Raw genomic sequence first — 57,671 nt, forward strand, 5'->3', positions numbered from 1 at the left:
GCAGCTTTCAGCCCCGCCACGTCCAGCTTCCCTGAAAGCCGGATCGCGAGAGGAACATTGTAGACCGGCGACTCTGGGTCGAGTTGGTTCAGAAACCACATCCGTTGCTGTGCAAGGGACAACGGCACCCGCTCCGGGCGCACCCGAGCAGTCAACGCCGCCCGAGCACCCGAACCGATCTTGGTCTGAACCCGGGCAGCCACGCCCTCGACCGAGGACACCTCGAACAGCACCCGTACCGGAACCTGCGTATCGAGCGCCTGCCCAAGGCGGGCAACCATCCGAGTCGCAATCAGCGAATTGCCACCCAAAGCAAAGAAATCATCATCAAGCCCGACCCGATCCACACCCAACACCTCGGCGAAAACCGAGGCAACCGACTCCTCCACCGGAGTCACCGGAGCCCGGAACGCCGCAGCCTCGAACACCGGCTTCGGCAACAGCTTCCGATCCAACTTCCCCGAAGCATTCAGCGGGAACGCATCCAACACCATGATCTGCGACGGCACCATATACGACGGCAACACCGACCCCAACGAATCCACAAGCGCCGCAACATCAACCACCGCTCCCGACGTCGGCACCACATACCCCACCAACTGATCACCGGTCTTGGTCGACACCACCGCCACCGACGACACCGACACCGACACATCGGCCACCAGGGCCGACTCGATCTCCCCCAACTCGATCCGCTGACCCCGGAACTTCACCTGGAAATCGGTGCGCCCGATGTACTCGAGCTCCCCCGACCAGCCCCACCGCACCAAGTCCCCCGTGCGGTACATCCGATCGCCGACACTGCCATGAGTGAACGGGTTCGCCACGAAGCGATCCGCCGACAAATCCGGACGAGAAACATACCCACGAGCCAACTGATCACCCGCAAGATACAACTCACCCGCAACACCCGCCGGCACCGGACGCAATCGCGAATCCAAGACGAAAACCTGCGAATTCCACTGCGGCACACCAATAGAAGCCACACCACCGTGGACAGCATCCGTCACATCCGCGAACGTGATCGACACCGCGGCCTCGGTCGGACCATACAAGTTGTGAACCCGCGCGCTTGAAACAACACCGAAATCGCGCACCGTCTGCGCCGGCAACGCCTCGCCGATGACGAACACATCACGCAGCGAATCCAACTGGCTGGCAGAGACTTCCCCCGCGAACACCGACAGCATCGTCGGCACGAAGTCCGTCACCGTCACACGCTGATCAGCGATCACCGACGCCAAATACCCCGGATCCCGATGACCGTCATGAGTGGCCACCACCAACCGAGCACCCACCGCCAACGGCAGGAAGAACCCCCACAAGGACACATCGAACGTCGTCGCAGTCTTCTGCAGATACACATCCGACCCGGTCAGAACATACTGCCCCTGCATCCACGCCATCTGATTGACGATCGCCGCATGCGAAACCGCCACACCCTTCGGCTTCCCCGTCGACCCCGACGTGAAAATCACATACGCAGCATTCGAAACACGCAACGGCGCAACACGATCCACATCAGAAACAGGCGCATCCGAGAATCCGGACACATCCAGCTCGTCGATCAAGACCACATCGAATTCACCCGGCAACACCACACCATCACCAGCAGTGGACAACACACAGACCGGTGCCGCGGTCTCGAGAATATGACCATTGCGCTCGACCGGATGATCCGGATCCAACGGCACATACGCCCCACCCGCAGCAACCACTGCATACATACCAACCACAAGGTCAACCGACCGGCGCATCGCCAACGCCACCAACGACTCCGGCCCCACACCCACCGAAATCAGATACCGTGCAAGACGGTTCACCCGAGACCCGAACTCCGCATACGACAGAGACTGTCCCTGGAACATCACCGCCACCGCACCCGGCGTCGCCGCCACCTGCGCAACAAACCCGTCGAGCAACAAAGCGTCGTCAGTCAACTCGTGAACAGTGTCATTGACCGTCACCAACACCTGCGAACGCTCGTCCTCACCGAGCAACTCCACATCCCCGACAACCGAATCAGGCTCCGCCACCATCGCTTCCAGAACACGCACCAACCGCTCCGCAAACGAAACAACTGTCGACGCGTCGAACAGATCCGTCGCATACGTCAACGACATCGGCATCCCCACACCGACGCCGTCCTCCTCCAACGGCGTCACCGTCAACTGCAGATCAAACTTCGCGATCTCGACACCGGCGTCGAAACCGGCAATCGACAGTCCCGGCAACTCCACGACATCCTGCGCCATGTTCTGAAAGAACAACGCAACCTGGAACAACGGATGATGGGCCTGCGACCGCGCCGGATCAAGCACTTCCACCAAACGCTCGAACGGCACGTCCTCGTTGCCGAACGCCCCGAGATCGACCTCACGAACCCGACCCAACAACGCCGAGAAAGACTCCGAAGAATCCACCTCGGTCCGCAACACCAACGTATTGACGAACATACCGATCAGATCGTCCAGCTCCGGCTCACCCCGCCCTGCGATCGGAGAGCCCACCACAACGTCGTCACTACCGCTCAGCCGCGCCAACAACACCGCCAACGCCGCATGCACCACCATGAACAACGACACATTACGATCAAGCGCCAACTGCTCGAGCGCTCGATGTAACCGCGCGTCTATCGAAAACTGGTAACTCGCCCCCTGATTGGATGCCACCAACGGCCGCGGGCGATCCGCCGGCAGCTCGATCCGCTCCGGCAACCCCGCCAACACCGACGTCCAATACCCCAACTGCTCGGACATCAACGACGACGGATCGCCCTCGGACCCCAACACCTCACGCTGCCACAACGCGAAGTCCGCGTACTGCACCGCCAGCGGCGCCCACTGCGGAACCTGACCACCCGCACGCGCCACGTACGCCACCGACACATCACGCACCAATGGCCCCAACGACACGCCATCAGCAGCAATATGGTGAATCACCAACGCCAATACAAACTCCGACGAGCCCGTCTGGAACAAACGAACCCGCAATGGCACCTCGACCGTGACATCGAACCCCTCTGCCACCACTGGCGTCAGCACACCGAGCAAGTCGGCCGCGTCGACAGTTTCGGGCAATACAGTTCCCACGAATTCGTCCACCGGAAGTACTTGTTGGAACCCGATGCCCTCGAATTCCGGGTAGACGGTCCGCAACACCTCGTGCCGCGCAACAACATCCGACAGCGCTGCGGACAGTGCCGAAACATCGACGGCACCGGACAACCGCAACACGATCGGAATGTTGTTCACACCAGACACAGAGTCGAATCTCGACAAGAACCACATCCGCGACTGTGCAAGGGAAAGAGGTATCCGCTCCGGACGAGAGCGAGGGGCCAAGGCAATTCGCACATGCCCCGCTGAATCTGACAGAACAGATGCAAGTCCGGAGACTGTCGAGTACTCGAACAGCGTTTTGACCTGAACCCGCACATCGAAAGCCGCACTGAGACGCCCGGCCAATTTCGCAGCAATCAACGAGTTGCCGCCGAGTTCGAAGAAGTCGTCGTCAGCGCCGACTCGGTCCACCCCCAAGAGTTCTTCGAATACGCGCGCGACCAGGACCTCACCAGCGGAGGATGGCGCTACAAACTCTCGGGCCTCGAATACGGGATCAGGAAGTGCTGCCGAATCCAGCTTTCCTACCGGCGTCAAGGGGATCTCGTCGATGACAACGACAGCCGCCGGAATCATGTGACGGGGAAGATCCGTCTTGACCACTGCCAGGACGTCATCCCCGGACAACACGGCTCCAACTGCAGGAAGCACATAAGAGATTAGAGCCGTTTCACCGCTGGGCAACACTCGCCCGAGAGTTGTCACAAACTCGACCCGTTCGTCGAGTGCGATGACCGCGTCAATTTCAGTCAACTCGATGCGGAAGCCACGGATCTTGACCTGGGAATCGGACCGTCCGACGTATTCGACGCTACGATCGCCGGCAGCACTTTCCGTCCACCGCACCACGTCCCCCGTGCGGTACATTCGTTCACCCTGGGCCCCAAAGGGATTCGCGATGAATCGATCGGCCGTCATTCCTGCCAAATTGTGGTATCCGCGCGCAACCTGCGGCCCTGCAAGATAGAGCTCACCCGTAGTCCCCGTCGGTACAGGCTGCAAGCGAGCATCCAATACCAAAGACGCTGCACCACGAATCGGACCACCGATCGTGACGGGATCACCCGCGCCGAGTTCCGTCATGTTCGTGACGATCGTCATCTCGGTCGGGCCGTACGCGTTGAAAAAGTGGCGTCCGGGCGCCCACTTCGCGACCAACTCTGGCGGACACGCCTCACCCGCGACCACGACGACAGCAACATCGTCGAGTCCAGATGGATCCACCGATGCGAGCACCGAAGGAGTAGCGCCGACATGCGTCACTCGCTCTGTCTTGATCAGCTCGGCTAGCTCGGGCCCACCGTAGATGCTCGATGGGGCAATCACCATGACGGCGCCTGCTCCGATCGTCTCGAGTAGTTCGAAGATCGATACGTCGAAGCTTGGAGTCGTGAAGTGCAAAACCCGTGAATTGCCGTCGAGCGACAGCATGCGAATTTGCTCTCGCTGCAGGACGGCTAGCCCCGAATGCGAAACAACAACACCCTTGGGTCGCCCTGTGGAGCCGGATGTGTAGATGACGTACGCGGCGTGCTGCTCACGCAGTGTTCTTACCCGCTCGTCATACGTCACTGGCGCGCCGGAGACAGCGGCCAACGACTCGACAGTGTCCGAAGCATCGATCGAGATCCACCCGACCGAGTCAGTTAACCCGGCGCGTGCACCCTCAGTGGTCAACCCGACCGAAACTCCAGAATCGCTGATCATGTAGGCCACGCGATCGGCTGGATAGTTCGGATCAACCGGGACGAAGGCGGCGCCGGACTTGGCGACTGCCCACAGTGCCAGAACGGACTCGATGGACCGCGGTATCGAAATTGCAACCCGATCCTCTGGCCCCATGCCGCCGGCAATCAACAATCTCGCCAAACGAGACGATTGCTCGTCCAACTCTGCGTATGACAGCGAACGTCCTTCGAACCGCAACGCCTCCCGCTCGGGCCCCAGCTCGACGGCCGCCGCCAGCAGTTGCGGAAGCAACGATGTGCTGGCACGACGGCCGCGTGCCGGACGCTCTCGACGTGCCTTGCGAGCTACCGACGTCCCTGGCGTCACACCATCGGAGCTCATGCGGTCACGACCTGCACTCGAACGGCATGCTGGAGGAACACGTGCTGCGTCAAGACAATTTCACCTTCGCTTTGGTACTGCAGTTCGATCAGTATTCGCAGGAATCCGATCACTTCCGAGGTTCTACCCTTGACCTGGGCAAATCGCGTTCGACGTCCCGGTAAAGCCCCAATAGTTGATCGGACACACCGAACCATTGTTACAGCTGTCGCGGAGTGGACATCATCGGACTGTTCGGGATATGGGAGTCCATCGACTTCCTGAACGGCGGCGTCAGCTCAGAGTCCACGTCGCGGGATCACAGGCCAGGCGTAGATCAGGCAGACCTCCTTCGACGACATCTGTGAAGACGTCTGTCGGACCAACCGCGTGCGAAACCCACTCCTCTTCAAGGAGCTCGTGTACCTCTGCGTCCTTCGCCTCTTCCGAGGAAAGAAGTACGACGCCACCGACCGCCCCGCCAAGCAGAATCGTCAGAACCGATGTTTCATCGTCGTCGGGACCGAAGTACATCAAACGCGATTCGTAGTCGACGTCGTGCTTTTGCGACATAGCATCCAACTTCGCTGCGAGCTCTCCATGGGTGATCTGGTCAGAGTGTGATCCGGTAACCACGACCGCGACGTCGTCCCCACTCAGCGGACGAAGCCGATCCGTGTAGTTCACGGAACGACTCGAATACGACGCCACCAATTCGACAACCCCGGACTCGTTCAGGTCGAGGATCGTATCCAGCGCGACATCAGAATCTGCACTGCCCGAAGTCAGCGTCAAGGCCACACTCGGGTTTGTTCCTCTTCCAGGCGTACGCGCTGCTCCTGTTGTAGTTCCCACGAGTACTGCCGCGCCTGCTTTGGACAGCGCCCAGATCGCCACTACCAGTTCGATGCCACGCAGCCCTGTCATCGCAACTGCGTCACCCGGGCCGATCCCAAGACTGATGAGGTGGCGCGCAAGGCGAGATGATCGTGCATCGACCTCGTGGTATGTCACTTCCTCTTCATCGCACACGACTGCTACGGCGTCAGGATCAGCCTCAACGGAGTTCGCCAATCGCTGTGGCACGAGTCGGCCCGTCGAAGCGCCAACGGCCGGGGGTGGCGTTGTGTCCACGGAGCCGAGGACTTCTGCTCGTTCGGAGTCGGTGAGCAGTTCGATGTCACCGATCGGACGTGAAGGATCCGAGGACACCCGATCGAGAACGCGTACGAATCGCTCGACATGTGCGTCGGCGGTCGCTTGGTCGAAAAGATCGGCGGCGAAAACCAAATGGCCAATCAGTCCTCCTGTGATCGGATCAGAACTGAGATTGAGTTGGAGGTCGAACTTCGCAGTCGCCTCCACACCCTCGACTGCCGAGATCTTCAGATCCGGCAGACTGAACTCGGCTCCTGCCATCGGTTCGACCGACAGTGCAACCTGGAAAAGCTCGTTCGCTGACGCCGACAACGCGCCGGTAACTTCCTCGAACGGTATGTCGCCGTTCGCAAATGCCTCGAGATCGACATTTCGAACCAGCGAGACCAATTCGCCGAATCCTGCTCCGAGGTCCGGAGCGGTCCTGAGTGCGAGCGTGTTGACGAACATTCCGACTATGTCGTCCAGTTGCTGCTCACCTCGCCCGGCTACAACTGTTCCGATCGCGAAATCTCGGCTTCCGCTCAACCGTGAGATGAGAACTGCAAGCGCGGCATGCACAACCATGAACAATGTGGCGTTGTGTTCGCGCGCAATCTCGTTGAGCCGCGTCGCCGTGTCCGCACTGACGGAGAACTCCGAGACACCGGCCTTTGCAGACATCTGCGCGGGTCGCTGACGGTCGGAAGGCAATCCGGGCGTCGACGACACACCGTTCAACGTCCGGCGCCAGAAGTCGAGTTGCTGTGCAGCCTGCGAGCCGATCTCGTCGACGCTACCGAGCACTTCGCGCTGCCAGATCGCGAAGTCCGCGTACTGAACAGTCAACGGCGTCCACGACGGCGCGGTACCGCGCATGCGGGCCTCATAGGCGACCATCATGTCTCGGGCCAGAGGTCCCATCGATTCACCGTCAGCGGCGATGTGATGAGCGACCAAGACGAATATGAAGTCTGCCGGCCCCAACTCGAGCAACCCAGTGCGTACAGGTACTTCCTGAGCTACGTCGAATCCGGTCGTCACCAACTCCACGACGCGATTGAACGCCGCGGCCTCGTCGTCCACCTGAATCGTTTCGAGAGGCGAAAGGAGTTCGTCGATCGCGACGATTTTCTGAACCGGCCCTTCGATGTCACTCGGGTAGCTGGTCCGGAGCGACTCATGTCGAACCAAAACGTCGTGAAGAGCCTGGCGCAAAGCCGCGACATCCAAGTTCCCTGTCAATCGCAGAGCCAACGGAATGTTGTATGCCGCAGAACCGGGATCCATCTGGTTTACCAACCACATTCGCTGCTGGGCCAAGGACAGAGGAAGACGTTCTGGACGTTCCCGCGCCTCCAACTCCATCCTCGCACCGGAACCTGCGGTCTTTTGCGCTACTGCAGCCAAACCTTCCACTGTCGAGTTCTCGAACAGCACGCGCACCGGGACCTGCGCATCGAGCGCCTGTCCCAATCTTGCTGCCAACCTGGTAGCGATCAACGAATTACCACCCAGCGCAAAGAAATCGTCATCCAGACCGACCCGCTCCGCGCCCAACACATCTCCGAACACCGACGCAACAATTTCCTGCACCGCTGTGACCGGCGCCCGAAACTCTGCTGCCTCGAATACCGGTGACGGGAGAGCCTTTCGATCCAATTTGCCCGAAGCATTGAGAGGAAGCTCGTCGAGGACAAGAACCTTCGAGGGCACCATGTACGTCGGAAGCACGGCCCGGGCAGACTCCAGAACTTCGGACGCATCTACTGCAGTTCCCACGACATACCCGACCAGGCTGTCGCCGAACGTCGCATCGCTGTGCAGGACGACCACCGCATCTGAAACCGCCTCGTGCGAGATCAGAGCAGATTCGATCTCGCCGAGTTCGATACGCTGCCCCCGCAGTTTGACCTGGAAATCCGATCGGCCGATGTACTCGAGCTCGCCCCGACCGTTCCACCTGACGAGGTCGCCGGTTCGATACAACCTGCTGCCGCCATCTGAGGCGCCCCTTTCCCCGCCCGCAAAGGGGTTGGCGACGAAACGCTCCGCCGTCAACGCTGCTCGGTTTCCGTATCCGCGACCGACACCGACACCACCGACATACAACTCGCCGATCACGCCCGGCGGCACCATACCCAACGACCGATCCAGAACGAACAGATCCATGTTCGGCACCGGTGCACCGATCGGAACGCTGACGGTGTCATGCGCAGTCACTGCGTGGAACGAGACCACGTCCGACGCTTCCGTCGGGCCGTAACTGTTCACCAGGCGTACGCCGCCTGACAACAAACTGCCAAGACGATTGAGCCGGATCGACTCGCCTCCAAGGAACACAACATCGAGAACGCTCAGAGCAGACTCCTCATCGGAATCCACCACGGCTTCGAATGCGCTCGGCGACATGTTCGCCACTGCGACGTCACCGTGCCCGACGCGAGCGACGATCGCATCCGGATCGAAACCGTCTGAGGCAAGCACTGCGGTCCGACCGCTGCTCAGCGCTGCCCAGACGTTCTTCTGCGTCAGGTCGAAACTGGGTGAAGACGCGATCAAAAGACCACCAGTTTCGGGCAACTCGCTGCGATACCAGGCCACCGTATTCTCGATGCCCGCCATCGGCACCAACGTCGGCTTCGGACGACCAGTCGAACCGGATGTCGAAATGACATACCCCAAGCGGTCGCCCGCACCGAGCTCACGCCATCGATCCGTCGGCCCCTCCACAATCGGCGAATCGCGAATGATGCTGTCGAGGACGATGACGTCCACCGCCAGATCGAGAGTCGTCGTACTCACCGCACATCGGGCGCCAGTGTCGGCAATTATCGCTTCGATCCGATCCTGTGGGTACGACGGATCGATCGGCCCGTACGCAGCACCCGCCTTCCACGCCGCCAACATACCTACGACCCACTCGACCGACCTCGGCACGATCAACGCGACGACGTCATCCGGACCGACGCCGGCCGCCGTCAATCGCTCGGCCACCACGTTTGCGTAGGCGTCGAGTTGCCCGTAGGTCAGCGCCTCGCCATCGCACTCGACGGCAAGAGAATCAGGGGTCTGCCCAACCTGTTCGTCGAACATCGCAGTCAGGGAGGCGCCTGCCAACGCTGTGCGCCCACCAGTGGACCAGCTGAGAAGGTTGCTGCGCTCAGCAGCGGTAAGTACGTCGATATCACCCAACCGAACTGACGGATCAACAGTGATCTCAGCAAGGATGCGCCCGAACCTGCCGGCAAAGCCTGCCACCGTCGACTCGTCGAACAGATCCGTCGCGTACGTGAACTGCGCCGCCATCCCCGCTGGTGCGCCCGCCTCGTCAAACTGCTCGACCATGGTCAACTGCAGATCGAACTTGGCCGCCACCGTGTTGGCGTCGATTCCCGCAACTGTCAGATCGCCAAGTCGAAGCACCGACTGCTCCATGTTCTGGAACGACAGCATCACCTGGAACAACGGATTACGAGCCTGCGACCGCGCCGGATTAAGCACCTCCACCAACCGCTCGAACGGCAGATCTACATGGGCAAATGCACCCAGATCGCCCTCACGAACCCGACCCAACAACCCCGAGAACGACTCCGAAGAATCCACCTCCGTCCGCAACACCAACGTATTGACGAACATCCCGATCAAATCATCGAGAACCTGCTCACCACGACCCGCCACCGGAGTACCGATCGCAATATCGGACGTCCCAGACAACCGCGCCAACAACACCGCCAACGCCGCATGCACCACCATGAACAACGACGAATTCGATTCGCGCGCAATCTTTTTCAGAGACGAGTGCTCGATTTCGCCGATCACGAACGCATGCTTGGCACCGCGATTGGACGCCACCGCAGGCCGCGGACGATCAGCCGGCAAATCCAACTGATCCGGCAACCCCGCCAACGCCGACTCCCAGAACCCGATCTGACGCGAAATCAACGACGACGGATCATCTTCCGAACCAAGAGTCTCCCGCTGCCACAACGCATAATCCGCATACTGCACCGCCAACGGCGCCCACCCCGGAACCTCGCCTCGAGAACGAGCCTCGTACGCCACCATCACATCACGCGTCAACGGCCCCATCGACACGCCATCACCACTGATGTGATGAACCACCATCGCCAACACGAACTCCGACTCCGACACCGCGAACAACCGCGCCCGAACCGGAACCTCCACCGCCACATCGAAACCGGTCGACAAGAATTCCGTCACCGCACCAACGACATCGGACTCCGACACCGCCACCGGCGACAAATCCAACCGCACCCGATCCGCAGACAACACCTCCTGGAAGCCGACACCGTCGACCTCCGGATACACCGTCCGCAAAATCTCATGCCGCGCAACAACATCCGACACAGCAGCCTGCAGAGCCGCCACATCCAACAACCCCGACAACCGAATCGCCACCGGAATATTGTTCGCCGACGACAACGTATCGAAACGGTTCAAGAACCACATCCGCTGCTGCGCCAACGACAACGGCACCAGCTCCGGACGCACCCGAGCAGTCAACGCCGCCCGCGCACCCGAACCGATCTCCGACTCCATCCGCGCAGCCAACAACTCCACCGACGACGCCTCGAACAACACCCGCACCGGAACCTGCGCATCGAGCGCCTGCCCCAACCGCGCTGCCATTCGAGTAGCAATCAAAGAGTTTCCGCCGAGTGCGAAGAAATCGTCATCCAGACCCACTCGCTCGACCCCGAGTACCGCCGAGAAAACAGAAGCGACAATTTGTTCTACCGGCGTGACCGGGGCCCGGAACACCGCAACCTCGAACACCGGCTCCGGCAACAACTTCCGATCCAACTTCCCAGAGGAATTCAGAGGCAACTCGTCCAAGACCATGATCGCGTTCGGAATCATGTAGACAGGTAGCGATTCAGGAAGCGCATTCCTCAGGACTTCTACGTCGATCACAGAATCCGGGACAGCGATCACATATGCGACCAGCTGATCGCCCATATCGGTGGATGCCACAGTGACCACGCACTGAGCTACCGTCGAATGCGCCAGCAGAGCTGACTCGATCTCACCCAGCTCGATCCTCTGACCACGGAATTTGACCTGAAAATCGGTACGCCCGACATACTCGAGTTCGCCTGCGGTGTTCCACCACACCAGGTCCCCGGTGCGATACATCCGACTGCCACCGGGATTGATTTCACCGTTCGTGTCGCTCGCCTCCACAAATGGGTTCGCGACAAATCGATCACTGGTGAGATCGGGTCGCGCGACGTAACCGCGCGCCAGTTGATCACCGGCCAGATACAGCTCACCTGCAACGCCTACCGGCACCGGCTGCAACCGACTGTCCAACACGTAGACCTGCGAGTTCCACTCGGGCACCCCGATCGGAATCCCTGTCGATTCCGATCCATCGACCTCGTAGTAGGTGATCGAGACCGCAGCCTCGGTTGGGCCGTACACATTGTGCAGGCTTGCAGACGAAACCTGAGCGAATGCACGTACCGTCTCCACCGGCAACGCCTCACCGATCACGAAGACGTCCCTCAGCGACACCAACGCCTGCTCTGGAACCGAAGCCGCGAAGACGGTCAACATCGACGGAACGAAGTCCGTCAGCGTCACCCGATGATCTTCGATCAGACCAGCCAGATACGCGGGATCTCGATGTCCGTCGTGAGATGCCAGCACCACTCTCGTACCGGACAGAAGCGCGGTGAAGTATCCCCACAACGAGACGTCGAATGTCGTTGCAGTCTTTTGCAGATAGACATCTTCTGTGCCGATGGCGTACTGATCCTGCATCCACAGGACCTGGTTCACGATGGCGTGATGCGAGACCGCAACGCCCTTGGGCTTGCCCGTGGAACCCGAGGTGAAGATCACGTAGGCGGCATTCACATCACGCAGTCGTCCACGACGATCAGCATCGGAAACGACGGAAGGCGAATAGCTCGAGAGGTCAGCAGCATCGATCAACAGCACGTCGGCGCCGTTCGGCGCTACGAAAGCGTCCCTCGTCGTCGACAGCACACAGACTGGATCGGCCGTCGTGAGGATGTGCCCGATCCGCTCGGCGGGGTGATCGGGATCCAATGGCACGTAGGCTCCGCCCGCGGCGATCACCGCGTACATACCCACTACGAGATCGAGCGACCGACGCATCGCCAAGGCCACCAACGACTCGGGCCCAACACCATCGTCTATCAGCTTGCGTGCCAATTTGTTCACACGATCGGACACCTCGCCATAGGTCAGCGACTGGCCGTCGAACACCACGGCAACAGCATCGGGCGCCAACGCAACGCGAGTGTCGAACAGCGAAGCCAATGTCTCACTGTTCCCGACGTCACGTGCGGTGGAGTTGCGCGCAGTCAACAGCGACTCGCGCTCGGTCTCCTCCAACAGATCGATGTCACCCACAGTGATCGACGGATCCACGACCACCTGCTCGAGGATCCTGGTGAACCGATCTGCGAATCCACGAATCGTCGACTCGTCGAACAGATCTGTGGCGTATGCGAACTCGGCGAACATGCCGTCTTCGAGCGCATCTTCGACACGGGGAGCGAGAGTAAGTTGAAGATCGAATTTCGCGATACCGGCATCGAACTCGAGGCCCGACACCTCCAACCCCGAAAGCTCCAACGCATCCTGGGACATGTTCTGAAAGAACAGCGCGACCTGGAACAGCGGGTGATGTGCCTGCGATCGGGTGGGGTCCAGTACCTCGACCAATCGCTCGAACGGAACATCGCCGTTGCCGAGCGCCTGAAGGTCCGTCCTCCGCGTTGCCGAGACGAGTGCACTGAACGGACTGGCGAGGTCGACAGGAGTCCGCAGGACCAGCGTATTCACGAACATACCGATCACATCGTCGAGCGCCTTTTCGCCTCGCCCTGCAACCGGAGTACCGATCACGATGTCACTGGTACCGGACAACCTTGCGAGAAGCACGGCGAGGGCCGAATGCATCACCATGAACAGCGACGCGTTCCGCTCGCGTGCGAGTGAGTCCAAGCTCGACCGAATCTCTTCGCTGACGGAGAAGCGATACGTAGCGCCACGATTCGAGGCGACGACCGGGCGGGATCGGTCAGCTGGTAACGCAAGCACTTCCGGAGAATCACGGAGGACGGAGCGCCAGTGGTCCAGCTGAGCCGAGATCAACGAATTCGGGTCGTCCTCGTCGCCGAGGACCTCCCGCTGCCAGAGTGCATAATCGGCGTACTGCACCTCGAGCGGAGTCCAATTCGGAACGCCGTTCGAAACCCGAGCGGCGTAGGCAACCATGACATCCCGAGTCAGCGGACGCATCGAGAACCCGTCCGCTGCGATGTGATGCACAACGAAGGCCAGAACGTACGAATTCTCAGCAAGTTCGAACAACCCGACGCGAACCGGAACGGTTGACGTCACGTCGAAACCCTGGAGCGCGAAACTCAGAAGTTCGTTGTAAACGCGTGAGGCGTCGATGACCTTCGGTGTCAGTTCAACCGGCACCTCGGACGACGGGAGGACTACCTGCTGCCCTTGCCCACCTTGCTCCGGGTAGACGGTCCGTAGCGACTCGTGACGTTCGATTACATCCGAAATCGCATGACTCAGCGCCGAAACATTCAGGGCGCCTTTGATATTCAATGCGATCGGAATGTTATTGACGGCAGAATCAGGATCGAAGCGGCTGAGGAACCACATTCGCTGCTGAGCTAGTGAGAGTGGGATCAACGCCGGCCGTGGGCGGGCCACGAGCGCGGCCCTCCCTCCTGCCCCTGCGATCAACTCAACCTGCGCTGCCAAACCTTCGACGGTCGAAGCCTCGAACAACACTCTCACCGGAACCTGAGTGTCGAGCGCTTGACCTACGCGAGCCACCAACTGCGTTGCGACCAAAGAGTTTCCGCCGAGCTCGAAGAAGTCGTCATCCAGACCGACCTGTTCCAACCGGAGAACATCTCCGAAGACGCCGGCCACAGCGATTTCGGCGACACTCGACGGTGCCCGAAACTCGCGCGCCACGAACACCGGATCCGGAAGAAGTTTCCGATCCAACTTCCCCGACACACCCAACGGCAACTCATCCAGCACCATCACCACCGCCGGCACCATGTAACCCGGCAGCCGACCCGCAACAACTCTCTTCAACTCGTCAACGTCCACCACACCACCAGCGGCCGTAACGTACGCAACCAACACATCCTCACGCACAACCACAACTACCGACGACACCGACTCGTGCTCACGAATCACCGACTCGATCTCACCGAGCTCGATCCGCAAACCGTGCAACTTCACCTGAAAGTCACTACGACCGATGTACTCCAACTCGCCCGACGCAGTCCACCGCACCACATCACCCGAGCGATACATCCGCCCACCATCACCCGAGAACGGATTCGCCACAAATCGATCCGACGACAAATCCGGCCGACCCACATATCCACGAGCCAGCTGAACACCCGCCAGATACAGCTCACCCGCAACACCTACCGGCACCGGACTCAATCGAGAGTCCAGAACAAACACCTGCGTATTCCATACCGGAGCACCGATCGGCACCCCCAGAACATCCTCCGGCACCACCTCGTGGAACGTCACATCCACCGCAGCCTCGGTCGGACCATACAAATTGTGCACCCCGACACCCGGCAACACAGCCCACACGTCGGCAACAACACTCGCCGGCAACGCCTCACCTGACGCGAACACCCGAGTCAACGAAACACACCCAGCCACAGACGAATCCGTCACGAAAACCTCGAGCATCGACGGCACGAAATGCACCGTCGTCACACCCTCCCCCACAATGACCGACGTCAAATACCGCGGATCACGATGCCCATCCGGCACGGCCACCACCAACCGAGCACCAACCTGCAACGGCCAGAACAACTCCCACACCGACACATCGAACGTGAACGGCGTCTTCTGCAACACCACATCCGACGAATCCAACCCGTACTCGTCCTGCATCCACGCCAACCGATTCACAATCGCCGCATGCGAAACCGACACGCCCTTCGGACGTCCCGTCGACCCCGACGTGAAAATCACATACGCCGAATTCCCCGACAGCAAAGGCGAGACCCGATCAATATCCGAAACAGGGTTATCCGAAAAACCAGACACATCAACAACATCAACCTCGACCACCGGCACCACACCGGCATCGAATCCAACGTCAGAGGTACTGATCACGCATACCGGCGACGCCGACTCCAACACGTACGCATTGCGCTCCGCAGGCTGATCCGGATCTACCGGAACATACCCACCGCCAGCCTTGAGCACGCCGTAAACCGCAACCAACAAATCAACCGACCGACGTACCGCAACACCCACCAACGACTCCGGCCCCACACCCACCGAAACCAGGTACCGGGCAAGACGATTCACCCGCGAATCGAACTCCGCATATGACAGCGAAACACCCTCGAACGACACAGCTACCGCATCCGGCGACGCCTCCACCTGAGCATCGAACACGTCCACCAACGACACATCCGCAACCTCATGCGCAGTGCCATTCCACGACTCGAGCACCAAAGATCGCTCACCCGAATCGAACATATCCACATCGCCAACCCGCACCGAGGGATCGGCAACCATTGCTTCGAGAACTGAAATCAACCGCTTTCCGATTGATTTGGCAGACGACTCGTCGAACAGGTCGGTCGCATAGACCAGTGCGACGGTCAAACCACCGACCTTGTCCGCGGTGTCCGATTCCCACACAGTGAATTGGAGGTCGAACTTCGCGGCCGACGACTCTACGTCCAGTCCGGAAATGCGCAGTCCCGGAACCTCCAGACTTTGCTGCATGCTCTGTCCCAAGTTCTGCAGCGAGAGCATCACCTGGAACAACGGGTTCCGTGCCTGAGACCGGGCGGGGTTGAGTACCTCCACCAGTCGTTCGAATGGCACATCGGCGTGCCCGAAGCCGCTGAGGTCGGATTCGCGCGCCCGCGAAATCATGTCCCGTGCCGAAGCTTCGAGATCAACCTCCGTTCGGAGGACGAGTGTGTTGACGAACATTCCGATCAGGTCGTCGAGAGCTTGATCGCCTCGACCGGCGACCGGTGTGCCGATCACGATGTCCGAAGTCCCGGACAACCGCGCCAGCAGAATCGCCACGGCACTGTGCAACACCATGAACAGGGATGCGTTGTTGTCCAGCGCAATTCGATTGAGAGCCTGGTGAAGGTCAGGCTCGATCGTGAATGTGTGCCCGGCTCCCCGGTTCGACGCGACGCGCGGGCGCGGGCGGTCCGACGGAAGATCGAGCTGATCGGGGATACCGGCCAACGCGTGGCGCCAGTAGTCGACCTGGCGAGTGATCAGAGAATCCGGGTCGTCCTCACTGCCGAGAACTTCGCGCTGCCACAGTGCAAAGTCGGCGAACTGTACGGGCAGCGGAGCCAGATCATGCGCAATTCCCTGTGTCCGAGACACATAGGACGAAACGATGTCCTTGGTCAACGGTCCCATGGAGAACCCGTCACCGCTGATGTGATGGACGACGAACACGAGGACAAATTCGTCGGCGGTGGGTTGGAAGAGTGCCGCCCGAATCGGAACCTCGGTGGTCACGTCGAACCCCGGGGTAACGAAGTCGGTCACGCGCTCGACGATCGCCGACTCGTCTACCCGTATGGGAGTCAGGTTCGGTACCACGGCTGCAAGGTCGACCAAGCGCTGATATCCGACGCCGTCGACCTCCGGGTACACGGTTCGAAGGATCTCGTGCCGCTCGATCAAATCTTCGAGCGCGCCCTGCAAGGCATCGACATCGAGCGCTCCGCTGAGACGCAGCGCGACCGGAATGTGGTCGACTGCCGATTCTGGTTCGAATCGGTTGAGGAACCACATGCGCTGCTGCGCCAAAGACAGCGGAACCAACTCGGGGCGCTCGCGAGGGATCAGGGGAACGTGAGCCTTGCAGTCTTCTGAGATTTTCGCTTCGTCGATGAAGACGGCAAGTTCTGCGGCGGTGGGTGCGTCGAAGAAGTTGCGCATGTCGATGGAGATGCCGTGTTCGGCATTGATCCGCGCAACCACGCGAGTGGCGAGCAACGAGTTGCCGCCCAGCTCGAAGAAGCCGTCGTCTGCCCCTACCCGATCCTGCCCGAGTAGATCGGCAAAGATCGCGACCACGCCGGCTTCGGTGGGTGTCGCAGGCTCGCGGTACTCGACCGTCTTCGACACGAATTCGGGTGCGGGCAAGGCTTTTCGATCCAGCTTGCCGCTGGCATTGAGCGGAAACTCGTCCAGTTCGACGAACATGGCAGGGACCATGTAGTCGGGTAGCCGTTCACCCAGCGACGACGTCAGAATCTCTGAATCGATGCCCTCGCCGACGATGTACGCGACCAAGTTGTCACCGATCGTTTCGTCCGAATGGACGATCACCACGGCTTGGGAAACACCTTCACAATCGAGCAGTGCCGCCTCGATCTCACCGAGTTCGATGCGCAGACCGCGGAGCTTGACCTGAAAGTCAGTGCGACCGATGTATTCGAGCTGGCGGTTCGCTCCGACGCCGCGCCAACGCACCAGGTCTCCGGTTCGATACATCCGCGATCCGTCGGTAGTGCCCGGCCGAGCCACGAAACGGTCTGCCGTGAGATCGGGACGCGACACGTATCCCCTGGCCAGCTGAATCCCGGCAAGATAGAGCTCTCCTGCCACTCCTGAAGGCGACGGCCGGAGCGCGTCGTCGAGCACCAGGAGTTCGGTGTCTGCCACGGCCGCGCCGATCGGCACGGACACCTGATCTCGCTCACCGGTTTCGTAATAAGTCACGTCGACGGCAGCCTCGGTCGGGCCGTACAGATTGTGGAGTCCAGCACTGCTGACCTCGCGCAGACGTGCCGCGGTTCGAGCCGGCAACGCCTCACCGGAAGCGAACACGTAGCGAAGGGTTTTGACCTGCGCAACAAGGGGTTCGGCGACGAACACGGCGAGCATCGACGGCACGAAGTGCACCGCCGTCACTCCGCGCTCGATCATCGTGCGAGCCACGTACACCGGATCACGATGTCCGTCGGGTTCCGCGATCACCAGCGATGCACCGACCTGCAGCGGCCAGAAGAACTCCCACACGGACACATCGAAAGTGAAGGGCGTCTTCTGCAAGATCACGTCGTCGGCAGTGAATCCGTACTCGGTCTGACGCCATTGCAGGTTCGCGACGATGGCACGGTGAGAGACTGCAACGCCTTTGGGGCGTCCGGTCGATCCGGACGTGAAGATGACATACGCAGTGTTGTCCGCGCGCAGCGGCGCCAACCGGTCGGCGTCGGTGACAGTTGTCTCGGCACGACCCGACAAGTCGAGGGTGTCGACGTCGAGCGTGGGCGTACCGTGCGGCAGCACCACGGCATCGGACGTACGTGTGAGCACAGCCGTGGGCTTCGCGATCTCGAGTACGTAAGCGAGACGGTCGGCAGGATGATCCGGGTCGAGTGGAACGTACGCGCCGCCGGCCTTGACGATCGCGTACATCGAGACGAGGAGATCGATCGATCGACGCATCGCGAGACCGACGAGGCTGTCCGGTCCGACACCTGCCGCGACGAGTTCACGGGCCAGGCGGTTCGCTCGCGCGTCGAACTGCGCGTAGGTGAGCTGCGTTCCGGCGTAATCCAGCGCGAGCGCATCCGGCGTCCGCTCGACCTGCTCGTCGAAGAGTCCTGCGAGGGTCACGTGTGCATCGGACTCCGACGCGACCTCGACGATCGAAGTGCCGTCGGTGATGAGACGGTCGACCACCGCGCCGAGACCGTCGGCCTCGCTGCCGATCAGCTCTGGCAGCACCGTGGAAACGACAACAGGAACCAGGGCATCCGCCCCCAATGCCCCACCCATCGCGGTGTCGAGAGTGACCAACTCGTCATTGAGTCGTCCGTAGCTGATTTCGGTTCCACCGTGGCTCAGGGCCACACGATCAGGATCTACCGCCGCAACTGCAGCTACCAACTTCGGCAGATCTTCGATCGTCAGCGACTGCGGTCCCGGAATACCGACGGACATCTACACTTCCTCCAACTGACTTTCGTGAAGTGCGCCCCGGCCGAGCACAGCGTTCTGCTCGGCCGGAGGCGTTCACTGGGCAAATACTGAATGTTACCCGGCCGTACCCCCACGGCCCGCTGACACCGACTGTGCGTCAGCTATCACCGAGCTCACAAGTGTGGCGAGACCGTCGACGCCAAGTGCCGGCAGGATGCCCGGAACAAGGCCGGCGAGCGACACCGAAACCAGTGCATCGGGAGCCAGAGCAGCGCCCATGGCGGTACGCATGGCAACGAGTTTGGTCGACAACTCACCGAAGGTGACCGCCTGATCACCGTGGGTGAACGCAATTGCCTCAGGATCGGCGGCCGCCGCCGCGGCTGCCAGTTCGGGCAGATCTGCCGCGGACTTCGGCTCGGCAGCGCTCGCTTCCTCGCGTTCCTGATCGGTCACGATGTCGATCGTACGAATCACGACCCCGGGATCGGTCACCAGTTCTTCGAGCACCCGCCCGAATCGCGCCGCGAAAAGAGCGATGGTCGATTCGTCGAACAGGTCGGTCGCATAGGTGAAACGCATCCTCAGCCCGGACAGCACCCCGGCATCGTCGAATTGCTCGATACCGGTGAGCTGCAGATCGAACATCGCCTGATCGAAACCGCTGTCGACCGCAGAGAGTTCCAGGCCTGGGAGTTGGAACGTACCAAGAGCCATGTTCTGGAATGTGAGCATGACCTGGAAGAGCGGCGAGTATGCGTGAGAGCGCTCTCGCCCCAATTCGTCGACCAACCGCTCGAACGGTACGTCGGCATTGGCGAATGCCGACAAGTCCTTGTCCTTCACGTGCCCCAGAAGGTCGACGAAAGTCGAAGCAGGAGCGATCTCCGTTCGCAGGACCAAGGTGTTGACGAACATCCCGACAAGATCGTCGAGAGCCCGCTCACCTCGACCCGCGATCGGCGTACCGATTGCGATGTCGTTCGATCCACTCATCTTCGCCAGCAGCACGGACAGGGCAGTGTGAACCACCATGAAGACTGTCGAGTTCTGCTCCCGTGCGATCGTCGCGAGCCGGTCCGTGGTCTCGGAATCGACGGCAAACTCGAATTCCGCACCGCGCATGCTCGCGCGCGCCGGCCGCGGCCGGTCGGTCGGCAGTTCCAGAAGCTCCGGAGTGCCCTTGAGCTCGTTCACCCAGTACGCGAGTTGACGGCCCAGCTGACTGTCCGCGTCCTCCGGCGATCCGAGGACATCACGCTGCCACAGCGTGTAGTCGGCGTACTGCACCTCGAGCGGAGCCCACTCCGGCGTCTCCCCGCCGGTACGTGCGGTGTACGCAACCATGGTGTCTCTGATCAACGGAGCCATCGAGAAGCCGTCACCGCTGATGTGGTGAATGACAACGACGAGGACCCGCTCGGATTCGTCGACCTCGAAGAGACGGATTCGCAACGGAACGGCTGTCGTGACATCGAAGCCCTCGCGAACTGTGTCAGCCACCTGCTCGGCGACCGACGCTTCGTCGGTTGCGATCACTTCCAGTCCCACCGTCGCTGCGGAGCGAGGCAGGATCATCTGAACCGGTCCGTTGCCCTGGTCCGGGTATACCGTCCGGAGCACTTCGTGACGCTCGATCAGATCCGACACCGCGGAGTGAAGTGCGTCGACATCGAGAGCGCCGGACAACCGGATCGCGACCGGGATGTTGTACGCACCCGAGGTCTTGTCGAACTGATTGAGCACCCACATACGTTGCTGCGCCAACGACAGCGGGATCTCGTGCGGACGCACCTGGGCCACCAACGGTGGGCGGCCACCCGATCCCGCGTGTTCGAGAACCCTCGACGCCAATGCCCCGACAGTCGAGGCCTCGAAGATCACACGGACCGGAATCTGCGCGTCCAACGCCTCACCCAGCCTCGACACGACCTGCGTCGCGACGAGAGAGTTTCCGCCGAGCTCGAAGAAGTCGTCGTCGAGGCCGACCCTCGCCACACCGAGTACGTCAGCGAACACACCCGCCACGATCTCTTCGACGGGGTTGGTCGGCGCACGGAATTCGGTCGCCTCGAATTCGGGGTCGGGCAGGGCTTTGCGATCGACCTTGCCGTTGATGTTGAGCGGTAGTTCGTCCAAGACCATCAATGCCGCCGGCACCATGTAACTCGGCAACTCAGCCACAAGAGTCCGCTTCAAGGTTTCGACATCGATGCTTTCCCCGCTTTGAGGAACGACGTAGCCGACAAGTCGATCACCGGTACGCGCATCCGACTTGGCCACCACCACAGCGGAGTCCACGCTGGCCTGCTTGCGAAGAAGCGCTTCGATCTCACCGAGTTCGATGCGGTAGCCACGGATCTTGACCTGGAAGTCGGCGCGCTCCACGTAGTCGAGTTCGCCGTTCTGCGTCCACCGGACGAGGTCGCCCGTGCGGTACAACCGCGAACCCGCGTCACCGAAGACGTTGGCCACAAATCGTTCCGACGTCAGATCCGCGCGCCCGTGATAGCCGCGAGCAAGCTGAGCACCGGCGAGGTAAAGCTCCCCGGTGACTCCGACGGGGACCGGATGCAAACGCGTGTCGAGCACGAACACCTGCGTGTTCCATTCGGGGGCACCGATCGGCACCGACGTCGTATCGTCCGAACCGACGACGTGCGCTGTCACCGAGACCGCGGCCTCGGTCGGACCGTACAGATTCACCAACTGCGCGTCGCTGAGTTCTGCAAACTCGGTGGCCGTCGCGGCCGGCAACGCTTCACCGATCGCGAGCACCTGACGAAGCGATTCCGGAAGACTATTTTCCGACGCCGACTGCAACATCGCGAGCATCGACGGCACCACGTGGAGCGTCGTGACCTTCTCCCGCGTCATCAGGTCGAGCAGGTAGCTCGGGTCCTTGTGACCTTCAGGTTCGGCGATCACCAGTCGTGCACCGGAAGTCAGTGCCGACCAGAACTCCCAGACCGAGAGGTCGAAGGTTGCCGCCGTCTTGAGCACCATCGCATCGGATCGGTCCAGGCCGTACTGATCGCGCTTCCAGAGAATCTGGTTGACCACCGCCCGATGCGAGATCGCGACGCCCTTCGGCCGCCCCGTCGATCCCGACGTGAAGATCACATAGGCGGTGTTGTCCGCTCGCAGTGGAGCACTGCGATCCCTATCGGTAACCATCGCGTCCGCGTAGGACGCGAGATCGATCGTGTCCATCTCGATCACAGAATCACCGAACGCCGGATTCTTCGCAGTGGTCGAGGTAGTGAGGACGCAGACCGGATCTGCCATGGTCAACACGTACTCGATGCGATCGGCCGGGTGGTTCGGATCGATCGGTACGTATCCACCACCTGCCTTCACCACCGCGTACATGGCGACCAACAGTTCGACCGATCGCTCGATTGCCAACGCGACCAACGACTCCGGACCGACACCGGTTGCAATCAGATGGCGTGCGAGACGGTTGACACGTGCATCGAACTCGGCGTAGGTCAGCGACGTGTTCCCGGCGACCAATGCCACCGCACCTGGGTTCGAACCGACCTGCTCGTCGAACAGTTCGACCAGAGTGGCTCCCGGGACGGGGTGATCGGTGTCGTTCCAGCGGTTCAGGATCCGGTCGCTCTCGGACGAATCCATCAGCGCGAAGTCGCCGACGGTCAACGACGGATCCGACGCGATCTCCCCGAGCAATCGCACGAATCGATCGGCGAAGTCCTGCACGGTCGACTCGTCGAACAGATCATGCGCGTAGCTGAACATCGACGTGATGCCGGCTGCAGATCCGTCGGCGTCGTAACGATCACTGACGATCAACTGAAGATCGAACTGCGCGACCCCATTGTCGATATCGACGCCCTTGACGGTGAGTCCCGGAAGCTCAAGCCCTCCGGTTTCCATGTTCTGGAACAGGAAGCCGACCTGATAGAGCGGATGACGAGCGGTCGAACGCGGAGGGTTGAGCACCTCCACGAGTCGCTCGAACGGAACGTCCGAATGTGCGAACGCTTGAAGGTCGGTCTCCCTGACACGTCCGAGCAGGTCGAGGAACGGCGCACCGCTGTCGATCTGCGTACGGAACACCAAGGTGTTCACGAACATGCCGATGAGATCGTCGAGTGCCCGCTCACCGCGTCCGGCAATGGGCGTACCCACCGCGATGTCCTCGGTTCCGGACAGTCGAGCCAACAGCATCGCGAACGCAGTGTGCGTGAGCATGAACAGCGTCGAATTGTTTGCCCTGGCAAGACCGCTCAGCCGAGCATGCAACTCTGCATCGATATCGAAGTGCAGGTAACCGCCGCGGAAGGACTGCGTCGCGGGGCGCGGCCGGTCAGCTGGAAGTGCAAGCTGATCAGGCAGCCCGGCGAGAGCATCGCTCCAGTACGCAATCTGCTGCGAAGCGATAGATCCCGGGTCTTCCTCACGGCCCAGCACCTCTCGCTGCCACAGGCTGTAGTCGGCGTACTGAACGTCGAGAGGAGCCCAGGACGGTGTGTACCCGGCAACCCGCGAGGCGTATGCGGTCACGACATCTCGAGCGAACGGTGCCATCGAGGAACCGTCGGCGGAAATATGATGAATCGCGACACCGAGTACGTATTCGTCGGAAGCCAACTGGAACAACCGGATACGAATCGGGATCTCGCGTGTGACGTCGAAGCGCGTCGACGCCAGCGCGACCAACTCACCTTCGAGTTCGTCCACGCCGGTCGGTTCTGCGACGATTTCGTCCGACCAACTCGACACGGGCTTGACGACCTGCACCGGACCGTCTCCGATTTCCGGGTAGACGGTTCGAAGTGATTCGTGCCGCCCGATCACATCAGAGATGGCCGCGCTCAGCGCCGAGACATCGAGATCACCCTGAAGGCGCAGCGCCATCGGGATGTTGTATGCAGCAGCGCTCCCGTCGAATCGGTTAAGGAACCACATACGCTGCTGCGCCAACGAAAGCGGAATCCGCTCTGGCCGTTCGACAGCGGTCAGCGCGACTCGCCCACCCGAACCGGTCCGGCTTTCGGCATGTGCCGCGAGATCCTGCACCGTGGACGCTTCGAACAGAACTCGAACCGAAAGTTCGGTATCGAGAGCATCGGCGATTCGCTTGATCGTGCGAGTGGCGTTGAGGGAGTTGCCGCCGAGCTCGAAGAAATCGTCATCGAGACCCACCCGATCAACACCCAACACCTCAGCGAACACCGACGCGACGATCTCCTCCACCGCCGTCACCGGAGCCCTGAACACCGCGGCCTCGAACACCGGCTCCGGCAACAACTTCCGATCCAACTTCCCCGAAGCATTGAGCGGAAACGCATCCAACACCACAAACTGCGACGGCACCATATACGACGCCAACCGCTCCCCCACACCCACCTTCACCACATCAACATCAACCGAAGACCCCACCGCAGCAGTGACATACGCAACCAACTGATCACGCCACACCACCACCACCACAGAACCCACACCCACCTGATCCCGAACCGCAGCCTCGATCTCCCCCAACTCGATCCGCTGACCACGCAACTTCACCTGAAAATCACTACGACCGACATACTCGAGCTCACCCGACACACCGATCCACCGCACCACATCCCCCGTGCGATACATCCGCGAACCCGACACGCCGAACGGATTCGCCACAAACCGCTCCGCCGACAAATCCACCCGCCCGAAATACCCACGAGCGACCTGCACACCCGACAAATACAACTCACCCGCAACACCCACCGGCACCGGACGCAACCGCGAATCCAACACCAACACCGACGAATTCCACACCGGAGCACCCATCGGCACCACCACACCCACACCATCGAGCGGACCCGCCGCCGTCGCATGCACCGTGAACTCCGTCGGACCATACAAATTATGAACCTCAACCGACGGCAACACCGACAACACCCGACCCACCACCGACGCCGGCAACGCCTCACCCGCCGCGAAAATCACCCGCAACGAACCCAACCCACCACCACCGAAGCGCGAAATCGTCGCCTCCGACGTGTCGACAACCTGATCGACGAACACCTCCAACATCGACGGCACAAACGACACCATCGACACCGACTCCGCCGCCACCACCGACGCCAAATACCCCGGATCCCGATGACCGTCATGAGTAGCCACCACCAACCGAGCACCCACCGCCAACGGAACAAACAACTCCCACACCGACACATCGAACGTCACCGGAGTCTTGAACAACACCACATCAGAACCCGACACCGCATAACGCTCCGCCAACCACGACACCTGATTGACCACACTGCGATGACTGACCGCCACCCCCTTCGGCCGACCCGTCGACCCCGACGTGAAAATCACATACGCCGTATTCCCCGACCGCAACGGCGCAACCCGATCCACATCAGAGACAGGCGCACCCGAAAAACCAGACACATCAACAACATCAACCTCGACCACCGGCACAACACCAGCATCGAAACCAACATCAGACGTACTGACCACACACACCGGCGACGCCGACTCCAACACATACCCATTACGCTCCGCAGGCTGATCCGGATCCACCGGAACATACCCACCACCAGCCCTGAGCACACCGTAAACCGCAACCAACAAATCAACCGACCGACGAACCGCAACACCCACCAACGACTCCGGCCCCACACCCACCGAAACCAAATACCTGGCAAAACGATTCACCCGAGCATCGAACTCCGCATACGACAGAGACTGCCCCTCGAACGAGAGCGCTACCGCACCCGGCGTCGCCGCCACCTGCGCATCGAACCCATCCAACACCGACACGCCCGCAACCTCACGAGCCGTGTCATTCCACCCCTCGAGCACCAACGAACGCTCAACAGAATCCAAAATATCAACGTCACCAACACGCACCGAAGGATCGGTGGCTACGGAGGAGAGCAGTCGAAGAACTCTGTCCAGCAACGCAGTTGCGTAGTCGGCATCGAAGAAGTCCGGTAGGTACCGCAGCGTCAAGTGCAACTGCTCGTCGAGTGCGATCAGCAGGGTCAACGGGTAGTTCGTGGAATCGTCCGAGGCGATGTCGTCGATCATCATTCCGTCGAGAACATCCGCCTGTGCGGCGAGGCCCTCACGGTCGACCGGGTACGACTCGAATACAACCAACGTGTCGAACAGTGTTCCGACGTCCGCTGCTTTCTGGACATCGGTCAAACCGAGATAGTGATGATCAAGCATTCTCGCCTGCTCGATCTGGACCCTGGCAACCAATTCTTCGACGGACTCCGCGGCGTCGAGGCGCACCCGCACGGGGAGGGTGTTGATGAACAACCCGACCATCGATTCGACGCCGGTGAGCGCCGGTGGCCGGCCGGACACTGTTGCACCGAAGACAACGTCGTCGGTTCCGGTCAACGCACCGAGCAGGACCGCCCACGCGCTCTGCACGATCGTGTTGGCGGTGACCCCGAGTCGTGCGGCCAGAGCGGTGAGCGCCGCGGTTGTCTCCGACGACATCGACACGTTCAGCTTCTGTGACAGCGCGGTGAATTCCTGTCCGCCTGTGACCTGAGCAAGCAGCGTCGGCTCTTCGACGCCGGAAAGCGCATCCGCCCAGGCCGTGAGTGATCGATCACGATCCTGATCGACAAGCCACGCCAGGTAATTGCGATAGCTACGCACACGCGGAAGAACCGAGTCGTCACCACGCGTCGCGTACAGCGCCAACAGGTTCTGCAAGAGCAGTGGCACCGACCAACCGTCGAGAATAATGTGGTGATTCGCCACCACCAAGCGATAGTCCCCCTCCGCCATGGTGACGAAGGTGAACCGAATCAACGGCGGTGATGCCATGTCGAAGTGTGTCGCCTGGTCAGCTGTCAAAACTTCGTCCAGGGCTGCCTCACGGTCGACCGCCGCGATATCGCTGAGATCGATGTTCCGCCACGGGACGGCAACATCTTCGAGGACTATCTGGACCGGCGTTCCGTCGTCGTCGGCCGTGAATGCCGTTCGCAGGTTCGCATAACGGTCGATGATTCCCTGTGCTGCAGTGCGCAATCGGTCGGCATCCACCTTCCCGGACAGAGTGAGAATCATCTGCACCGAGTAGAGGTCGACGCTGGATTCCGCCAACATCGCGTGGAAGAGCAAACCGGACTGCAGCGGTGCCAGGGGCCAGATGTCGGTCACCGTACCGAATCGATTCTCGAACCCGTCGATATCTCGTTGGCTCACGGAGACAAGCGGCACGTCGGACGGTGTGAGTCCACCGGCTCCGACGGAGCGAGAATGCTCCACCAGGGCAGTCAGTGCTTCGACCCAAATCTGTGCAAATGTCTCGACACTCTCGCCGTCGATGGCACCGACGGGGTATGCGAAAGAGGCCTCCAGAACAGCACCGTCTGCGCCGTCGTTGACGATCGCATTGATGTCGACGACCTTGTTTGCGGGCATGTCGACGTCTTCGGGTGCCGACACCTTGGCGAAATCGCCGGCCGGCAGCCACCCGAGTCCCTCGACGCCTGCCGGAAGATCCTCGGCGACAACTCGTCCCAGGTAGTTGAAGCTGACCTGTCCCCCGGCGAAGCGAGAAAGCACTGCGCGCGTGTCTTCGTTCAGGTAGCGCAGCAGTCCGTACCCGACGCCCTTGTCCGGGATCGCCAGCAGCTGTTCCTTCACTGCTTTGATCGCGCGTCCCGCCGAATCACCTCCGGCGAAAGCGTCACCCAGATCTACCTCGGAAAGATCGAGACTGATCGGGAAGGCAGCGGTGAACCAGCCAACGGTCCTTGACAGATCCGCGCCAGGAATCACGGCTTCTTCGCGACCGTGGCCCTCGAGTTGCAGCAAGGCAGACGTCGAGTCGATTCCGGCTCGGCGACGCCACTCGATCAGCGCGAGTGCCAGTCCAGCGAGCAGGCCGTCGTTGGCGCCGCCGTTGAAAACCTCCGGCAGCGTGGTCAACAGAGTCTCCGTCACCTGAGTGGGGACCGTCACGCTTATCCGCTGAACCGTTGCCGCAACGTCGACGGCAGAGTCGTACGCCCTCTTACCCAGCACCGGGTCCGGTGTCTGCAACACCTTCCGCCACGTATCCAGCTCGGCCACACGCGAATCCCGATGGGCCTCTTCGGACAAAGCATGAGCCCAGCGTCGCATCGACGTACCCGTAGGTTCGAGAGCCACATCCCCCGTCGCTCCGCTCGCCCCGGCCATCTGAGCCGCAGCCGACACCAGATCCGGAACAATGATTCGCCAGGAAACCCCGTCGACGATCAAGTGATGCGCAGCAATGATCAAGCGCCCGGTGCGAGTGGGACCGAAGTCGACCCACACGAACTGAACCATCACGCCGCCTGCCGGATTCAACCGGCCGAGAGCCTCGTCGAGGCCCTTGGAAGCCGTGAGAACAATTGTCGACTCGTCCGAGGACGCATCAACATCCACCCGGCTGAGTAGATCCTCGACGTCCACGGTTCCCGGCTCGGAGACCGACATTCCCCAGCCGCGACCGTCGGAGATCAACCGCGATCGGAACATGTCATGGTGGTCGATGACGGCGGCGAGGGTTCGCACGATGTCGGTTCGCTGCGCTCCGAGTGGAAGCTCGAGAGTCATCGTCTGTGTGAATCGGTTGTAGCTGCCACCGCGCTCGACCATGAATCGTTCGATCGGCGTCAACGGCATCCAGCCGACTCCACCGCCCGGCAACTCCTCGAGCACCACCGCGGCCTCGACGTCGGCGGCATACTTCGCCACTTCGGCCAATGCCGCGACAGTCTTGCTCTCGAAGACGTCACTGGGTGCGAATACGACCCCACGTGCCTTCGCCCGCGAGACGAGCTGGATCGACATGATCGAGTCGCCGCCCTGCGCGAAGAACGAGTCGTCCGTTCCGATTCGATCCAGACCGAGAACGTCCGCGAAGATCTCGCTCAGGACTTGTTCCATCTCGGTAACCGGGGCGCGGAATTCCTTGGTCTCGAAGACCGGCGCTGGGAGCGCTTTTCGGTCCAGCTTGCCGGCCGGGCTCAGTGGCATGTCCGAGGAGACCATTATCGAAGCCGGAACCATGTGAGCCGGAAGGGTTCTGGAGACGAATTCGATCAATTCCGCCGAAGTGACCGAAGCGTTCTTTCCGGTGAACACGTACGACACCAGTGCCGGAGCACCCGACGGCAGGGTCGTACCCATCGTCGCAGCGAACTCGACCTCGGGGTGTGCGGTCAATGACGCATCGATCTCACCGAGTTCGATACGGAAACCGCGAATCTTGACCTGGAAATCGTTGCGGCCCACGTATTCCACGGCGTAGGTGGAGGGTGCGGTTCCAGCGACCCAGCGCACCACGTCACCGGTTCGGTACATTCGCTCGCCCGGATTACCGTGCGGGTTTGCCACGAATCGATCGGCGCTCAAGCCCGGGCGACGATGATAGCCGCGGGTCACCTGAGGACCGGACAGATACAGCTCGCCCGAGACTCCGAGTGGAACTGGATTGAGTCGTGTGTCCAGAACGAAAGCGGCCATGTCACCGATCGTGGCGCCGATGTCCATTCGGTCACCCGGCAGAAGCGGAACGCTGACGTTCGTCACGATCGTCGTCTCGGTCGGGCCGTAGACATTCAAGAACGTCCTGGGAGCCGAAGCCGATGCGGTCGAGCCGTCACCTGTCGTCCACTTGCTGATCAGTTCCGGCGAATACGCTTCGCCACCCACGCCTACGACCGTCAGGTCGTCCAGGCCGCTCGGGTCCATCGACGCCAGAGCCGCTGGTGTGATGAACGCATGCGTGACTCGTTCGCTACGGAACACCTCAGCCAGTTCGTCGCCGCCGTACACGCCAGGCGGGACGATGACCATCGTCGCGCCGGTGGCCACCGCGAGGAACAACTCGAGCATCGACGCGTCGAAACTCGGTGACGCGAAGTGCAATGTCCGCGAGGTGGGCTTCACGAGGTAATGCGCGGCCTGCGTGACACTGAAGCTCGCCAGACCTGCGTTGGTGGCGACAACGCCCTTGGGTAGACCGGTCGTGCCGGAGGTGTAGATGACCCAGGCCGGATGAGCAGTCGTCAGTGGACGGACACGTTCCTCGGCATCGATTGGCGCTGCGGACACTCCGGCGGTCATCTGTTCGCCACGTGGTCCGTCCACGACCAACCACTCGACGTCGTCGGTGAGGTTCGGACGTTCGACGTCGAGGGTCAGGCCTACCTTTGCACCAGAGTCGCTGAGCATGTGCGCGATACGGTCTGCCGGATAGTGCGGATCGATCGGAACGACCGCTGCCCCGGTCTTCGACACTGCCCAGACCGCGAGTACCGATTCGACGGATCTCGGAATCGACACCGCCACAAGATCTTCAGCCCCGAGACCACGGTTGATCAAAACGCGGGCCAGCTTCGACGACCACTCGTCGACCTCGCGATACGTCATGGACCTACCGGCAGCGGCCTGCGCCGTGCCGGGGTAGCGCAATGCGACGTTGTCCGGGTAACGCGCAGCAGCGTCGGCAAGAATCTCGGCCAACGGCGCCTGCGCTACTCCTGACGAAGCCCTTTGACTCGTCAGAACCTCACGCTCGGACGAGTCGAGGATTTCGATGTCACCCACTGAAGTTGCGGGGTCCGTCGCAATTCCGTTCAGGATGCGCATCAATCGTGCGGCGAATCCGCGGACGGTCGATTCGTCGAACAGATCCGTCGCGTACGTGAACGTCGCCGACAGCCCTTCTGATACCTCACTGATCGTGAGCTGCAGGTCGAACTTGGCCACAGTCTCGTCGATTGCGAACTCGGCGGCCGTCAGACCCGGCAGAGCCAACGAATTCTGCCCCAGGTTCTGGAACGCCAATGCCACCTGGAACAGCGGGTGGTGTGCCCTCGACCGAACGGGATCCAGCACTTCCACGAGCCGCTCGAAGGGAAGGTCCGAGTGCGCGAACGCCTGAAGATCGGTCTCTCGAGCCGACGACAGAAGTGTGGTAAACGGGGCCGAAGGATCAACCTCGGTACGTAGCACCAAGGTGTTGACGAACATTCCGATCAGATCGTCGAGTTCGGATTCACCTCGTCCTGCCATCGGCGCGCCGATGGTGATGTCCGTTGTTCCCGACAGACGTGCGAGAAGTGATGCCAGCGCCGAATGGACCACCATGAACATCGACGCATTGTGCTCACGACCGACACCGATCAGCCGCTCATGCAGTTCCTGACCGATCGAGAATTCGAATGTTGCTCCCTGACCGGAGAATACCGCCGGCCGGGCCCGATCCCCGGGAAGATTCAACTGTTCGGGCACGCCGTCCAATGCTTGCGCCCAGTAAGTGATCTGCTGCGCGATGATTGACTGCGGATCGTCCTCGGACCCGAGAACCTCACGCTGCCACAGTGCGTAGTCGGCATACTGCACCGGCAACGGCGTCCAGGTCGGAGCCTGGCCGTTGGTTCTGGCGTAGTAGGCGGTCATGATGTCGCGGGTCAGCGGGCCCATCGAGAAACCGTCGGTCGAGATGTGATGCACCACGAATACGAGAACGTGCTCGTCGGCCTTGGTCTGGAAAAGCCTGGCGCGCAACGGAACCTCGGTTGTCACGTCGAAACCCGTCGCCACGAAGTTCGTTACCTCGGAAACAATCTCTGAATCCGAGACCAAGGTTGCAGCGAGGTTCACGCCGACATCAGCCGGTGCAACGATCTTCTGGTAGCCGATTCCGTCGACCTCGGGGTAGACCGTGCGCAGAACCTCATGGCGGCCGACAACGTCCGAGACAGCCTGTTCCAGCCCCGACACGTCCAGTTTTCCGGTGAGCGTGATCGCAACCGGAACATTGTTCCCTGCCGAGTTCGTATCCAACTGGTTGAGGAACCACATGCGCTGCTGCGCCAACGACAACGGAACCTGCGCCGGACGCACCTGCGCAGTCAACGCCGCACGCGAACCGCCACCAACACGAGAACCGAGTCGGGCAGCAAGCCCTTCAACGGTCGACGCCTCGAACAACTCCCGCACCGACACCGAAGCATCCAACGCCTGACCCAACCGAGACGTCACCTGCGTCGCAATCAGCGAATTACCACCGAGCGCGAAGAAATCATCATCCAAACCAACACGCTCAACGCCCAGAACATCCGCAAACGTCTGCGCGACAACCTCTTCCACCACCGACGTCGGAGCCCGGAACACCGCAACCTGCAACGACGGAACCGGCAACGCCCGACGATCCAACTTCCCGTTCACCGTCAACGGAATCGAATCCAACACCACAAACGCCGACGGCACCATGTACTCCGGCAACAACGAACCCACCGACACCCGAAGATCGTCGACCGAAACGCTCACACCCGCAGCCGGAACCACATACGCCACCAACCGCTGATCACCCGGAGAATCCTCACGAACAACCACCGCCGTCTGCGCCACCGACACATCCGCCAACACCGCAGACTCGATCTCACCGATCTCGATCCGGAACCCACGGATCTTCACCTGATCATCCGCGCGACCCAGATACTCCAGATCACCAGCGCTGTTCCACGACGCCACGTCACCCGTGCGGTACAACACCTCACCAGCAGCAAAAGGACTCGCCACAAACCGCGTCGACGTCAACCCCGCCTGACCCAGATAACCCCGAGCCAACTGCACACCCGAGACATACATCTCACCCGCGACACCAACAGGCACCGGAGCCAAACGCGTATCGAGCACAAACACCTGCAGACCCGAAATAGCCTGACCCACAACACTCGCCGACGCATCCGCCGCCAACGCAGCATCCAACACACGATGGCTGACATGCACCGTCGTCTCCGTGATGCCGTACATGTTCACCAACGTCGGCGCAGAGTCACCGCGGCGGCCGTACCAGTCCGACAAGCGTCGAAGCTCGAGCGCCTCCCCACCGAAAACAACCCACCGCAACAACAACTCGGCAGCCAGACCGGATTCCGACGCCAACCGATCAGCCTCGGCCAACTGATAGAACGCCGACGGCGTCTGATTGAGCACCGTCACCCGCTCAGCAGCAAGCAACTCCAAGAACTGCTCCGGCGACCGCGACGTCACATAGTCCACGACCACCAACGTGCCGCCGTACAACAGCGGACCCCACAACTCCCACACCGAGAAGTCGAACGCATAACTGTGGAACATCGTCCACACATCCGACTCGTCGAACCCGTACACACTCTCGGTATTCGCAAACAACTTCGCCACCGTGATGTGCGGAACCTGCACACCCTTCGGGCGACCCGTCGAACCCGACGTGTAAATCACATACGCAACATTCGACGACCGCAACGGCGCAACACGATCCGCATCCGTCACCACCGAACCCTCGAACTCGGTCAGATCCACCGCGTCGATATCAACCACCGGCAAACCAGCGGGCAACACCAACTCACGCTCGGACCACGAAATCGCAGCCACCGGAGCAGCATCGGCCAGCATGAACTCGACACGATCAGCCGGATACGACGGATCCACCGGCAGATACCCGGCACCGGACTTCACCACCGCCAACAACGCCACCACAAGATCAGCCGACCGCGGCAACGCCACCGCCACCAACGACTCCGGACCACAACCCTGAGCAATCAACCTGCGCGCCAACCGATTCGACCGAACCGACAACTCCGCATACGACAACGACTCGCCACCGAACCGCACCGCAACCCGATCACCGAACTCCGCAGCGGCACGATCGAACCACGCCGGCAACGTCGACTCCACACCGCTGTCGATACCCGTGTCACTCCACGCCAGAACACGATCCAACTCACCTGAAGTCAGAACATCCACGTCGCCCACGGCGGCAGTCGGGTCCGCGACAACGCCACGGAGGACGGACACGAATCGATCAGCGAACTCGGCCGCTGTCGACGCGTCGAACAGGTCCGTCGCGTAAGTCAGGGTGCCGGACATACCGGCGTCAGCAGCGTCTTCAAGAGTGAACTGCAGATCGAACTTGGCCAGTGCTGCGTCGAATTCCACCGCAGCGGCGGTGAGTCCGGGCAGTTCCAGAGCGCTCTGACCAAGGTTCTGGAACGTCAGAGCTACCTGGAACAACGGGTGATGAGCCTGTGATCGCACCGGATCGAGTGCTTCGACGATCCGCTCGAACGGAACATCGGCATGCGCAAACGCCTGCAGATCAACCTCACGCGCAGAAGCCAACAGATCCGCGAACGACATCGACGGATCAACCTCGGTGCGCAGCACCAAAGTGTTGACGAACATGCCGATCAGATCGTCGAGCTGCGCGTCACCGCGACCGGCGACAGGAGCGCCGATTGCGATGTCGGTTGTCGCGGACAAGCGTGCCAACAGCACGGCAAGCGCAGAGTGGACGACCATGAACGGGGTTGCGCCCGCCGTCTGACCTGTTGCTTCCACATCGGCCCACAACTGCGGGTCGATCACAAAGGTGTGGTTCGCTCCTTGTCCCGTTGCGATCTCGGGGCGGGTGCGATCACTCGGCAGGTCCAATTGCTCGGGCAGATCAGCCAGGGCGTCGGACCAATAGTTGATCTGCTGCGCGATGACGGACGTCGGCTCGCCTTCGGAGCCGAGGACCTCGCGCTGCCACAACGCGTAGTCGGCGTACTGCACCGGCAGCGGAGCCCACGTCGGGGTCTGCCCCTGTGAGCGCGCGTAGTACGCGGTCATCACATCGCGAGTCAACGGGCCCATCGAGAAACCGTCGGTGGAGATGTGATGCACCACGAAGGACAACACGAATTCGTTGTCGGCGAGCTGGAAGAGCCTGGCGCGCAACGGAACCTCGACGGTGACATCGAAGCCCTGGGCGAAGAACGAATACAGCTCCGCCTGGATTCGGTCGTCGGTGACGCGTTCTGCACCGAGATCGATCGAGACATCTCCAGCCGAGAGGATCTTCTGGTAGCCGATTCCGTCGACCTCGGGGTAGACCGTGCGCAGAACCTCGTGGCGACCGATAACATCGTGAACTGCCGAATTCAGGGCGGCCAGATCGAGCGCACCCGTGAGCCGAACGGCAACAGGGACATTGTTGACAGCCGATGCCGTGTCGAATCGATTGAGGAACCACATGCGCTGCTGCGCCAACGACAACGGAACCTGCGCCGGACGCACCTGCGCAGTCAACGCCGCACGCGAACCACCACCAACATGAGAACCGAGTCGGGCAGCAAGCCCTTCAACGGTCGACGCCTCGAACAACTCCCGCACCGACACCGAAGCATCCAACGCCTGACCCAACCGAGACGTCACCTGCGTCGCAATCAGCGAATTACCACCGAGCGCGAAGAAATCATCATCCAAACCAACACGCTCAACGCCCAGAACATCCGCAAACGTCTGCGCCACAACCTCTTCCACCACCGACGTCGGAGCCCGGAACACCGCAACCTGCAACGACGGAACCGGCAACGCCCGACGATCCAACTTCCCGTTCACCGTCAACGGAATCGAATCCAACACCACAAACGCCGACGGCACCATGTACTCCGGCAACAACGAACCCACCGACACCCGAAGATCGTCGACCGAAACGCTCACACCCGCAGCCGGAACCACATACGCCACCAACCGCTGATCACCCGGAGAATCCTCACGAACAACCACCGCCGTCTGCGCCACCGACACATCCGCCAACACCGCAGACTCGATCTCACCGATCTCGATCCGGAACCCACGGATCTTCACCTGATCATCCGCGCGACCCAGATACTCCAGATCACCAGCACTGTTCCACGACGCCACGTCACCCGTGCGGTACAACACCTCACCAGCAGCAAAAGGACTCGCCACAAACCGCGTCGACGTCAACCCCGCCTGACCCAGATAACCGCGAGCCAACTGCACACCCGAGACATACATCTCACCCGCGACACCAACAGGCACCGGAGCCAAACGCGTATCGAGCACAAACACCTGCAGACCCGAAATAGCCTGACCCACAACACTCGCCGACGCATCCGCCGCCAACGCAGCATCCAACACACGATGGCTGACATGCACCGTCGTCTCCGTGATGCCGTACATGTTCACCAACGTCGGCGCAGAGTCACCGCGGCGGCCGTACCAGTCCGACAAGCGTCGAAGCTCGAGCGCCTCGCCACCGAAAACAACCCACCGCAACAACAACTCGGCAGCCTGACCGGATTCCGACGCCAACCGATCAGCCTCGGCCAACTGATAGAACGCCGACGGCGTCTGATTGAGCACCGTCACCCGCTCAGCAGCAAGCAACTCCAAGAACTGCTCCGGCGACCGCGACGTCACATAGTCCACGACGACCAACGTGCCGCCGTACAACAGCGGACCCCACAACTCCCACACCGAGAAGTCGAACGCATAACTGTGGAACATCGTCCACACATCCGACTCGTCGAACCCGTACACACTCTCGGTATTCGCAAACAACTTCGCCACCGTGATGTGCGGAACCTGCACACCCTTCGGGCGACCCGTCGAACCCGACGTGTAAATCACATACGCAACATTCGACGACCGCAACGGCGCAACACGATCCGCATCCGTCACCACCGAACCCTCGAACTCCGACACATCCACCGCGTCGATATCAACCACCGGCAAACCAGCGGGCAACACCAACTCACGCTCGGACCACGAAATCGCAGCCACCGGAGCAGCATCGGCCAGCATGAACTCGACACGATCAGCCGGATACGACGGATCCACCGGCAGATACCCGGCACCGGACTTCACCACCGCCAACAACGCCACCACAAGATCAGCCGACCGCGGCAACGCCACCGCCACCAACGACTCCGGACCACAACCCTGAGCAATCAACCTGCGCGCCAACCGATTCGACCGAACCGACAACTCCGCATACGACAACGACTCGCCACCGAACCGCACCGCGGTCCGATCACCAAACCGCGCAGCAGCATCATCGAACCACGCCGACAACGTCGACTCCACACCACGATCGATCTGGCCAGCACTGAAGCGGGAGAGCAGGTTTCGTTCACCATCGACCAAGATGTCAACGTCACCCACCGCTACGGTGGGATCAGCAGTCACCGCACGGAAGGTCCGTACCAGCCGATCACCAAATTCCACAACGGTCGACTCGTCGAACAGATCCGTCGCATACGTCAAGGAGGCGGACATTCCGGCGGGTGCGCCGGCCTCGTCGGTCCGTTCGGTCAGGGTCAACTGGAGGTCGAATTTCGCCAGTGCAAGATCAGCACTTTCGATCGACACTTCGAGGTCGCCCAGTTCGAGCGTTGTCTGTTCGTGGTTCTGGAACGTCAATGCCACCTGGAACAGCGGATGACGAGCCTGCGAACGAACCGGATCGAGAACCTCCACCACACGCTCGAACGGAACATCCGCATGCGCGAACGCCTGTAGATCCACTTCACGCGCCGAAGCCAACAGATCCGTGAACGACATCGACGGATCAACCTCGGTACGCAACACCAAAGTGTTGACGAACATACCGATCAGATCGTCGAGCTGCGCCTCACCGCGACCCGCGATCGGTGTACCGATCGCGATGTCGGTCGTTGCGGACAAACGAGAAAGTACGACGGCGAGCGCTGCGTGAACAACCATGAACGGTGTCGAGTTACTGCTGTGCGCAATCGAATTGACAGCTTCGTGCAGGGTGGCGTCGATATCGAACTCGACCTCGGCTCCGCGCCCTGAAGCGACCTCGGGACGCGGACGATCGGCAGGCAGATCCAACTGCTCCGGAAGATCAGCCAACGCATCCGACCAGAACGCAATCTGCTTCGCGATCACGGACTGCGGATCGTCCTCGGACCCGAGAACCTCACGCTGCCACAACGAGTAATCGGCGTACTGCACCGGCAACGGCGTCCAAGCCGGCACCGACGCTCGTGTACGTGCTTCGTAGGCAACCATCACGTCACGGGTCAACGGACCCATCGAGAAACCGTCGGTCGAGATGTGATGCACGACGAACACCAGAACGTATTCGCTGTCGCCGACTTTGAAGAGCTTGGCGCGCAACGGGACTTCGGACGTCACGTCGAAGCCGACTGTCGCCAGCTCGGCGACGCCCGCAGCCAGGCGATCTTCCGTGATCGACACGGGGCTGAGATCGACGACAACGTCTTGGACGTCGAGGACGTCCTGATAGCCGACGCCGTCGACGTCTGGATACACAGTTCGCAGTGATTCGTGTCGGCCCACGACATCGATCACGGCGGCGTCAAGAGCTGCCACATCGAGGGCGCCCGAAATCCTGATCGCCGCCGGAACGTTGTTCACTGCCGACGCGGGTTCGAACCTGTTCAGGAACCACATGCGCTGCTGCGCCAACGAAAGTGGGATCCGAGCGGGCCGGGACTGCGGGACCAGTGGGGCCGTGGCACCCGAACCGGCGTGCAGCTCGAGCCGGAGGGCGAGTGACTGCACGGTCGACGCTTCGAAGAGCGCACGAACCGGAACGCTTGTGTCAAGCGCCTCCCCCAGTCGTGCGGCGACACGGGTCGCGATCAGCGAGTTGCCTCCGAGCTCGAAGAAGTCGTCGTCGCGGCCAACCTGTGCGACTCCGAGAACTTCGGAGAACACCTGCGCGACAGTCTCTTCGACGGTCGTGATCGGCGCCTGATACACCTTCGACTCGAACACGGGCGAGGGCAGAGCTTTGATGTCCGTCTTGCCCGCGGTGGTCAACGGAATCGAATCGAGTACCAGTACCGAGTCGGGGACCATGTAGCCGGTCAGGAACGTCGACACCGACTCGATGACCTGTGCGGGATCCACCTCGGCGCCGGCCTGCGGCACGACGTATGCAACGAGACGATCTCCGAAGTGATCGTCGGAACGAACGAGAGCAACAGCTTGCGCAACGCCCGCGCAACGGGTCAGCGCGGCCTCGATCTCGCCGAGTTCGATACGGAACCCACGGATCTTGACCTGGAAGTCACTGCGGCCCACGTACTCCACCGCGCCACCGTCGATCCACCGGACCACGTCACCCGTGCGGTACAACCGCTCTCCCGGCGCCCCGAACGGGTCTGCGACAAAACGACCCGCCGTCAATGCCGGCTGTCCCAGGTATCCACGAGCGACCTGAACACCCGACACGTACAACTCACCTGCGACACCAACCGGAACGGGCTGCAAGCGGCCGTCCAAGATCCGCGCGGCCATACCTCGAATCGGGCCGCCGATGTTCATACGATCAAACGCGGTCAGCGTATCGCTGATGTTCGAGGCGACTGTCGACTCCGTCGGACCGTACGCATTGAAGAATCCACGCACACCGCCATCCGGAAGCGGCACCGCCCACTTGGCAACGAGAGACCGCGAACTGGCTTCGCCACCGACGACAACCACCCGCAACGCGTCAAGCCCGCTCGGATCCACTGATGCCAGCGCAGCGGGCGTCACGAACGCATGCGTCACGCCCTCCGAGCACAAGATCTCGGCCAGTTCCGCGCCGCCGTACACCGTCGTCGGCGCAATCACCATCGTCGACGCGGAGCCGAATGCCATCAGCAACTCGAGGACAGACGCATCGAAACTCGGCGAGGCGAAATGCAGCGTCCGAGCATCCGCGGTCAGCGCATAGCGCTCGACCTGCTCGGCACAGAAATTCGCCACACCGGCGTTGGTGACCACAACGCCCTTGGGCAGACCTGTGGTGCCGGACGTGTAGATGACGTACGCAGGCTGCCGCTCGTCGATCGCACTACGTCGATCCGAATCACTCACCGGCGCGCAGGATTCTGACGCGCACGCCGCCACTGTCTTCTCGTCGTCGAGAACAACCCACGTCAACGCCGACGGCAATCCTGCCTCGACGTCACTGAGCGCAAGACCCAGCACCGCACCGGAATCGGAGATCATGTGGGCGATACGGTCAACCGGATACGTCGGGTCGACGGGCACGAACGCAGCACCCGTTTTCGCCACTGCCCACAGAGCGAGAACCGAATCGGCCGAACGCGGAATCGCGATCGCGACCCGATCCTCCGGCCCGACGCCCTTCGCAATCAGAACACGAGCGAGTCGCGACGACCGCTCGTCGAGTTCGCGGTAGCTGATCGACTCACCGTCGAAGCGAATCGCATCCGCCGACGGATCTACAGCGGCCGCCGCTGTGAGAATCTCGACCAGGGTTCCCGAGACCGACTGACCTCCATGAACATCGGCCAGCACACCCCGCTCGGTCGCACCGAGAATATCGATGTCACCGACGACAATCGAAGGAACCGACACGACAGTCTCGAGGATACGAACCAGACGCCGAGCAAACCCCTCGACCGTCGAAACGTCGAACAGATCTGCAGCAAACGTGAATTCGGCCGAGAGCCCTTGCTGGATCCCGTCTTCGCCGATCGACTCGGTTACTGCGAGTTCGAGGTCGAACTTGGCAGTGGTCGTGTCGATTTCGGCGGCCTTGATCGCCAGTCCCGGCAGTTCCAATGCCGTTTGCGCGAGATTCTGCAAGGACAAGACGACCTGGAACAGCGGATGTCTGGCCTGCGACCGGGCGGGAGCCAAGACGTCCACCAACCGCTCGAAGGGCACGTCCGAGTGAGCGAACGCTCCGAGCGCAGAATCACTCGCCGCAGCGAGCAGATCCGTGAATGCCTGGGCCTGGTCGACCTCGGTGCGCAGAACAAGCGTGTTGACGAACATACCGACGAGATCGTCGAGCGCCTCGTCGCCACGACCGGCAACGGGAGTGCCCACGGCGATGTCCGAGGTCCCGCTCAGTCGGGCCATCAGAACGGCAAGCGCCGAGTGCAACGCCATGAAGAGCGTCGCGTTGTTCTCCCGTGCCAGCGCGTCCAATCGACGGTGCACATCCCCGGAGATCTCGAACGCGAATCGCTCGCCGCGCATCGAGGCCACATCAGGCCGAGACCGGTCCGACGGAAGCTCGATCACATCCGGTAGGTCTGCCAGAGTCTCGGTCCAGTACGAGATCTGCTGCGAGATCAGTGATTCCGAGTCGTCTTCCGACCCCAGAACCTCACGCTGCCACAACGAATAGTCGGCGTACTGCACAGTCAACGGCTGCCACGCCGGCGCGATCCCGTCCTTGCGTGCCGAGTAGGCAATCATGACATCGCGAGCCAGGGGCGCCATCGACCAACCGTCAGCGGCGATGTGATGAACCACGATCGCAAGGGTGTGCTCGGTGTCGCTGACCGTCAACAGGCGGACACGGATCGGCACGTCGACGGTGACGTCGATCGCTGAGGATCCGATTGCAGCGACTCGACTTTCGAGCTCGTCCTGATCCGAAACCGACTCCACGGTCAGCCCGCCGAACGCCTCCGAGAGCGACAGAATCGACTGCTTCGGTCCGGAAGCCCCGTCCGGATATACCGTTCGGAGCACCTCATGCCGGGCCAGTACGTCCTCCAGCGCCATTTCCATCGCGGCAGTATCGAGATGACCAGTCAGGTGCAGAGCAAAAGTGATGTTGTAAGCAGCCGAGTCGGTGTCGAAGCGGTTCAGGAACCACATGCGCTGCTGCGCCAGCGACAACGGAATTTCCGCGGGACGCACCTGTGCGACGAGCGCCTTCTGCCCGCCGCTACCTACGTGCGACTCGATGTGTGCGGCGAGCGCCTCGACGGTGGAAACGTCGAATAGCGTTCGCACCGGCACCGTCGTGTCGAGCGCCCGCCCCAATCGGGAGGTGACCTGAGTAGCCACCAGGGAGTTGCCACCGAGTTCAAAGAAGTCGTCGTCGAGGCCGACTCGTTCCACTCCGAGAACATCCGCAATCACCTGCGCGACAATCTCTTCCACCGGCGTAGTGGGTGCACGAAACTCGCGGACCTCGAAAACAGGCTCCGGCAAAGCCCGGCGATCCAATTTGCCCACCGGGGTCAACGGAACCTCAGCGAGTTCCATGATGACGGACGGAACCATGTAGCTCGGCAGAGCCTCCGCCACGAACGAGGCGAGCACGTCCCGATCGAAACTCGACCCGTCAGCCAGTTCGACGTAGGAAACGAGGGTTGTGACACCCGCCGCGCCTTCGCTTCCGACCGTCACCGCGAAGCGCACAGACTCGTGCGAGGACAGAACTGCGTCGATCTCACCGAGTTCGATACGGAATCCGCGAACCTTGACCTGGAAGTCACTGCGGCCGACGTATTCGAGAACCCCCGCGTCACCGCGCGCGTCTCCGCCGGTCCAGCGCACGACATCGCCGGTCCGGTACATTCGCTCGCCATCCGGCGAATACGGGTTGGCAACAAACCGTTCCGCAGAAAGACCTCGCCGCTCGTGGTAGCCGCGAGCCAATGCAGCGCCCGCAAAGTAGAGCTCTCCCCTGGTACCGACTGGAACAGGATGCAGACGCTCGTCGAGTACCAGTGCCGACATGCCCTCGACGGGACGCCCGATGTCGATCGATCGGCCGATCGCGAGATCGCCGAACGACGAGATGATCGTGGTCTCGGTCGGACCGTACCCATTGAAGTAGGCGCGCCCTGGGGCCCATTTCGCCAACAACTCGGGAGTGGTCACGTCACCGCCGACGGAGACGACTCGCAATTCAGGCAGCTCTGCCGGCTCCATGGTCCCGAGTACTGCGGGAGTGATGATCGCGTGTGTGACCTTCTCGGAATGAAGAAGATCCGACAACTCGTGTCCACCGATAATTGTCGACGGAACGATCACCAAAGTTGCACCCGCAGAGAAGGCGACCATCCATTCGAGTACCGACGGGTCGAAGCTCGGCGAACAGATATGGAGGAAGCGTGAGGACTGTTCTACCTCGTAGCGACGCTGTGCTGCGTCTCTGACCCCACGGAGACCACCGTGAGTGACGCTGACACCCTTCGGTTTTCCCGTGGAACCGGATGTGTAAATGACATATGCAACGTGAGAACTGTGAATCGGAGCGATTCGGTCCTCGTCCGTGACCGGCGCTGAAGATTGCGTCGACAGTTCTCCGTTCAGCGCCTGGCCGTCAAGGACCAACCATTCTGTGACCGCAGGAAGCTTATCTACGAACTGTCCCGACGTGAGTCCGATCGCGGCCGAAGAATCGGCCAGCATGTGCCGGACACGATCTTCCGGATAGCTCGGGTCGACTGGGACGTATGCCGCCCCTGACTTCGCCACCGCCCATACTGCACAGACCATCTCGTACGAGCGAGGAAAGGCGAGAGCAACAATGGTCTCGGGGCCGGCGCCACGTCCGATCAGAACCCGTGCGAGCTTCGACGACTGCTCATCGAGCTCGCGGTAGGTGATCGATCGACCCTCGAAGCGCACAGCAACCGAATCCGCCTCAGCCGTGCCGGACAGGAAGATGTCGACGAGACTCTGCCGGGGCATCGTGTAATCCGCGGCTACGACCGTCAGATCGGTGCGCTCGGAGCGTGAGAGCAGGTCGATATCGCCGACGATCGTTTCAGGTCGGGTAGCCACGGCATCGAGAATGCGCACGAACCGAGTAGCGAAAGTGTTCACCGTGGCCGGATCGAACAAGTCCGTGGCGTAGGTGAAGGTGGCACTCAAGACATCCGCGTCTTCGGTCCCTTCGGGATTCTCGGACACCATGAGTTCGAGATCGAATTTGGCGACCGGTACTTCCAATTCAGCTGCAACTGCTTTGACACCTGAGAATTCCAGTTCGCGTCGTCCACTGATCTCCGCAGTGAGCGCAACCTGGAACAGCGGGTGACGAGCCTGCGAACGCGCCGGGCTCAGAACTTCGACCAACCGCTCGAACGGCACATCGGCATGCCCGTAGGCAGACAAGCCCGATTCCCTTACCCGAGCGAGCAACTCTTCGAATCGTTCGTTCGGGTCGACCTCGGTGCGAAGCACCAGGGTGTTCACGAACATGCCGATCACGTCGTTGAGCGCTTGATCGCCTCGCCCGCCGATCGGGGCACCGATCGCGATGTCGGAGGTACCACTGAGCCGGCTCAACAGCGTTGCATATGCCGCCTGCAACACCATGAACAGCGAGACGCTCCTCGAGCGCGCCAACTCGTTCAACTTGCGCGTCGTGCGTTCGCTGATCTGAAAATGGTGCTTGGCACCGTGATTGGACGCGATGGCAGGACGAGGTCGGTCGGTCGGCAGATCCAACTGATCCGGCAAATCGGCAAGTGCCCGGCGTCAGAAGTTGATCTGGCGAGACGACTCCGAGCGCGGGTCTTCGTCGGATCCCAGTGCTTCGCGCTGCCACAGGGCGTAGTCGGCGTACTGAATCGGCAGCGGCGTCCACGCCGGCGCAGACTTCTCACTTCGCGCCGAGTATGCGACGAGAAGGTCACGTGCGAGCGGACGGAACGACAGTCCGTCTGCAGCGATGTGATGGAGAACCATCACCAGGACGTAGTCCGTCGGAGACACCTCGAAGAGGGCAACCCGTACCGGGATTTCGAGCGTCACGTCGAAGCCGCGAGACGCCACGTCGAACAGCGCCGCGTCGAGATGCGAATTCCGAATCTTGACCGGATTCAACTCCACCGCAGCCCGATCGACCGGCAGAACCAGCTGTTGCGCGGTTCCGTCGACATCAGGGTAGATCGTCCGCAAGGACTCGTGTCGCTCGAGAAGATCCATCACCGCGGCATGCAGGGCGGACGGGTCCACCGAACCGGTGAGCCGGACCGTGAACGGAAGGTTGTACGCGGGCGTCGACGGATCGAGACGGTTGATGAACCACATGCGCTGCTGCGCGAGCGAGAGCGGAACAACCTGGGGACGAGGCTTGGCGATCAGCGGGGTGAGCTGCCGCGCGTTACCCGCCACAGACTCGGCACGGGCCGCCAAGGTAGCGACCGTGGTGGACTCGAAAAGCTCTCGAACGCCGAGTTGCACTCCCAGGGCGGAACCCACGCGGGTCACCAATTGTGTTGCAACCAGCGAGTTTCCACCGAGCTCGAAGAAGTCGTCGTCGATACCGACGCGCTCGACACCGAGAACGTCGGCAAAGACGTCAGCGACAACCCGCTCGATTTCGGTGCGGGGCTCGCGGTACTGCTTCGCACTCGCGAACACCGGCTCGGGCAACCCGGCACGATCCAATTTGCCACTCGTGTTGAGCGGCAACGCATCGAGCACCATCAACGCGGCCGGAACCATGTACGAAGGGAGGCTTCGACCGGCGAACTCACTGAGCACCGCAGCATCGATGTTTCGGCCCGGGCCCGGCACGACGTAGCCGACCAATTGATCACCGGTCGGGGTGACGGTCACCAAGACAACAGCCTGGGAAACGTCGGGGTGTGCCAGAAGGACGGTCTCGATTTCGCCGAGCTCGATGCGCTGCCCACGGAACTTCACCTGGAAGTCGGTACGCCCGATGTAGTCGAGGTTTCCGTCCTCACGGCGGCGGACGAGGTCGCCGGTCCGGTACATACGCTCACCGGCCGTGCCGTACGGATTGGCTACGAACCGATCCGAGCTCAGGTCCGGTCGACCAACGTATCCGCGCGCGAGTTGAACGCCGGCGAGATAGAGCTCACCCGGCTGCCCGATGGGGGTCGGGCGAAGTTGTCCGTCCAGTACGTGCGCCTGAGTGTTCCACTGCGGCATACCGATCGGCACGGAAGTAGTATCCGTGGCCACGGCCTCGTAGTACGTGACCGATACCGCGGCTTCGGTCGGACCGTACAGGTTGTGCAGTCCGGCTCCACAGAGTTCGCGGAAGGCGGAAGACGTCTCGGGCGGGAGCGCCTCGCCGATGACGAACACGTGGCGCAACGAATCACAAGATCCGGCAGGTGCATTCGCAGTGAACAGCGTGAGCATGGATGGCACGAAGTCGGTGATCGTGACGCCGAGCTCCGCGATCTTGTTCGCCACGTAGATCGGGTCTCGATGACCGTCCGGAGTCGCGACGACGAGCGTGGCGCCGACCTGCAACGGCATGAAGAATCCCCACAGGGACACGTCGAATGTCGTAGCGGTCTTCTGCAGGTAGATGTCCGACGCCGAAAGCCCGTACTCGGCGTTCATCCACTGAAGCTGATTGTTGATCGCCGCGTGAGTGACCGCGACACCCTTGGGTCGACCGGTCGAACCCGAGGTGTAGATCACGTACGCAGTGTTCGAGAAATGCAAGGGAGACAGGCGATCTGCGTTGACGATCGGCCTGCTGTCGAGCTGCCCGTAGTCCAGTGTGTCGATCTCGATGACCCGTGTGCCCGAGGGCAGATCCACGTCGTCCCGCGCAGTGGTCAGAACACACGTGGGCTGCGCCGACTCGAGAATGTAGGCGGTGCGTTCCGCTGGGTGGTCGGGATCCACCGGCACCCAGGCTCCGCCGGCCTTGGCAATCGCGTACAGACCGACCATCAAGTCCAAAGACCTGCGGATAGACAGTCCTACAAGCGATTCGGGCCCAACACCCATGGCGATGAGTTGACGAGCCAAACCATTTGCGCGAGAGTCAAATTCGGCGTATGTGAGGCTGGCGCCTTCGAAAACGACAGCGGTGGCATCGGGAGTTCTCTCGACCTGACGCTCGAATGCTTCGGTGATGGTCTGCGAGGCAACGTGGAAGCCGGTGCGGTTCCACAAGGCAACCTTGTTTCGCTCCTCGTCGGTTGCGACAGGAAGATCCCAGACCTTGCGGCTCGTTTCGGCCGAGACGAACTTCTCGAGAAACTCTACGAACCGCGAGTGATTTCGCTGGGCGTCCGCGGGCGCGTACAGATTGGGATTCGACTCGAAGTCGATGTGTGTGCGGGTATCGCCGACGCTCTGGTACAGGTTGACACCGAGGTCTTCGATCAAACCCGTGGACAGGATGTGAAGCTCGCCGACGAGGGGCCCGAACGCCAACTCGGTGGAAAACATCATGATGTTGATCCACGGGCCGAAGAATCCGCCCCGGCCCGGCCCGTCACCGCCGCGAACCATGTCCTCGTGTCGGTATCGCTGGTGGCGCAGTGCGCCGGACATTTCGTTCCTGACGTCGTCCAGAAGCTCCTGGACGGTGGTGTCCGCAGTGACGGTCAGTCGCAGCGGCACGACGTTGGAGACCATGCCTCCGGATCGACGCAGCACGGCTGTCGTTCGACCGGAAACGGGCAGACTCAGCGACACGTCCTCTCGCCCGGTCATCTGAGCGAGGTACGCCGCAAACGCCGCGACGACAGTGCCGGCAACAGTCGTCTTCTCTACGCGCTCGAGGAACCGCCCGAGCAGAGCCTCGACGTGGTTGGACAGCGCTGCACTGTCGATCCGACTGACTGGAGCAGGCGCGGCACTTCGACCCGCGAGGCTCGAGATCTCGTCGAGATTCTCGATCTTGTCTGCCCAGTACTTGCGATCGGTTTCGAAACGACTCGACTGGCGGTACTTGTTGTCCACCTCGTAGACGTTCCGGAGATCGGAGGCCTCACTCGGCTCCGGATCCCGGCCCTCCACGCGCGCCGAGTACAGCTCCGCCACGCGAGTGACGAACGTCGACGCACCGAAACCGTCGAGAATTGTGTGGTGGACCCGCGTGTACCAGTAGTAGCGGTTCTCGCCGAGGCGCAGGATCGTGGCAGAGATCAGTCGGTCCGTAAGCATGTCGATCGGCCGGCTGCGATCTGCTCGCATCCACCGCATGGCGGCGTCGTGCGAGTCGTCTTCACTACGAAGGTCTACGTAGCCGACTGAATCATCGAGTGTGGGGTCGATGATCTGGTACGGCTGGGCATCGATCTCGAAGATCCGGACGAAGGCCGACCCGATTTCGCGACCGGCGTCTGCACAGGCCTGGCGAAGGGCGTCAAGCTCCAGAGCACCACGGAGTTCGACGTACTGGGCGATGTTGACCGGTACTGCGGGATCAAGGTGCTGCGCGAACCACATACCGAGCTGGGCCGCCGAAAGTGGGAATGCGTCTGATCGCTGAACGTCTTCCGGCGAGCTGCCGACCTCCGGCTTGCCGCTCCCCAGTTCTCCGTTACCCAGCGAATTCACGCCCACAGCCTCTCTTCCACACCATTGCGCACCCGTGCGAGCCGAACGTCCGATTCGCAGCAGCTACCGACCTCATCCAACCTCGACGAGCCAGAACCACCCATTGTCTCCGATACATAGGTGACAAGAGAAATCCATACCCCGGTGTATCGACGGTTTTGCTGCAATTCGTTACAAATCGCCCAGCTCATCTACCCCCCGATCGCATTGCCGAAACGCACGGTTCAGACGCTGTGCGCGACATCTCCACCCCTGGAACAATCAATTTGCAGCCGACGATCTGCACCCCCATCCACTTCAGTCACCTCGGACAATTTACAGGCCCGTCAGCTACTTGGTGCCCGAGCTCGAACGAGATTCGACAGTCGCTGATCGAGACTATCGGTACACGCCGACAGACCGACGAAAGAACGCGCCGACCAGCGGTCGGCGCGTTCTTTCGATTGAAGGTACGAAGCTTCAGGAAAAACCCACACCAGTCACACTCTTCAGGTGTTCACTGGTGACACCTGGAGCCAGCTCCACAAGCTCCAGCCCGTCCGCGGTGACGTCCAGCACCGCGAGGTCGGTGATGATCCGGTGGACGACGCCCTGCCCGGTAAGCGGCAGGGTGCACGCCTCGACGATCTTGGGGTTTCCGTCGCGATCGGTGTGCTCCATCACGACGATGACGCGGCGGGCACCGTGGACCAGGTCCATCGCCCCGCCCATACCCTTCACCATCTTGCCCGGCACCATCCAGTTGGCGAGGTCACCCGTCTTCGACACCTGCATCCCGCCGAGCACCGCGGTGTCGATGTGGCCGCCGCGGATCATCCCGAACGAGAGGGCCGAGTCGAAGAACGCGGCACCAGGATTGACAGTGACGGTCTCTTTACCTGCATTGATGAGGTCGGCATCGACCTGATCATCGGTCGGATACGGTCCGGTACCGAGGATGCCGTTCTCGCTGTGCAGGACCACCTTGACACCCTCGGGCAAGTAACTGGGGATCAGCGTCGGCAGGCCGATACCGAGGTTGACGTACTCACCCGGCCGCATCTCGGCAGCAGCGCGAGCGGCCATCTCGTGGCGGGTCCAACCGATACGAGTTTCCTCTGCGCTACTCACTTGGTACCTCCTGAGACGGTCCGCTTCTCGATCCGCTTCTCCTGTGGGCCTGTGTGCACGACCCGCGCGACGAACACACCAGGTAGGTGCACGTGTGCGGGGTCGATGTCGCCCGGCTCGACGAGGTTCTCCACCTGCGCGATGGTGATCCGGCCGGCCATGGCAGCAAGCGGGTTGAAGTTCATCGCCGTCTTGTTGAAGACGAGATTTCCTTCGGTGTCGCCGTAGTCCGCGTGCACGAGCGCGAAGTCAGCGGTGATCGCCTCTTCCAATACATACGTGCGGCCACCGAACACTGCCGTCGCCTTCGGTGGCGACGCCACGGCGATCGAACCGTCCGGGTTGTATCGCCACGGCAAGCCGCCCTCGGCGATCGGTGTGCCGACGCCGGCCGGAGTGTAGAACGCCGGGATGCCGGTACCGCCTGCTCGCAGCCGCTCGGCCAGCGTCCCCTGCGGCGTCAACTCCACTTCGAGCTCACCGGCGAGATACTGGCGGGCGAACTCCTTGTTCTCCCCCACGTACGACGCCGTCACCCTGGCGATCCGGTGCGCGCCGAGCAGAATGCCGAGACCGTAGTCGTCGACACCGCAGTTGTTGGAGAACACCTCGAGATCGGTGGCGTCGCCGTCGGCGATCGCCGCGATCAGTGCGTCGGGAATACCGCACAGCCCGAAGCCGCCCACTGCGAGCCTGGATCCGCTCGCGATGTCGGCAACTGCCTCAGCTGCCGTATTCACGACTTTGCTCATCCGTTAGTTCTCCTTCTGCTGAAAGATTCCGGCTCGGTGAAGAAGCTTCTCGGCGTGACGAAGAACGGGAGCGTCGACCATCTTGCCCTCGAACGCGAACACACCACGTTCAGTAGACACCGCGGCAAGCACTCGTGTGGCCCAGTCGATCTCTTTTTCCGAAGGTGCGAAGGCACCACGGATGACCTCGACCTGACTCGGGTGGATCGCAACCTTCACGTCGAAGCCGACTGCGACAGCATCAGCGGACTCGACGCCCAGGCCGACGAGGTCCTTGATGTCGAGATACACGGAATCGACAGCCAACCGGCCGTAGCTCTTCGCAGCCAGGAGAGACGTCGATCGGACGTGCTTGGCAACGTCGCGGTACGAACCGTTCGGGTGCCTGCTCGAATTACCGCCGAGACCGGCCACAAGATCCTCGGCTCCCCACATGACACCGATGGCGTTCGCAGCAAGCGCGATGTCGGCCACGGCGAGGGCTCCTCGCGGGGACTCGACGAGTGCAACCACATCCGCCGGTGCGAGCGAGAGGACGTCCTCAGCCGATTCGCACTTGGACAGCATGAGACGCGAATAGTGTGTGCCGTCCAGCGCGATCAGATCGAGTTCGTGATCAGGCGTACCGACCGGATTGACGCGCACAATCGTCCGGTCCGGATCGAGAGGAGTGTCGATCAGGGCTGCACGTGCGGCTTCTTTGTCGGCCGGAGCCACCCCGTCTTCGAGATCGAGGATCACGACGTCGGCAACGGCGGCCGCCTTCGCGTAGCGCTCGGGACGATCCGCCGGGCAGAACAACCAGGCCGGCCCCGGTGGCGTCCACGTCATGAGGACACCTCGGCCGGGCGGAGCTGCACCAACGTCTTGCGCGTGGCAAGTGCGACGACATCGCCGTGCTGATTGCGCCCGGTGTGCACGAGCGTCACGATGCCTTCGCCCGGACGGCTCTTCGACTCACGCTTGTCCGCGATGAGCGTCTCGGCGTACAGGGTGTCCCCGTGAAAGAGCGGCTTCGGGAAGCTGATCTCGGAGAAACCGAGGTTCGCGACGATGGTGCCCTGCGTCAACTGCGCGACCGAGAGGCCGACGATGGTCGACAGGGTGAACATCGAATTGACCAGCCGCACACCGAATTGAGTGCCTTCGCTGTACGCAGCATCAAGATGCAGCGCCTGCGTGTTCATCGTCAGAGTCGTGAACAGTAAGTTGTCAGCCTCGGTCACCGTTCGGCCTGGCCGATGCTCGTAGATCGCGCCGACCTCGAACTCCTCGAACCAGAGTCCGCGCTGAGTGATCTTCTTGGGGTTCGTCACAACCCTGCCTCACGGGCGATGAGCATCAACTGCACCTCGGTGGTTCCCTCACCGATTTCGAGGATCTTGCTGTCACGGTAGTGGCGCGCGACGGCGTACTCGTTCATGAAGCCGTATCCGCCGTGGATCTGGGTGGCGTCGCGGGCGTTGTCCATGGCAGCTTCGGAGGAGATGAGCTTGGCGATGGACGCCTGCTTCTTGAACGGCTTGCCCGACAACATGAGTGCGGCCGCGTCGTAGTACGCGGTGCGGGCCACGTGGGCGCGAGCCTCCATGCGCGCGATCTTGAACGCGATCGCCTGGTTGTGTCCGATGGGCCGACCGAACGCCTCGCGCTCCTTCGCGTACTTGATCGACTCGTCGACGCAGCCCTGGGCGGCACCGACGCTCAGCGCCGAAATAGCGATTCGGCCTTCATCGAGGATGCGCAGGAAGTTCGCGTAGCCGCGGCCACGCTCACCGAGCAGATTCTCTTCGGGGACACGAACATCGGCGAACGTGAGGGGATGGGTGTCGGATGCGTTCCAGCCGACCTTGTTGTACGCCGGCTCGGCAGTGAAGCCCGGCGTCGTGGTCGGCACCAGGATCGTCGAGATCTCCTTCTTGCCACCGTCCTTGACACCCGTGACCGCGGTGACCGTCACGAGCTTGGTGATGTCGGTGCCCGAGTTGGTGATGAACTGCTTGTTGCCGTTGATGATCCACTCACCGCTGTCGAACTTCGCGGTGGTCTTGGTGCCGCCGGCGTCGCTACCCGCACCCGGCTCGGTCAGGCCGAAAGCAGCCAACGACTTTCCGCTGGTGAGCTGCGGGAGCCACTCCTGCTTCTGTGCCTCGTTGCCGAAACGGTAGATCGGCATGGCGCCGAGGGACACACCAGCTTCGAGAGTGATCGCGACGCTCTGGTCGACCTTGCCCAGCTCTTCGAGCGCCAGGCAGAGTGCGAAGTAGTCGCCGCCCATTCCGCCGTACTCCTCGGGGAACGGCAGGCCGAACAGTCCCATGTCGGCCATCCCGGCCACTACCTCGTACGGGAAGGTGTGGTTGGCGTCGTGCTCGGCAGCAACCGGTGCCACGACGGTCTTCGCGAAATCCGCAACCGTCTTGGCGAGCTGCTGGTATTCGTCCGGAAGCGATCCGGTGGCAAGGTAATCGGACATCAGGCGTCTTCCTTCTGCGTCGTGTTCTCGGTCTTTTCTTCTGCAGTCTCTTCGTCCGCGACAGGTACCACGCGGGCCAGAACCTGATCCACCATCACCTGATCGCCCTGACGGACAAGCACTTCCACGATCCCGTCGATCGGGGACGTCAAGGAGTGCTCCATCTTCATGGCCTCGACAACGACGAGTGGTTGTCCCGCGCTCACTGCCGCGCCGTTCTCGACGTTGACTGCGATGACGGCACCGGGCATGGGGCTGGCGATTTCGGCGTCACCGGCATGCTTGTCCTCACCGCGAACGCTGACTTCGGCAACCTCGCGCACGTGCCAGGTTCCGCCGCCCGCCAGCCACAGACCACCATCGGTCTCGGCGACGACAAACGTGCGTCGGCGTCCGTCGATGACTACCGCCAGTTCGGATCCCGTCAGGGTCGCGCTGAATGCGCGCGGCTGTGAACCTTCGACCTCGACCTTTGCATCGGCGGGAACGCCGACGATCGCAACGTGCGACGTTCGGGTGCCGGCGGCGAGCCTGATGCTGGTCGGAGCGGGAGTTCCGACGCGCCATCCACTCGGGACGTCCCAGGGATCAACGGATTCCGAAGTTGTCCATCGCGAGAGCCAGCGATACGCCGCGGCAGCAATGAGAACCTCGTCGGAGGCGTCGGCTGCGACAAAGTCTTCGACGCGACGATCGAGCAGACCGGTGTCGAGGTTGCCCGCGATCACATCCGGATCAGCGAGGAGGAATCGTGCGAACTCGATGTTGGTCACGACTCCGAGCACTGCGGTGTCACCGAGTGCGCGATCGAGCTTGCGCAGTGCGCCCGCCCGGTCGGGGGCGTGGGCGATGACCTTGCTGAGCATCGGGTCGTAGTCACTGCCGACGACGGTGCCTGCGAGCAGTCCCGAATCGACGCGCACGCCGGAACCTGACGGCTCGACCAGATCGACGACGCGGCCGCCGGTCGGCAGGAACCCACGGCCCGGATCCTCCGCGTACACACGAGCTTCGATAGCGTGCCCGGTCAGTGTGATGTCGCTCTGGGAGAAGGCCAACTTCTCCCCTGCTGCCACACGAACCTGCCATTCGACCAGATCCAGTCCGGTCACCATTTCGGTGACGGGGTGCTCGACCTGCAGGCGAGTGTTCATCTCCATGAAGAAGAACTCGTCCGGCTTGTCGGCGGAGACGATGAACTCGACAGTGCCGGCGCCGGTGTAATCGACGCTTCGAGCGGTGTTGCAGGCTGCCGCGCCGATCCGGTCACGGGTCACCTGATCGAGCAGCGGCGACGGAGCCTCTTCGATGACCTTCTGGTGACGCCGCTGCAGGCTGCATTCGCGCTCACCGAGGTGAACGACGTTGCCGTGCTGGTCGGCGAGAACCTGGACCTCGATGTGCCGGGGCCGCAGGACGAATCGCTCGAGGAACAGGGTGTCGTCGCCGAACGACGACGCGGCCTCACGGCGGGCACTGCGAAGAGCCTCGGCCAGATTGGCCGGATCCTCGACCAGACGCATTCCCTTGCCACCGCCGCCTGCCGAAGGCTTGACCAACACCGGGTAGCCGATGTCCTCGGCCGCTGCGATCAGTTCTTCGTCGGTCAGATTGGGGCGAGCGATACCCGGGACCACCGGCACGTCGAACGCGGCAACCGCGTTCTTCGCGGTGATCTTGTCACCCATCACCTCGATGGCCCGCTCGGAGGGGCCGAGGAAGGCGATTCCGGCGGCCGCGCAGGCAGCCGAGAACGCCGAGTTCTCCGACAGGAAGCCGTAACCGGGGTGAATGCCCTGAGCACCGGTGGACTTGGCAGCGTCGATGACCTTGTCGATGACGAGGTAGCTTTCACGCGCCGCGGCCGGTCCGATGTTGACGGCAGTGTCGGCCTCGCGGACGTGGCGAGCATTCGCGTCGGCGTCGCTGTAGACGGCGACGCTGCGAATTCCCAACTCACGCAACGTGCGGATCACGCGAACCGCGATCTCACCGCGGTTGGCCACGAGAACAGTATCGATAGTGCGCAACTCAGTCATTTCGCTCACATCCGGAAGACGCCGTAGGAGACCGGCTCGATCGGTGCGTTTGCGCACACCGAAAGGGCCAGGCCGAGAACAGTTCTGGTATCTGCGGGATCGATGACACCGTCATCCCACAGCCGCGCAGTGGAGTAGTACGGATTGCCCTGAGCCTCGTACTGCTCACGGATCGGCGCCTTGAAGGACTCTTCATCCTCGGCCGACCACGGATTGCCCGCGCTGTCGAGCTGCTCGCTACGAACCGTCGAGAGCACCGAAGCTGCCTGCTCGCCGCCCATGACCGAGATGCGCGCGTTCGGCCACATCCACAGGAAGCGAGGCGAATACGCGCGTCCACACATGGAATAGTTGCCGGCGCCGTACGAGCCGCCGATGACAACTGTCAGCTTGGGGACGCGTGCACACGCAACTGCCGTGACCATCTTGGCGCCGTGCTTGGCGATGCCGCCGGCCTCGTAGTCGCGTCCCACCATGAAGCCCGCGATGTTCTGCAGGAACAGCAGCGGCACACTGCGCTTGTCGCACAGTTCGATGAAATGTGCTCCCTTCATGGCGGATTCGCCGAAGAGAACGCCGTTGTTGGCGATGATGCCGACCGGGTGGCCCTCGATGTGGGCGAAACCGGTGACGAGCGTCTTGCCGTATTCAGCCTTGAACTCCTGGAACGCGCCACCGTCGACGAGCTTGGTGATCACCTCGTGCACGTCGTACGGAGTACGGGGATCGGTCGGGACGACGTCGTACAGCTCGCTCTGATCGGCGACGGGCGGAACCGTGGAAATGACGTCCCACGGGCGCTCGGAGCGGGGGCCGAGCGTGGCAATGATGTTGCGCACGATACGAAGTGCGTCGCGGTCATCCTCGGCCAGGTGGTCGGTGACGCCGGAAACCTTGGAGTGCAGGTCGCCGCCGCCGAGCTCTTCTGCCGTCACGATCTCACCGGTGGCTGCCTTCACCAGCGGCGGGCCGCCGAGGAAGATGGTGCCCTGGTTGCGGACGATCACTGCTTCGTCGCTCATCGCGGGCACGTAAGCGCCGCCCGCGGTGCACGAACCGAGAACTGCGGCGATCTGGGGAATCCCCTTGGCGCTCATGGTCGCCTGGTTGTAGAAGATCCGGCCGAAGTGCTCACGGTCCGGGAAGACCTCGTCCTGGCGCGGCAGGAAGGCGCCGCCGGAGTCGACGAGGTAGATGCATGGAAGGTTGTTCTGCAGCGCAACTTCCTGCGCGCGCAGGTGCTTCTTCACCGTCATCGGGTAGTACGTGCCGCCCTTGACCGTCGCGTCGTTGGCAACGATGACGCACTCCCGGCCCGACACACGGCCGATACCGGTGATGACGCCGGCGCCGGGGCACTCGTCGTCGTACAGGCCGTTGGCCGCCAGCGGCGACAACTCGAGGAACGGGCTGCCCTGGTCGAGCAGCGAGTCGACGCGATCTCGCGGCAGCAGTTTCCCTCTGCTCACGTGGCGCTCGCGAGAGCGCTCGTTGCCACCCAGCGCTGCTTGCGCCAGTTTCTTCTTCAGTTCGTCCACCAGAACGGTGTGATCGGACCGGTAGCCCGATCCTTGCGTGATTCCACTGGGAGTCATCCCGCCGCCTTCGCCATGAGTTAATGCTCGATAACTGAAACTAGATTAACTATGATTAACTGAGTTGTCCAGAACACAAGCGAAGAAAGATCGAGAGAATGACCTCTGAGCAGGTAGCAGCTCCGACGCGACGCGATCAGATGAAGGCCGACCGTCGTCGTCAGCTCTTGGATGCCGCCGCACGGTTGATCGCCGAACGCGGATTCGTGAGTGTGCGACTCGAAGACCTCGGCGCGGCCGTCGGTATCAGCGGCCCGGCCGTGTACCGGCATTTCCCCAACAAGGATGCCGTCCTCGTGGAACTTCTCGTCGGCATCAGCACGCGCCTGCACGAAGGCGGTTCTGCGGCAGCGGAGGCAGCGGACTCACCGAGCGCCGCTCTCGACGCACTGGTGGAGTTCCACCTCGACTTCGCGCTCGGCGAGCCGGACCTGATCCGCATCCAGGACCGCGACCTCGAAAGCCTGCCGGCCGACGCGCGTCGACAGGTGCGCCAAACGCAGCGCAAGTACGTCGAGGTGTGGGTCGGAGTCCTCGAGCAACTCGATCCCCAGCTCGACCAGGCGGATGCCCGCATCAAAGCGCATGCCACTTTCGGACTGATCAACTCGACCCCTCACAGCGCCAACCCAGCTTCGCCGGCACGCGCACGTCGCGTCCTGCGGGATATGACGCTCGCCGCACTGCGCACCCACTGAAACCGGACACGGCACAATCGGTGGCAGACTGGTTACACCAGCTAACAGATGAGGGTGCCGAACGTGGAAGACAGCAGTGGGGTCAGCAGAGCCGATTTCGCCGAACTGCGGACCGAGTTCTCCCGCTTCATGATGTTGTACCAATTCGGAATCTCCGAACTGATGACCAAGGTGAACATCCTCAAGGACGAGTTCACTCACATCAATCAGTACAGCCCCATCGAACACGTGACGTCACGGGTCAAGTCGCCGGACAGCATCCTGCGTAAGGCTCAACGACTGAACATCCCGCTCACGATCGACGACATCGCGAAGAACATCTTCGACATCGCCGGCGTGCGCATCACCTGCAGCTTCATTTCCGACACGTACCGGATCGCCGAGATGCTCACCAGTCAGACGGACCTTCGGGTAATCGAGCGAGAGGACTACATCGCCGATCCGAAACCCAACGGCTACAAGAGCTTGCACCTGATCGTCGAGGTCCCGGTTTTCATGAGTGACCGCGTCAGGCACGTACCGATCGAACTTCAGATCCGCACCATCGCGATGGATTTCTGGGCGAGCCTCGAGCACAAGATCTATTACAAGTACAACCGCGAGGTTCCCGTCGAGCTCCTCGACGAACTCACCGAGGCTGCTGCCGCGGCACACCGCCTCGACGTCAAGATGGAACGCCTCAACGACGAGTTCGCGAAAATCAAAGCGCTACCGCATCCCGATGACGAAATCCTCGAGCAGGATCTGCCGGCGCAGTTCCTCGAGGCGCTGCATCTTCAGCGACGAGCGCTCTGAATTTACGGCGACCCTCCCCTGAACGAACGCGCCTTTCGGCGC

Annotated in this window: 11 protein-coding genes and 2 pseudogenes (1 of these 13 only partly in view); 2 read left to right on the forward strand and 11 right to left on the reverse strand. The window is 61.7% G+C overall.

Annotated features, from left to right (window positions below; genetic code table 11):
- From H351_RS22810 to H351_RS22860, 11 genes and pseudogenes are all read right to left on the reverse strand, one after another.
- A pseudogene (locus tag H351_RS22810) lies at positions 1-5,192 on the reverse strand (non-ribosomal peptide synthetase) (its annotated part extends 10,213 nt beyond the left edge of the window); the annotation flags it as partial.
- Between the two features lie 273 nt (positions 5,193-5,465).
- Complete coding sequence (locus H351_RS22815; RefSeq protein ID WP_059016358.1) at positions 5,466-19,325, reverse strand: non-ribosomal peptide synthetase; 13,860 nt, start codon at positions 19,323-19,325, stop codon at positions 5,466-5,468.
- A 93-nt stretch (positions 19,326-19,418) separates the two neighbouring features.
- Positions 19,419-32,177 carry an amino acid adenylation domain-containing protein gene (locus H351_RS33070; protein WP_478013417.1) on the reverse strand — a complete coding sequence of 4,253 codons (12,759 nt, stop codon included), beginning with the start codon at positions 32,175-32,177 and terminating at the stop codon, positions 19,419-19,421.
- Between the two features lie 57 nt (positions 32,178-32,234).
- A pseudogene (locus tag H351_RS33075) lies at positions 32,235-48,170 on the reverse strand (non-ribosomal peptide synthase/polyketide synthase); the annotation flags it as partial.
- A gap of 453 nt (positions 48,171-48,623) precedes the next feature.
- Entirely contained in the window at positions 48,624-49,229 is a 606-nt protein-coding gene (locus H351_RS22830) for a 3-oxoacid CoA-transferase subunit B (RefSeq protein WP_174531772.1), read from the reverse strand.
- 41 nt (positions 49,230-49,270) lie between these two features.
- The gene (locus H351_RS22835; protein ID WP_007730192.1) at positions 49,271-50,026 is read right to left on the reverse strand and encodes a CoA transferase subunit A; all 756 of its coding nucleotides are present in this window, start codon (positions 50,024-50,026) and stop codon (positions 49,271-49,273) included.
- Positions 50,027-50,029: 3 nt separating this feature from the next.
- Positions 50,030-50,857, reverse strand: a complete 828-nt coding sequence (locus tag H351_RS22840; RefSeq protein WP_020906880.1) for an HpcH/HpaI aldolase/citrate lyase family protein — start codon at positions 50,855-50,857, stop codon at positions 50,030-50,032.
- Complete coding sequence (locus H351_RS22845; RefSeq protein ID WP_029254904.1) at positions 50,854-51,342, reverse strand: MaoC family dehydratase; 489 nt, start codon at positions 51,340-51,342, stop codon at positions 50,854-50,856. Before H351_RS22845 ends, H351_RS22840 begins: the two co-directional genes overlap by 4 nt.
- Positions 51,339-52,502, reverse strand: coding sequence for an acyl-CoA dehydrogenase family protein (locus H351_RS22850; RefSeq protein WP_029254903.1), 1,164 nt, complete (start codon positions 52,500-52,502; stop codon positions 51,339-51,341). Before H351_RS22850 ends, H351_RS22845 begins: the two co-directional genes overlap by 4 nt.
- A complete protein-coding gene (locus H351_RS22855; RefSeq protein ID WP_029254902.1) occupies positions 52,502-54,541 on the reverse strand; it encodes an acetyl-CoA carboxylase biotin carboxylase subunit in 2,040 nt (679 codons plus the stop codon). The genes H351_RS22850 and H351_RS22855 overlap by 1 nt, the downstream gene beginning before the upstream one ends.
- Before the next feature lie 5 nt (positions 54,542-54,546).
- On the reverse strand, positions 54,547-56,136 hold the full coding sequence (locus H351_RS22860) for a carboxyl transferase domain-containing protein (protein ID WP_021334316.1): 1,590 nt from the start codon (positions 56,134-56,136) through the stop codon (positions 54,547-54,549).
- A gap of 98 nt (positions 56,137-56,234) precedes the next feature.
- On the opposite strand from H351_RS22860, the gene H351_RS22865 reads away from it, so the two are divergent.
- On the forward strand, positions 56,235-56,834 hold the full coding sequence (locus H351_RS22865; RefSeq protein WP_003941968.1) for an SACE_7040 family transcriptional regulator: 600 nt from the start codon (positions 56,235-56,237) through the stop codon (positions 56,832-56,834).
- Positions 56,835-56,882: 48 nt separating this feature from the next.
- A complete protein-coding gene (locus H351_RS22870; RefSeq protein WP_029254901.1) occupies positions 56,883-57,629 on the forward strand; it encodes a GTP pyrophosphokinase in 747 nt (248 codons plus the stop codon).
- Positions 57,630-57,671: the final 42 nt, after the last annotated feature.

Origin of the sequence: Rhodococcus erythropolis R138, assembly GCF_000696675.2 — a bacterium.
In the GTDB taxonomy this organism is placed as follows: Bacteria; Actinomycetota; Actinomycetes; order Mycobacteriales; family Mycobacteriaceae; genus Rhodococcus_F; species Rhodococcus_F erythropolis.

Bases quoted from the DNA above. Each gene is read 5' to 3' on its own strand.
- H351_RS22835 (WP_007730192.1), bottom strand. From the start codon at position 50,026: ATGAGCAAAGTCGTGAATACGGCAGCTGAGGCAGTTGCCGACATCGCG.
- H351_RS22860 (WP_021334316.1), bottom strand. From the start codon at position 56,136: ATGACTCCCAGTGGAATCACGCAAGGATCGGGCTACCGGTCCGATCAC.
- H351_RS22855 (WP_029254902.1), bottom strand. From the start codon at position 54,541: ATGACTGAGTTGCGCACTATCGATACTGTTCTCGTGGCCAACCGCGGT.
- H351_RS22850 (WP_029254903.1), bottom strand. From the start codon at position 52,502: ATGTCCGATTACCTTGCCACCGGATCGCTTCCGGACGAATACCAGCAG.
- H351_RS22870 (WP_029254901.1), top strand. From the start codon at position 56,883: ATGAGGGTGCCGAACGTGGAAGACAGCAGTGGGGTCAGCAGAGCCGAT.
- H351_RS22840 (WP_020906880.1), bottom strand. From the start codon at position 50,857: ATGACGTGGACGCCACCGGGGCCGGCCTGGTTGTTCTGCCCGGCGGAT.
- H351_RS22830 (WP_174531772.1), bottom strand. From the start codon at position 49,229: ATGGCCGCTCGCGCTGCTGCCGAGATGCGGCCGGGTGAGTACGTCAAC.
- H351_RS22865 (WP_003941968.1), top strand. From the start codon at position 56,235: ATGACCTCTGAGCAGGTAGCAGCTCCGACGCGACGCGATCAGATGAAG.
- H351_RS22815 (WP_059016358.1), bottom strand. From the start codon at position 19,325: ATGTCCGTCGGTATTCCGGGACCGCAGTCGCTGACGATCGAAGATCTG.